The 57,671-nt window shown below is 45.8% G+C and carries 27 protein-coding genes (1 of these 27 running past the window's edge); 5 read left to right on the top strand and 22 right to left on the bottom strand.

Annotated elements, in window-relative coordinates:
• From ABLA85_RS02085 to yfcD, 11 genes are all read right to left on the bottom strand, one after another.
• Window positions 1-2,756, bottom strand: the 5' portion of a protein-coding gene (locus ABLA85_RS02085) for an SDR family NAD(P)-dependent oxidoreductase (protein ID WP_367960926.1). It extends 2,263 nt beyond the left edge of the window; 2,756 of the gene's 5,019 nt are visible here — the first part of the coding sequence; the start codon lies at window positions 2,754-2,756; the stop codon falls past the left edge of the window.
• Window positions 2,757-2,785: 29 nt separating this feature from the next.
• A complete protein-coding gene (locus tag ABLA85_RS02080) occupies window positions 2,786-9,637 on the bottom strand; it encodes an amino acid adenylation domain-containing protein (RefSeq protein WP_367960924.1) in 6,852 nt (2,283 codons plus the stop codon).
• Between the two features lie 63 nt (window positions 9,638-9,700).
• On the bottom strand, window positions 9,701-22,840 hold the full coding sequence (locus tag ABLA85_RS02075) for an amino acid adenylation domain-containing protein (protein WP_367960922.1): 13,140 nt from the start codon (window positions 22,838-22,840) through the stop codon (window positions 9,701-9,703).
• Between the two features lie 156 nt (window positions 22,841-22,996).
• Complete coding sequence (locus tag ABLA85_RS02070; protein WP_367960920.1) at window positions 22,997-23,794, bottom strand: amidohydrolase; 798 nt, start codon at window positions 23,792-23,794, stop codon at window positions 22,997-22,999.
• 52 nt (window positions 23,795-23,846) lie between these two features.
• The gene (locus ABLA85_RS02065) at window positions 23,847-25,091 is read right to left on the bottom strand and encodes an SDR family oxidoreductase (RefSeq protein ID WP_367960918.1); all 1,245 of its coding nucleotides are present in this window, start codon (window positions 25,089-25,091) and stop codon (window positions 23,847-23,849) included.
• Window positions 25,092-25,214: 123 nt separating this feature from the next.
• Complete coding sequence (locus tag ABLA85_RS02060) at window positions 25,215-25,982, bottom strand: SDR family NAD(P)-dependent oxidoreductase (protein WP_367960916.1); 768 nt, start codon at window positions 25,980-25,982, stop codon at window positions 25,215-25,217.
• Window positions 25,979-29,032: a PfaD family polyunsaturated fatty acid/polyketide biosynthesis protein gene (locus tag ABLA85_RS02055; protein ID WP_367960913.1), complete on the bottom strand. Its 3,054-nt coding sequence runs from the start codon at window positions 29,030-29,032 to the stop codon at window positions 25,979-25,981. Before ABLA85_RS02055 ends, ABLA85_RS02060 begins: the two co-directional genes overlap by 4 nt.
• Window positions 29,029-33,510, bottom strand: a complete 4,482-nt coding sequence (locus tag ABLA85_RS02050) for a beta-ketoacyl synthase N-terminal-like domain-containing protein (protein ID WP_367960911.1) — start codon at window positions 33,508-33,510, stop codon at window positions 29,029-29,031. Before ABLA85_RS02050 ends, ABLA85_RS02055 begins: the two co-directional genes overlap by 4 nt.
• Window positions 33,511-33,713: 203 nt before the next feature.
• Window positions 33,714-39,752, bottom strand: a complete 6,039-nt coding sequence (locus ABLA85_RS02045) for an SDR family NAD(P)-dependent oxidoreductase (RefSeq protein ID WP_367960909.1) — start codon at window positions 39,750-39,752, stop codon at window positions 33,714-33,716.
• Window positions 39,753-39,943: 191 nt separating this feature from the next.
• Window positions 39,944-40,954, bottom strand: a complete 1,011-nt coding sequence (locus ABLA85_RS02040) for a DUF6347 domain-containing protein (RefSeq protein ID WP_367960907.1) — start codon at window positions 40,952-40,954, stop codon at window positions 39,944-39,946.
• Between the two features lie 480 nt (window positions 40,955-41,434).
• A complete protein-coding gene (yfcD, locus tag ABLA85_RS02035; RefSeq protein ID WP_367960905.1) occupies window positions 41,435-41,956 on the bottom strand; it encodes an NUDIX hydrolase YfcD in 522 nt (173 codons plus the stop codon).
• A 209-nt stretch (window positions 41,957-42,165) separates the two neighbouring features.
• Here yfcD and ABLA85_RS02030 point away from each other — a divergent pair, with 209 nt between their 5' ends.
• Both ABLA85_RS02030 and ABLA85_RS02025 read left to right on the top strand, forming a co-directional pair.
• On the top strand, window positions 42,166-42,783 hold the full coding sequence (locus ABLA85_RS02030) for a glutathione binding-like protein (RefSeq protein WP_367960904.1): 618 nt from the start codon (window positions 42,166-42,168) through the stop codon (window positions 42,781-42,783).
• Between the two features lie 188 nt (window positions 42,784-42,971).
• Complete coding sequence (locus ABLA85_RS02025; protein WP_367960902.1) at window positions 42,972-43,886, top strand: TIGR01777 family oxidoreductase; 915 nt, start codon at window positions 42,972-42,974, stop codon at window positions 43,884-43,886.
• Here the strand turns inward: ABLA85_RS02025 and ABLA85_RS02020 are convergent.
• From ABLA85_RS02020 to pdxB, 10 genes are all read right to left on the bottom strand, one after another.
• Window positions 43,883-44,467 (bottom strand): UbiX family flavin prenyltransferase, encoded by a 585-nt coding sequence (locus ABLA85_RS02020; RefSeq protein WP_367960900.1) that lies wholly within the window; start codon window positions 44,465-44,467, stop codon window positions 43,883-43,885. The genes ABLA85_RS02025 and ABLA85_RS02020 overlap by 4 nt on opposite strands.
• A 48-nt stretch (window positions 44,468-44,515) precedes the next feature.
• Complete coding sequence (gene purF / locus ABLA85_RS02015; protein WP_367960898.1) at window positions 44,516-46,033, bottom strand: amidophosphoribosyltransferase; 1,518 nt, start codon at window positions 46,031-46,033, stop codon at window positions 44,516-44,518.
• Between the two features lie 32 nt (window positions 46,034-46,065).
• On the bottom strand, window positions 46,066-46,554 hold the full coding sequence (cvpA, locus tag ABLA85_RS02010) for a colicin V production protein (RefSeq protein ID WP_367960896.1): 489 nt from the start codon (window positions 46,552-46,554) through the stop codon (window positions 46,066-46,068).
• A 191-nt stretch (window positions 46,555-46,745) separates the two neighbouring features.
• Complete coding sequence (dedD, locus tag ABLA85_RS02005; RefSeq protein ID WP_367960895.1) at window positions 46,746-47,444, bottom strand: cell division protein DedD; 699 nt, start codon at window positions 47,442-47,444, stop codon at window positions 46,746-46,748.
• A complete protein-coding gene (gene folC / locus ABLA85_RS02000; protein WP_367960943.1) occupies window positions 47,434-48,732 on the bottom strand; it encodes a bifunctional tetrahydrofolate synthase/dihydrofolate synthase in 1,299 nt (432 codons plus the stop codon). Before folC ends, dedD begins: the two co-directional genes overlap by 11 nt.
• A complete protein-coding gene (gene accD / locus ABLA85_RS01995) occupies window positions 48,725-49,669 on the bottom strand; it encodes an acetyl-CoA carboxylase, carboxyltransferase subunit beta (protein ID WP_367960893.1) in 945 nt (314 codons plus the stop codon). Before accD ends, folC begins: the two co-directional genes overlap by 8 nt.
• Window positions 49,670-49,820: 151 nt before the next feature.
• On the bottom strand, window positions 49,821-50,489 hold the full coding sequence (locus ABLA85_RS01990; RefSeq protein WP_367960941.1) for a DedA family protein: 669 nt from the start codon (window positions 50,487-50,489) through the stop codon (window positions 49,821-49,823).
• Between the two features lie 67 nt (window positions 50,490-50,556).
• Window positions 50,557-51,396 (bottom strand): tRNA pseudouridine(38-40) synthase TruA, encoded by an 840-nt coding sequence (gene truA, locus ABLA85_RS01985; protein ID WP_367960892.1) that lies wholly within the window; start codon window positions 51,394-51,396, stop codon window positions 50,557-50,559.
• Window positions 51,396-52,406 (bottom strand): aspartate-semialdehyde dehydrogenase, encoded by a 1,011-nt coding sequence (locus tag ABLA85_RS01980; RefSeq protein ID WP_367960939.1) that lies wholly within the window; start codon window positions 52,404-52,406, stop codon window positions 51,396-51,398. The genes truA and ABLA85_RS01980 overlap by 1 nt, the downstream gene beginning before the upstream one ends.
• 90 nt (window positions 52,407-52,496) lie before the next feature.
• The gene (gene pdxB, locus ABLA85_RS01975) at window positions 52,497-53,624 is read right to left on the bottom strand and encodes a 4-phosphoerythronate dehydrogenase PdxB (RefSeq protein ID WP_367960890.1); all 1,128 of its coding nucleotides are present in this window, start codon (window positions 53,622-53,624) and stop codon (window positions 52,497-52,499) included.
• A 171-nt stretch (window positions 53,625-53,795) separates the two neighbouring features.
• Here pdxB and ABLA85_RS01970 point away from each other — a divergent pair, with 171 nt between their 5' ends.
• Entirely contained in the window at window positions 53,796-54,680 is an 885-nt protein-coding gene (locus tag ABLA85_RS01970) for a DMT family transporter (RefSeq protein ID WP_367960888.1), read from the top strand.
• Window positions 54,681-54,867: 187 nt separating this feature from the next.
• Here ABLA85_RS01970 and ABLA85_RS01965 read toward each other — a convergent pair whose 3' ends face one another.
• Entirely contained in the window at window positions 54,868-55,971 is a 1,104-nt protein-coding gene (locus ABLA85_RS01965; RefSeq protein WP_367960886.1) for a hypothetical protein, read from the bottom strand.
• Between the two features lie 335 nt (window positions 55,972-56,306).
• On the opposite strand from ABLA85_RS01965, the gene ABLA85_RS01960 reads away from it, so the two are divergent.
• Both ABLA85_RS01960 and ABLA85_RS01955 read left to right on the top strand, forming a co-directional pair.
• Window positions 56,307-57,281 (top strand): Bug family tripartite tricarboxylate transporter substrate binding protein, encoded by a 975-nt coding sequence (locus ABLA85_RS01960; protein WP_367960884.1) that lies wholly within the window; start codon window positions 56,307-56,309, stop codon window positions 57,279-57,281.
• A gap of 13 nt (window positions 57,282-57,294) precedes the next feature.
• A partial coding sequence (locus ABLA85_RS01955; RefSeq protein WP_367960882.1) for a tripartite tricarboxylate transporter TctB family protein occupies window positions 57,295-57,671 on the top strand: 377 nt, incomplete at its 3' end.

Here is a 57,671-nt window from a genome sequence, read left to right as displayed (position 1 = left end):
AACGCAGCCCAATCTACAGATATTCCCTGCTGCCACAACTGTCCCAATATATTCAACAAATACTGCCGATCCTGAATATCTTGTTTGATCCCACGTGTACTGCTGAGCACTCGTTGATATGCCGATATCCCCGTACTCTGTATTTTTGCCAGTCCGGCCAAAGTGCTGCCCGGCCCGACTTCTAATAAGACCGGTGTTCTTGGCGATGAAGATTTTTGAGACTGAACTTTTGCAGGTGCCATTTGTTGGGACAACAAGCACGCAATACCTTGACTGAATGAGACCGGCTCACGTAACTGACGAACCCAATAATCGGGAGATGTTGCTTGTTCAGCCGTGATCCATGTTCCTGTTACACAAGAGATAAATGGCAATCTGGGCGCTGATAATGATATGCCATCAAATGCCTGCCTGAACGGCTCCAGACAACCATCCATCATGGCACTGTGGAAAGCATGGGATGTATGCAGCGCCCTGACTTCGATGCTATTTTCAGTTTCTTCCGCAAGACGGCCTTCCAGCGCTAATATGGCGTCAGTTTCACCGGATACGACACAAAGCTCAGGAGCATTATAAGCAGACAGTGTTACGCCTTCACTGAGATAGCCCTGTAATGTTTTTGCATCAAGCCCCACTGCTAACATTTTACCGGCAGGCATCTGATTCATTAACCCTGCCCGCCTGACCACAATCTTTAATGCATCCTCTAAGGTAAATACGCCAGCAAGGCAAGCTGCCACATATTCACCTATACTGTGACCGATACAAGCTGCCGGACGAAGCCCCCAATCCATCAGTAACTGGCTTAACGCATATTCAACAACGAACAAGGCGGGTTGGGCATAGCGCGTTTGATACAGAGCCGATGTTTCATCACGCTCAGCGGAGTCAAAGATCAGCGTACGGATATCTCGTCCCAGTAAGGAAAGCAGGATCACCGCACATTTATCAACAGTTGTTTTAAATTGCGGCTCCTGTTCATAGTATCCCTTCATCATGCCGGAATACTGGGCCCCTTGCCCGCTGAACATAAAGACTACTGATGAAGAAACTGTACGTACTGTATTTTCCTGTACCGCATTTTCCTGTGCTGTTTGGGATAAATAATTGTCCAGCGCCGCAATAGCGCTTTTGTGATCATGGCATACCAGACTATGTCGGTAATCCATTTCGTGACGACCGACATGCAGGGTGTACGCGATATCAGCCAATGGCAATTGAGGCGATTTTTCCAACCACTGACGAAATTTCAGCATATTTGCCCGTAATGCTGCGGGTGTTTTGGCTGAGAAGCACAGTAGCTGCTGCGAATGAGCGGGGCCTGATGAGGGAACACGGGGGGCTTCCTGTAAGATCATGTGGGCATTGGTTCCTCCGATACCAAAGGAACTGACCCCCGCGCGACGAACACCCCGACTCTGCCACTCCTCTCCTTTTATCGGGATATAAAATCTTGAACCAGTCAGATTAATTTCCGGATTCAAGCGGGTAAAGTTAACCGCGGGTGGCAGATAACGGTGTGTCAGCATCTGTGCAACTTTCATGACTCCTGTTACACCCGCAGCAGAATCTACATGCCCCAGGTTGGCCTTTACCGAAGCAACTGCACAACGTATCCGGTCGGTTAACAGCTCGCCGGCCAATTGTTCCTGAGCCAGTTGCTCCTGAGATAATAACTCCTGAACCCTGACAGCCTGCTGATCATAAGCATTAAGCAACGCTTTCATCTCCATAGGATCCCCAAGATAAGTAGCTGTGCCATGTGCTTCTATATAACTGATACTCTCTGCCGGAACATCTGCCGCCAATAATGCGCGCCGGAGTACCGCAGTCTGGCCTGCAACTGAAGGTGCGGTAAAACCGATTTTCTCCGCCCCATTGTTATTTACCGCAGAACCTTTGATAATTGCATAAATATGATCGCCGCTGTCCAGTGCATCCTGTAACCGTTTAAGCACCAGAACACCGACACCATCGCCACCCAATGTACCGGATGCCTCAGCATCAAAAGTACGACAATGCCCATCATGGGATAGAATGCCACTACCATCAAAGTGATAGCCGCTGTGGGATGGAAAACCGATATGAACACCGCCACCTAGCGCAATGTCACATTCTCCCGCCAGCAAAGACTGACAGGCATAGTGCAAGGCCACCATTGAACTTGAACAGGCAGAGCCAATGGTAAAACTCGGCCCCCGCAAGTTGAGCTTATAAGATACCCTGGTCGAAAGCAGGTCGTTATTATTACCAAATAACAATATGTCCGACAAAAAGCGCCGCATTACCGTGGGGTAATTCAACAAATAGTGCAGTAAATAGCTGCTGCTGGAACTGCTGGCATATACACCGATTACTCCGGGGAATTTCTCCGGTGTATAGCCGGCATTTTCCAAAGCCAGCCATGAGGTTTCCAGAAACAGACGCTGCTGTGGATCAATGGACTGCGCTTCCCGTGGCGAATAACCAAAAAATTCCGCATCAAAATCTTCTGGGTGGTCTAATACGGAAGCATTGCGAATAAAGTCGGCTCGCGAACGAGCCTCCATTGATATTCCTTCTGCATCCAGTTCAGCATCGCTCAGTGGCCTGATGGATTCAACACCGGCAGCGATATTCTGCCAGAATTGTTCAATATCATTAGCACCGGGAAATTGCCCGGCCATACCAATAATGGCAATTTCAAAACCATGCAACATTGATTGTGTCATCTGAAATTGATCCACCTGAACTTTATTAACATCGGTGTTATTCATAATCTGCTATTCCTCTTCCCGTTTGCCCGCTATTCCTTTACCTGTTGCTGCTTCTGCTGCATTTTTTTCTGCATTTCAGCCAGACGTTGACGACCATCAGCGATATTGCTCTGACTCATCTCGTTATTTTTCTGTCCTATGTTCATGGTTGATGACGATACGCTGTGATCATCTTGTCCACGCCTGCCGTTGATAAACTGAGCAAGCTGGTGAATAGTGGAGTAATTCAGCAAATCGATAATGGACAGGCGGTTATAACCCAACGCATGCAGTTTCAGATGAACACGAGCCAGTAGCAGTGAATCGCCTCCCAGATCGAAAAAGTTTTCATCACAATCAGGGAATTCCATATCCAGTACTTCAGCCCAGACTTGCTGAATAGCCTGTACAGTCGGATCGGATGATAATTCCCATTGTGGGCTTTCTTCTTCCATAGCCTCCGTTACAACAGCTTCTGCTTCTGTAGTCGTGGCATCTGTAGTCGCAATATCTGTAGTCGCAATGGTTGTCGTCGCAATAGTTGTCGTTGTCGCAGTAAACGGAGCTGCCCCATGACTCAAGACATCATGGTGCGGCAACTGCGCAATATCGATCTTGCCGTTAGCATTCAGTGGCAGAGAAGACAGTGCCCTGAAATAGGCCGGGATCATGTAGCGGGGTAATCTTTCCGCCAGATAACTGCGCAATTTCAACGTATTCAGTGTTTGTCCGGCACTCAGAACAACATAAGCAGCGATCCGTTTGCCCCGGTTTTCCTCAATCACACGAACCACCGCACGTTCAACATCAGGATGTTTACACAATACGGCTTCAATTTCCCCGGTCTCTACCCGATAGCCTCTGATTTTGTTCTGGTTATCAATGCGTCCCAGATATTCAATATCGCCATTAGGAAGATAACGCCCACGATCTCCGGTTTTATATAACCGCGCGGAAAGGGATTTATCGAATGGATTTTCAATAAACAGGTCTTGATAAAGGCTTTCCTGATTCAGATATGTCATTGCCAGACCATCACCACCAATGTACAACTCACCCGCGGTGCCGATAGGGACTGGTTGATGGAAGGTATCAAGAATATAGACCAGATTGCCTTCATTCGGTTTGCCGATTGGTACACTGTTACCTTCTGTACCACGGTAACAATGGCTGGTGGTAAAAGTCGTATTTTCTGTCGGACCATAGCCATTGATCAGAAGCAGTTCAGGGTAGCGCTCCTTAATACGGGCTGCATGCCATGATGACATAGCCTCCCCGCCGGAAATAAGCTGTTTTACTGTTTGCAGTGTTTGTGGCCGCTCATCAACAATCAGATTAAACAATGAAGATGTCAGGAACAGACTTTCCACTCCCGACTCCTTAATGATTTTTTCCAACAGGAGTACAGAAATGGCACCCTGCGGGTAGATCACTATAGAGCCGCCATTCAGCAACGGCCCCCAGATTTCCCATGTTGAGGCATCAAAACTGACAGATGCCAATTGCAGGCAACGACCAAAGGTTTGGAAGTCAATATAACTGACATCTTTGACCAGACGAATAATGCCTTTCTGCCCGATCAATACCCCTTTAGGTGTACCAGTGGAACCTGAGGTATACATGACATAGGCCGGTATATTGGCTTGGTTTTCCGCGTGATGGCTAAGATTGCCCGGCAGATCCGCGACCGGCATCTGTGCCAGTGCGGACTGCTCTTCATCCAGCCACAAAATGGGAGGAAGATGAGATGCAATCGAAGGCAACAACCTGTCGGTTACCCGCCTGTCAATAATCAGCAGATCACATTGTGTATCTTCGATCTGCTCAATCAGCCGGATATCCGGATCTTCGGTATTAAGTGGCAGGTAAACCGAGCCGAGTTTTACCAGCGCCAGCACCGAGATAACTAACTCAATACTGCGTCCCAATAACAGAGCAACATACTGCCCCTGTTTTACCCCTTTTTGTGCCAGTAAATGAGCCAATTGGTTAGATTGCTGATGTAGTTCCAGATAACTGAGTTGCCGCTCTCCGTATTCAACTGCGCACGCTGAAGGAGTACGGGCTGCCTGTTCAGCAAACAATGCTGCCAGTGTTTCTTGCCCTTGATAGCCCGGTGCTCCCTGATTGAAACTTTCAATCTTCCGTTGTTGAATTATCGGCAGGAAATGGCTGGCACAGTGCAATGCCTGCGGATCGGCCACCATAGCAGCAAATACAGCGGCATAGCATTCAGCCATGTTCGCTGCTAATCCACGGCTGATTTTATTTTCGTCATAATCAAGCTGGACAGAGATTTGATCACTCGCCAAAGCAGACGAGAGAGTCAGATGTTGAAAATGGACATCTAATGTAAAGTGAGTGCCCTCATAAACATCCTGAGTATGCAGCCTGTCCACAACTTCCAGTCCTACTTCCGGCACCATCTGGTCGTAAATGTGGAAATCAATGTAGTTAAACAGGACTTCATCCAACAACGGTTGCTGACCAAATTGACGCTGAATTTCCGCTAACGGATAACGACGATAAGGGATCGCTTCAATTTCGTTGGCAAAGACTTGTCGGATCAGTTCATGCCAGGAAACGGGGGTCAAAATCTGGCGGAATGGCAGGATATTAAGGAACAATCCATACAGATGATCACCGCCCTGAGCTTCCGGGCGACCATTGGCAGTGATCCCTGTCAGGATGTCATGCTCTCCGCTGAAAATACTCATCACTTTGATATGTCCGGTCAACAGGATACTTTTCAGTGGCACGCTCAGTTGCTGCATCAGGTGGCGCAATCCCTGATAGACAGTACTGTCCAGTATCAGCGAAAAGGATTTCAATTTCGGACTGGTTGCAGATGCGGCGACATCATTAATCCCGTCCGTATGCTGTTTACGAGGCAATTCAAGGATAGTGCAATCATCCAGTTTCTGAGCCCAGTAATCTTTTTGTTTCTCATCAGCAATAGCGGCTTGCTCCAGAGCAATAAAATCACGGTATTCCAGCGATTTTTTATCCGGTGCCTGCCAGTTGGCTTGTCCTGTTAACGTGGCGTAGCGGTTGAACACTTCCACGATCATGGTGTTATAACTCCAGCCATCAAAGACCGGGTGACACTCAGTCATCGTAAACTGGAATGAGTTATCCGTGCGCAGTTGAATGAAGAAACGCAACAGTGTCGGATTCAGCAGATCAAATGGATTGACCCGTTCCGCCTCCAGTAACGCTTTTGCCCGCTCATCCTGCTCTTTTTCTGACAAATGACGCAAATCTTCAACAACAATGGGCAACTCAGCAAACTGATAAACTAACTGAAGAGGTTCGCTGTAATTTTCCATATCAAACGCAGTGCGCAGTACATCATGAGCAGCCACGGTCTGGGCTGTCGCTTCCCTGAATGCCTGTTCATCAAATCGTCCATTCACGCGCAGATGGGAAGTTCCGGTACAGTGATACACATTGGCATCAGGAGACATGTTCATGTGATAGAACATCCCCGCCTGCATCCGGCTGAGCGGATAGGCATCAATGATTTTTTCCCGCTTTTCCTCTAAGCACTGGCGATCTTTCTCTGAAATCTGACTGAACGGGGCAATGCTTTGTGCCGGCTGTTGATACGCTTTATTCGGTTCATTCGCCCCGTGTTCATCAATCAGGGCAGCCAGCTCTGCTATAGTCTGGTGCTGGAACAGATCCACCAGCGTCAAGGGCCAGCCACGATCCTGTGCTTTACCAGTCAATTGCACCCCACGCAGAGAGTCCCCCCCTAAGGCAAAGAAGTTATCGTGAATACCAATCTGGGATACTGGCAATGTCTCCTGCCATAACATCAGCAGTGCTGCCTCGGTTTCATTGCGTGCTTCCTGATATTCACTGGCTAGCTGTGGCCGTACTTGCTGTGGTGCAGGGAGTGCCTTGCGATCAATCTTGCCATTACTGGTCAATGGCAGGGCATCAAGGAAAATAATGGCCGATGGCAACATATAATCCGGCAGAGTGCGTTTTAATTCAGCTCTTATTGTTTCAACTGATAATGTTTCAACTGATAACGTTTCAGCGGACGATATAGGACTTGAATGAGAAGCCGGTACGATATAAGCCACCAAATGAGAAGCCTGATTACCTTCATATTGGTGAGCCATCACAACAGCCTGTGCAATGGCGCCAATACGTTTCAGAGCGGTTTCAATTTCGCCCAGTTCAATACGGAATCCGCGGATCTTTACCTGGTGATCGGCACGTCCGAGGTATTCCAGAGAACCATCACGCCGTAAACGGGCCAAATCCCCACTCCGGTATAACCGCTGTCCGGCCTCCGCCTGTGGGAAAATCTGCCGTTTATCGATAAAACGTTGTGCGGTGAGTTCAGGACGGTTCAGATAGCCCCGTGCCACCCCTGCTCCACCAACGTACATTTCTCCCACTGCGCCCAACAGCGACAATTTGCCCTGTTTATCCAGCAGGAAAATTTCCAGATCATCCAGCGCTTCACCAATCGGGCTTTTGCCGCCTTGCAAGGCATCAGCCTGCCTAATTCTGCGGTAAGTCACATGCACTGTGGTTTCGGTGATGCCGTACATGTTGATGATTTCAGGTTTTTCATCCCCGTGTTTTTTGAACCAGCCCAGTAAATTAGCCGGCTCCAGCGCTTCACCGCCCAAAATCACATAGCGCAGTGACAACGAAAGGTCCATGTCGTTCTTTTGCGCTTCACTCAACTGATCATCTGCCGTAATAAAGAGCAGGAAAGCAGACGGTGTCTGATTCAACACCGTGACTTTTTCTTGTTGTACCCATTGATAGAAATGCTCCGGTGTCCGGCTGACCCAATAAGGCACAATGCTCAAACGACCACCGTACAATAGCGCCCCCCATATTTCCCATACGGAGAAGTCAAAAGCACAGGAGTGGAAGAGTGTCCAGACATCATTTTCTGTAAATGTAAAATGGCGTTCACTGGCGCTGAACAACCGCATGACATTGGCATGGGGTATTTCCACCCCTTTCGGTACACCGGTAGAGCCTGAGGTATAAATGACATAAGCGAGTGCATCCGGCTGACAAGGTATATCAGGATTAGCCAAAGACATGGTCTGGATAAAGGTTTTTTCCGTATCGATGCAGATATAATCCACTTTTTCGTGGTCAAACAGGGTTCGATATTGAGGGATACCAATCACCAACTGAACATTGGCATCTTCAACGTAGAAACGCACCCGTTCCGGCGCGTGGCTGCCGTCAATCGGTAAATAGGCCAATCCGGCTTTCAGTACAGCCAGAATAGCCACCAGCATCTCCTCATCACGCTCCAGGCAAAGACCAACCCGCGGTGTAAACTCTGTGGTTGTTTCTATTTGCCGCCGGATTTGCAGAATATAATGTGCCAGTTGGTTGGCCCGCTGATTAAGCTGGTTATAAGTCAGCATCCGTCCATGATCAGCACTCAGGGCAATTGCTTGCGGACGACGCAAAACCTGTTGTTCAAACGCCTGATGCAGCGTCTGTGTCACCGGATGATGACTCAGTTGGCGTGGCCATTCATGCACAAGCCAATGTTTTTCAGCCTCATTGATACACTGGTAATCCATCAGCGCGGTTTGGGCATTCTGGGCGATTTCCTGCAACAGGAAGTGGAAATTCGCCTCAAACTGTCTGATAGTCGCTTCATCAAACAGATCACTGCTGTATTCCAATGCCCCCCGCAATTGTTCTGCGCCATCGGCCAATGACACTTTTTCCATGGATAAGGTCAAATCGAATTTGGCGTGATCCCCCAATAATGTGAATGGCGTGGCTTTCATTCCATCAAACTGCCATCCGGCAGAGTCAGAACCATCGAAAGCAAACATCACCTGAAATAACGGGGAGTAGCTCAGGTCACGTTTGGGATTGATCGCTTCTACCAGTTGTTCAAAACTCACCTGTTGATGCGACAGGCCGTCAAGAACCGTATCAAAAACCTGCTGCTGCAATTCGGCAAACGTGGCGTGGGGTTCCAGTTCAATCCGGTAAGCCAACGTATTCACAAAGAAACCGACAACGCCTTCCAGTTCCAGTTGCCCACGTCCTGAGACCGGAGAACCCACAACCAGATCCGTCTGGCCGCTATAACGATAAAGTAACAGGTAAAACGCACTTAACAAGGTGGAGAATAACGTCTTATTCTGTTGCTGCGCCTGTTGTGTCAAGGCCTTAGTCAATTCAGGGGATAAAGTGAAGCAATGCGTTTTACCACGCAGACTCAAACGATTAGGGCGTGGGTAATCAAAAGGCAGAGCGATGGGTTCAACACCGGACAGTTTTTCTTTCCACCATGCCAGCGATGTCTCAAATTCAGTATTTTCATGCTGTTGGTGCTGCCATTCCGAGTAATCAATGTATTGAATGGGTAACGGCGGCAATTCAGGGACATTACCCTGCCGACGAGCGTTATAACAAGCGGTCAGTTCACGACTGATAATACCGGCAGACCAGCCATCAGAAATAATATGGTGTAATACCATCACCAGATAATGGCGATCTTCTCCGTCTTCATCCCCACAACGATACAAGGTAAAACGCAACAGAGGAGCTTGTTGTAAATTAAATGGCCGTTGGCTGTCCCGCTGTAAACGTTGCTTTTGCTGTTCTTCACTCAGCATGGACAAATCAACCGTTACCAGCGCTAAAGAGACCGATTCATGACAACGCTGATAAAGCGTGCCATCTTGATAAACAAAATCTGTACGGAAAGACTCGTGCCTGTCTACCATGTCGCTAATAGCCTGCTGAAGTGCCGGTATATCCAATTTTCCCTCAAGCACCAGCGCAGTCGTGATGTGATAAATAGCCGATTGTTGTTCGAGTTGTTCATGCAACCACAAACGTTTTTGCGCTAGGGATGCCTTAAATTGAAATGTATTTTCCTGCATAAAACCTCCGGCAAATACCCTTCACTTTACAGGTGTCGGGCATATTTCATTGTTATCGTTTCTTTATTTCCGTTCCCGTACGACACGTTTTATGGTGTTTTGAGGGCCTGTGCTATGAGAGATCGTGTTGTGACGAACACGATCTCCCCCGGTCATATGAGACTCCAGTAAATGAGCAAGCTGTTTAATTGTCTGGCACTGCAAAAGTTCAGCCAGAGAGATCCTGACTGCCAGTTGCTGTTCAATACGGGCAGCAATGCGTAAGGCGTGCAATGAGTGCCCTCCCAAAGCAAAGAAATTCTGGTCACATCCTATCTGTTGTTGCAGTACCTCACTCCAGATATCCCTGAGACGGCTTTCCAGCGGTGTTTGCGGGATATGTAAAACGCTGCCCTCCTGTTTTTTCTGCTGTAATTCTTTCTGCTGCCACTCAGATAAATATTCCGGCAAATGCGCCAACAAAGCTTGATAATTAATCTTGCCATTCGTGGTTTGAGGCATCTCATCCAACAGTACAATGGTGTTCGGCAGCATATGTGCGGGTAATTGTCTGCTGAGAAAATCAAGCAGTTGTCCTGACATTTGCCCTAAAAGTGATTCTGGAGACACAGCATTGGCTTTCGCTGCTGATTTAAGGGATACACAAGCTATTAGCCGTATCTCGCCCTGCTTATCGGCATTAGCAAGCCCGGAATAAGCAAGTACAGCACTTTGCTGCACATGGGGATGCTGCATAAGCTGAGCCTCAATCTCTCCCGGTTCAATACGATAGCCGCGTAGTTTGATTTGTCGGTCACAACGACCAAGATAGAGCAATTCACCATCCGGCAAGGCGCAGACTCGATCTCCTGTGCGATAAATCCGTACTTTTTCTTGTGGTATCTCCTCTTGTGACATGCCCTCTTGTGGAATGGATATCGTGATGAATTTTTCTGCGGTTAATTCAGGGCGATTCCAATAACCTCTTGCCACACCCAAACCACCGATATACAACTCTCCTGCCATGCCAAATGGGGTTGGAGACAAATCGTCATTAAGTACAAACAGGCGAGTATTAGCGATTGGCAGACCAATCGGCATCGTGCCCTGTAAGTCCTGATGTTTATCTGCACGATGAACACAACACCCGACAACCGTCTCTGTGGGGCCATATTCGTTGAACACGCCAATATCGGCTACATCAGTCAGCCATTCCTGTACGGTTTCACAACTCAGCGCATCTCCCCCGATGACTAATGAATGAACACGGGATTTCGCGGCAACATCCAGATATTCCCCCAAAATACCAAGATGGGCAGGCGTGATTTTCAACAGATGACCATTCTGCTTTTGTAATGAATATGGTGGTAACGAATACGGTGGTAATGGTTGCCGTAATATCTCCGCCATTGAAGCAATATCCGCATCATCCCGTATCACGGTAATGGTGCCGCCATGCAACAGCGGCAGATAGAGACTAGTTAATGTGGCATCAAAACTGACGGATGAATGGAACAAGCTTTGGGTATTCTCAGTGACCTGATAACGCCAACAGGTATCAGTCAGGTAGTTAATCAGACTGCGATGTTCAATCATGACGCCTTTCGGCATTCCTGTAGAGCCGGAGGTGTAAATCAGATAGACCAGTGCATTTTCATCATCAGCCACGGGGGGTAACGATTGTTGCGATAAATAATATGTCGGAACAGACTCTGGTTCCTGATCCAGTGCCAGTACAGCAATTTCAGGCATAAGAGATGCAACCAACGCCTGATGGGTCAACACCAGACAACTTTGGCTGTCAGACAATAAATAGGTGACCCGCTCTGTGGGGTAAGAGATGTCAATTGGCACATAACAAGCCCCCATTCTGCTGACTGCCAGCATGGCAGCAATATAATCCAGACTGCGTGGCAAATAGAGTGCAACTCTGTCACCCGCATGAATCTGACTGTGATACAGGCGGAGGCTTATCTGTTCAACCTGCTGCTCCAATTCCGCATAACTGACCTGTCGCTGTCCATCTATCACAGCGATTTGTTGGGAAGAACGTTGTACCTGACGCGCAAACAGGCTATACACATTGCCCGCAAAAACCGGCAATACTGGCCCCTGCCATTGGGTCAGCAATTGCCGTTTTTCCTGCTCATCCAGCAATGCAACGTCTGTCAATACACCAGTCATGTTATTCATTAACTGGGTCAGAATGCGGATAAAGTGCTCTGCCAGACGGGCCACAGTAGTTGCATCATACAGGCCCGTGTCATAGACCAATTCGCCATGTAAGCTGTCAGAGAAAGCCGTGACCAATACCAATGGGTAATTTGTGCTTTCCGTGGCCTGGGTAAATTTAAACAGGTTTTCCCGTGCACCGGATTGCGGATAATTTTCAAACACCAGCAAGGTATCAAATGCCGGCAAACCACAAGTGGATTTCAGATCCGCCAGCGAGATATCACTGAATTTTTCATGCTCCCGCTGTTGCTGTTGAATGGCGCTCAGCCAATCGGCAACGGATTGATTCATATGGCTGGTGATATAAATAGGCAATGTACTGATTAACAGTCCCACCATTTTATCGATGCCGGCTAATTCTGCCTGTCGGCCGGATACTGTCATGCCAAACAGGCATTCGTCCTGCTGGCTGTAACGTTGTAACAGTAATGCCCATGCCCCCTGAAGCAGGGTACTGATGGTTAAACGGTGACGACGTCCTGTTTCTGCCAACTGACCAGAAAGTTCTGTAGTCAGATGAAATGAATATCGCTGTTTCAACTGACTGGCTGTCTTGATCGGATGAGCCGCAGGCAGCGGTGTCGCTGCCCTGATATCAGCTAATTGCGCCTGCCAATAATTCTGACATGCTTTACGGTTTTGCTGTTGCCAGCGAATAAAGGATTTAAATGCCGGTGCAGGTGGCAAGATATCAGCCGGACGATAATAGAAGGATTCAACCGTTGTTAATAACAGTCTGACTGACCATCCATCAAGAATGGCATGATGATGGCTGAACAAAAGTTGTATTTGTTCATCCGGGAGTTGCAGCACGGTAATACGGAATAACGCGCCATGTTCCGGTATAAACTCTTCCGCCAGATCTGCCGCCAGCAAGTTTTGGCGATACTGTTCTGCATCAGACGGGTTATGCAGCCGCAGATCATGTTGCCGCCAATCCAGTTCCTGCTGAGGCATCACGATTTGCAATGGCTCACCGGCAAGACTCATTTCAAAATGGCTGCGCAGGACAGGATAGTAAGCCACCGCCTGCTGCCATGCCTGCTGTAGACGGGTAATATCCACGCCATCAAACGGGTTATTATGGAATAAAGTAAAACACAACTGTTCGTGATACAGCCCGCTGCCTTGTCCAGCCATAGAGTGGAACAGCATACCTTCTTGGGTATAAGTCAGCGGGTAGATATCTTCCATCACACCATACCGTTGCTGCAATTGGCGCAATGTTTCGTCATTCAAACGGGCAAGCGGGAAATCAGACGGCGTGTAAGTGGTCTGAGTCTGTGCCATGCAATGTTCAGTCAGCCGGAGAATCTGCTCTTTCATCGCCATTGCCAATTTATCAATGGTTTCATGCTGATAACACTGGTGGTTATACGTCCACTCTATCTGCAATTGTCCCTCATCAATGTAGCAATCTACTTCCAGTGCATATGACCTTGAGTTATCCGCCGCATGACGGTGCGCCAGTCCAATATCTGCAACGCCCTGTAATGGCGCCTGATGGAAGGTCCGGGTAAATTGTCCGAGATAGTTGAAGCAGATATCTGCCGCAGGGATAACAGGCAGTTGATTATTGGTGGATGTCTGAGTGTAGCGGGAATAGCGCAGTGCGCCATAACCTGTTCCGCTATAAGGCACCTGACGTATCGCTTCTTTAACCAACTGGAGCAGTTGAGCAGGCGGACAAGATGCAGGTAGTGACAACAACAGAGGATAAATGACCGTAAACCAGCCAACTGTCCGGCTGACATCCACATTTTCATGCAGGCTTTCCCGTCCATGTCCTTCCATGTCCACATGCAGTAATTCAGAACCACTCCAGTGTTGCAGTGTTGCTGCCAGCGCTGCCAGTAACAAATCCCCAACATGGGTACGGTAGGCGTGTCCGGTGTGCTGAACCAGATTTGTGGTGGCCGTAAGATCCAGTGCTAACCGGTGCTTAACCGACTCTTTAACTAAACCGGGGAAAGGTTTTTCTCCCCGATCACAGGGCAACGGAGCTACAGTTTGCTCCAGTTTTTGCTGCCAGAAATGATATTCATCCTGTGACTGTTCAGATTGAGCATAATCCGCAAGGTGAGATGACCACTCAATCAAAGAGGCGCTTTTTACCATCAGACGTGGGTTTTCCCCTGCCAGTAATGTTCGATAATAATAACTTAAATCTTCCGTAAAAATGCGCCATGAGACGCCATCTATCACCAGATGGTGCACTGCCAGCAACAGATAATTCCCTTCTGCGGTAATAAAATGGGTCGCGGTCAATAACGGGCCATGTTCAATATTCAATTGTGCCTGACGTTCAGCAACGGCCTGTACCAGCGCTTCTCTTGCCGGGGTTTCTGTGATCTGACATTGTTCTATCTGCCACGCTGTAACAGGTTCTCCTATCTGCCCATAATCCGGCCTATAACCGTTTGCCAATGAGAAACGAGAGCGCAAACCATCATGTTGATTGACCACCAGAGCCAATGCCCGCGCTAAAAGCGATATGTCTGTTCCTTCCTCCAGTACATACAGATAAGACTGGTTATAGTGGTGTGGATTAGCATGATGGTGTGCAAAGAACCAATGCTGAATTGGCAGTAAAGCGTATTCTCCCTGCACGGGTTGAGTGTTGCCCTCAGCGTTGCCATCAATGTTATTTACCTGTGTTACCACGGCGGCTAATCCCGCAATAGTCGGATAGTCAAACAGCATTTTTGGTGTGATCCGCAGCCCAATCTCCCGTACTCTGAACACTATTTGCAGGCTGAGAATGGAATCTCCTCCCAGAACAAAGAAATCATCATCAATCCCCAGATTGTTCTGATCCAACACTTGTTGCCAGATTTCTGTCAGTTGTTTTTCCAGTGCCGTCATCGGCATCCGGCGCATAGTGTGACGGGGTTGCTCAGTTAAAGGGATTTGTGCCAGCGCCTTACGATCAATTTTGCCGTTAGCTGTGAGTGGTAATGTTTCCTGCAAGACCCATTGGGTAGGACGCATAGGTATCGGCAGTCGTTGACTCAGTTCCTGCCGCACATTTTCCAGCTCTGCCGCAGCAGGAGTGTTCAACACCAGATAGGCCACCAGATGCTGGCGTCCATAAATGTCCCGCATACCCGCTGCCGCCTGAGCAACACCCTGACAAGCCGCAAGCTGAGCTTCTACCTCTTCCAGTTCAATCCGGTAGCCATGCAGTTTAACTTGCTGGTCTTTGCGACCGAGGAACAGTAAATTTCCGTCCGGCAGGTAACGCGCTAAGTCTCCTGTCCGATAGAGTTTTCCCTGTGATGACAGTTTTTCCTGTGATAACGGAAAGAAAGGATCGGTAATAAACCGGCTTTCAGTCAGATCAAGACGATTGAAATAGCCCAGACCCACTCCAGCCCCACCAATATACAGTTCACCAACTGAACCGAACGGCACCAGTTGCTGACACTCATCCAACAGATAAAGCCGGGTATTGGCTATCGGACGACCAATTGGCAATACACCATCCCCTTTGACGTCTCCCGCCAGTATGTCGTAAATACAGCAGCCCACGGTAGCTTCTGTCGGGCCGTATTCATTGATAATTCTGACCTGCGGTGCATGTTGCCGCCAGAAACGCAATGCGCTGGCAGAAAGACTTTCTCCGCCAATCACCAGCAGCGGTATCCGGCCTGCGTGTTCGGGTAATAATTGCTGGCTTAAGAGCTCCAGGTGAGCGGGCGTGATTTTCGCCATTGCCAGATCCGGCAATTGTTGCCATGCCTGCACCAGTGCCGGAATATCATCCTCTTCAGGCAGGATAAACAAGGTTTGCCCCTGTAATAACGGCAAGAACAGGCTGGTAATCGTCGCATCAAAGGAAATAGAGGCATGAAGAGTATTTCCCCGTTTAGTCAGATCACCATAATGTTTACAGGCATGTTGCAGATAGTTCCCCAATCCCCGATGTGGAATGATGACCCCTTTTGGCCTGCCGGTAGAACCAGAGGTATAGAGAATATAAGCAGGCTGTTCCGGTGAAATCGCAATATCAGGATTGGGAATAGCAACCTGATTGTCTGTTACTGGTTTTGAGGCAACTGGTTTTGAGGCAACTGGTTTTAAGGTAAACAGCTCCGGCGTCAGCAGTACAATATGATGCGATGGCAACGCTAATCTGGCGGCCTGTTCATGAGTCGTAATCACCTGTGCCACTTGTGCATCTTCCAGCATAAAACGGGCACGTTCTGCCGGATAGGTACTATCAATTGGTACATATGCAGCACCGGTTTTCAATACCGCCAGAATCGCTACGACGAGCATGGCTGAACGTGGCAGGCAGATCCCAACCTGTGAACCCTCACCAATCCCCTGTGCCAGTAAATCATTCGCCAGCCGATTAGCGTGTTGGTTAAGCTGGTCATAACTCAATGCTAACCCTGTTTCATACTGCTCACACAGGGCAACCGCCTGGGGTGTTCTGCACACCTGCTGTTCGAACCATTGATGCACCACTGGGTGCAACAAGGGTTGTACTGTGGCATTAAGATCGCTTAACTGCTGCTGTCGCTCCTGTGGTGACAACATTGCCAATTGATAGACAGGCTGGTCTGGCGCACGACACAGGCTATCCAACAAACGGGTATAATGTGTCACTAATTGCGCCACAATTTCGGGTGCAAAACACGCCTCACGATATTCAACCGACAATAGCAGACTATCCGCTGTTTCCTGTACAAACAGGGTTAAATCGAATTTAGCTTCTGGATTATCGATTGGCTGACTGTCTATAACGTAATTACAAGCATCTGTACGAAGCTGTTCATTGATCTGTTGCTGGTGCGCATTAAACACAAACATGATCCGGAACAAAGGAGAAAGTGAACGTTTCTCTGCTGGCAGAACAGCATCCACCACTTGTTCAAACGGAACGTCTTTGTTAGCCATTGCCCAATTCAGTGTCTGGGCACTATCAAGCAGAAATTCAGTAAATGGACGGCTGATATCGACATTCTGACGTACCGCTAAGGTATTCAGCAAAAGCCCAATAACCGATTGCAGTTCCGGCCTGTCACGCAGAGAAACAGGTATGCCAATAACGATATCTCCTGTTGCCTCACCTTCACTGCTGTAACGCTGTAACAAGATCTGGAAAGCTGCCAATAACAGGGTAAACAGTGTCGTATCCTGCTGTTGCGCCAACTGGCGCAGTGCTCTGGTCTGCTCAATGGACAGCGGCAGGCGATGATAAGCTGCTTTCGATTCTTCAACAGGTGCATGATATTGCTGAGGTAATGTCACCACTGGCGGTAATTGCTGATATACCTGACGCCAATACGCTAATTGGCTGTGCCAGACTTGTTGCGCTTCAGGGCTGCGCTCCCAAGCTGCGAATTGCAGGTAATCAAGCACAGGTGCCTGCTGGATGCCCTCTTCTGACAGATTATTTTCTTCTGGAAGACCATTCGCTTCCGACTGGTATAGCGACAGCAATTCATTATCAAGCTGTACCAGTGCCTGTTCATCCACCAGAATATGATGCAGACAGATAATCAGGGCACTTCCCTGCTGTGCATCCGTCACCAGTAACAGGCGGTACAAGGGTTGTCCAATGAGCTGGAACGGTGTCTGCATCATACCGGCGGCTCGCTGCTGTAACTGCTGCTGCCACTCTCGTTTATTCTGTACTTCAATAATTTCATGTGGGCAGTCCGGTGACTGCTCACTGTAATATTGCCGGGGCGTGGTTCCCTCCATCCGCAGACGCAGATTGAGTGATGGATAGCGACGGAACAACAGGTTTACGCTTTTCTGTATCCGTCCAACCTCCACATTATTTTCAGCCACATTACCGTCATTCTCCTTGCCAGCAAACGTTTTTATACTGGCAAAAGTTTTGATACTGGTGATGTGGTAACGACAGCTATCAGGATACAGTTGGTCAAGGAACCACATCCGTTGTTGAGCAAAGCTCAATGGTGCATCGTGGATCACAGACAGATTTAATGGGCCCGTACTGGCCGTTGAATCCACTCTCTCTGCCAACCGCATTGGCGTTCGGCAGATAAAAACATCGCTGACTTTGAAATGCAGCCGGAATTGGCTGGCAAGTATTGCGACCATTTTAGCCGCTAATAGAGAGTGTCCACCCGCGGCAAAAAATGAGGTATTACGGCCAATCGCCTGATGCCCCAATAAGGTCTGCCAGACCTGGATAATCGCTTGTTCTGTTTCATTTCGGGCTGGTTCAACAATGGCTTCGCCCGTCTGCCGCATCGGTGTGGGGAAGCGTTTTCTATCCACTTTATTATTCGGCAATCGAGGAAATTCGTGCAGGAAGACATAGCAGGAAGGGCGCATAAATTCCGGCAGAGATCCCCCCAGATGTGACTCAATCTGTGATTGATCAAGTGCGATATCAGGTTGGGTAAGTATATAGGCAACGATAGCGCTGGCATTCAGGTAATCTTCCCGCACCATCGCCACCGCATCAGAAATAGCTGGATGCTGACGCAAAGCGCTTTCGATTTCTCCCAGTTCCACACGATAACCACGGATTTTTATTTGTTGGTCAATACGTCCCAGATAGTCAATGTTGCCGTCTGCCCGATAACGAGCCAGATCGCCGGTACGATAAAGGCGGGCATCAGGCAGGGAGCTGAACGGATCGGGGATAAAACTGCGTTCAGTCAGTTCTGGTCGGTGCAGGTAGCCTGTAGCGACCCCAACACCGCCAATGCAAAGTTCACCCGCGACACCAATCGGTAATGGTGCGCCATACTCATCTAAGATCCAGACCTGTGAGTTGGGGATCGGGCGGCCAATGTGAACACGGTCATCGTCCATCGTCAACTCAGCATTGGTTGTACCTACCGTTGCTTCTGTCGGGCCATAGGAGTTAATAAAGCGGCGGTTTTTGGCCCACTTATGCAGCAGATCCACACCACAGGCTTCCCCGGCTACTAACAGTACCTGCAAATCAGGTAACTCAGCTTCAGGCAGTGCAGCCAGCGCCGAAGCAGGCAATGTGACATGAGTAACACGTCGCGTAATAAGCTGTTCCAGCAAATCCGGGCCAGGCATGATGGCAAGACGGGGAGCCATTAATAATGTGCTGCCAGTACAGAACGCCATCAGAATTTCCCAGATCGAAGTATCAAAACTGAAAGAGGCGAACTGGAGGATTCGGCTGTTCGGTGGTACAGCCAGAAATTCAACTTCTGTTTCTGCCAGATTGCACACACTGCGGTGTCGGATGGGCACACCTTTCGGTTTACCACTGGAGCCTGAGGTATAGATGATATAGGCCGTATTTTCTGCCCGGACATCTACCCGTGGATTTTCCACACTGAATGCTGACAGTTGAGGCATCAAGGTTTCAAGGGAGAATAAAGGAAGGTTGCAATCCTGATAACGTGCCATAAATTGATCTTGTGTCACCAGCAGATGCAAGCCAGCATTTTCAATGACATAACGACTGCGATCCAGCGGATAATCAGGATCAATCGGTACATAAACTCCACCGGCTTTCAGGATAGCCAGAAAACAGATCACCAGTTCCAATGATCGTTCGACACTTAATCCGACGCAAACTTCTGGCCCTACCCCTTGTTGGATCAGAAAATAAGCCAGTTGGTTGGCACACTGATCCAATTCAGCATAAGTCAGCGATTGCTGACCGAATTCAACCGCAATGGCGTCTGGTACACGCTGCACCTGACGCTCGATAAGCTGGTGAATGCCGGCATTATCGCTGAATGGTTGTTCAGTCCGGTTCCACTCAGCCAGTTGTTGTTGCTGTGCAGGACTGAGCAAAGAAACCCGCCCGATGGCCTGTTGCGGTTGCTCGATCAATTGCGGCAGAAAATGGCAGAAGTTTTCCGCCATGCGGGAAATCGTCTCTGGCAGAAAACGATCACTGGCATACTCAAATATTCCCTGTAATTCCCCTTCTTCACACCACATCTCCAGTGTCAGCTCATATTTGGCGATTTGCATATCCCACTGGCGTAATGGAGAAAGCTGCATAGCCCCCATGCGTTTACCGGTGAGCGGTATATTCTGGTAGGTAAACAGAGTCTGGAACAGTGGAGAAAGCCCCGGTTGATGATTATCTTCCCCATTGTTTTGTAATAAATTGCTTTTTAGCAGAGGTAGTAATTGACTAAACGGCATATCCTGATGCGCAACGGCATCAATAAAGGTGGATTTAACTTGAGCCAGCAGTTGTTCAAATGATTGGCGGGTATCAACCTGATTACGCATCACCAATACGTTGAATAACAGACCAACCGGCTGTTGCTCCTCACTGTAGTGACGGTTGGAAACGGGTGTTCCCAACAGAATGTCGCTCTGACGTGAATAGCGCGCCAGAAATGCAATAAATCCGGCCTGTAAGATCAGGTAAGGTGTGACACCATACTGATAGGCTAATGTATCAATCTGCTCACGGAATGCAGTGGGCAGGCTAAATGGCAAACGCCCTCCCTGATAACTGCGTATGGCAGGTGTCGGAAAGTCATAAGGTAATTGGATCAGTGGGAGTGTTCCTGCCAACTGACGCTGCCAGTATTGACGGGCCGCTATGCCCGCAGCCCCATTGATCCGTTGATACTGGAGACGTGCATGTTCCCGTTGACCATAACGAGCGGGCCGGATCTCAAGTGTTTTCCCTGCTTGCAGCAGGCTGTAATTTTCCAATAATTCATCCCACAGCCGTTTCACTGATTCGTCATCCACAATTAAGTGGTGGAAGGCCAGTACAATCAGATGACTATGTGGCCGGAGTGTCAGCCCTGTCATACGTAGCAAGGGTGGCTCGGTTAATTCAAATGGTAAGGTCGCAAATTGGCTGATAATGTTTTCTGCCTGCGCTTGAGCCTGTGGGCCATACTGGCTCAGATCCTGCCAGATTACCTTTGCAGTAACCGGACTGGCAGAAAGATGCTCTGCTACCTGCGCAATGATATCCCCTTTTTGCATCAGAAAACGGGTTCTCAATACGTCATAACGGGCGATCAAAGCGTCAAGGGATTGTTGTAACCGCTGATGATACAGTGCTCCCTGCCACTGGACAACATAGGCCATGTTGTAAATCGGACTGGAAGAAGCGGTTTGTTGGATCAGGTAAATACCCTGCTGTTCATAGCTGGCAGTATGCGGGGTTACTGTTATCTCCTCCGCTATTCCCTCTGACAGCTCATCAACACGCAATATCGCTGCACACTGGGCAAGCGTGGGGTGCTGGAACAGTTCACCAAAACGCAAACTCAGCCCCATTTTTTCCCGCACTTGTGCAATCATGCGAATTGCTTGTAGGGAATCCCCTCCCAGTGCAAAAAAACTATCGTCACGTCCGACTTGTTTGATATGCAACAGCGATTGCCAGATAGCGGCCAGTTTTGTTTCCCGTTCCCCCTGTGGGATAACAATATCCTGTCGGTTTTGGTATGTCTGGCGGATAGCCGGTGCTTGCAGTGCTTTACGGTCAATTTTGCCATTGGATAACAGCGGAAACAGTGACAAGAACTGATAATCAGCAGGGCGCATAGTGGCTGCCAGATTGGGAGCCAGATAGGCATCTAACGTTTCTGCCGTTACTGTCATTTCCGGTGCCAGACGGATAAATGCCACCAGTCGCACACTATGTGACGGTTTCTGTGACTGTTCAAACGCCTGTACAATCGCTTGTTGTACCGCTGGATGTTGTTCAAGCAGGCTCTCTATCTCTGCCGTTTCAAGGCGCTGACCATTGATTTTGATCTGAAAGTCATTACGGCCAAGCAGGATCAAATTCCCCTGCTCATCAATACGTCCCAAATCACCTGTCCGGTAAACCGGCTGACCAGCCAATTTCCCTTTTTCCGGTGTGATAAAACGTAAGTTATTTTCAGACTCGGCTGACAAGTAACCCGCACTCATAAAGGGAGTGCTAATCCACACTTCCCCTTCGGTTCCAACCGGAACTGTTTCGCCTTGCTCATCAACAACGACAATAGTGGTATCGTCTATCGGTTTACCGGCAGGGATCAATGCACGTTGGACATCTTTCTCTGTGACACGATAGTAAACTCTCGCCAGTGTAGTTTCTGTCGTCCCATACAGGTTGATTAATTGGGTTTGTCGCAACTGACGCTGGTAAAACAGCTCTACCAGTGATCCTTTCAGCATTTCACCCGACAGAACGGCATATCTCAAAGATTGCAGGTCGTTACTGGATTGTGGACACTCCAGCAAAACCTGAAACAAAGAGGGAATAAGGTGAGTAATACTGATCCTCTGTTCGCGTATCCAACTCAGCAGTTCCTGCGGCGAATAACGGATATCGTGGGCAGGAGGAATACACAATGTTGCCCCGTTGAGCAAAGGTAACAACATATCACGCAGGAAGGGATCGAACATCTGGTTTATCAATTGGCTGACTTTGTCTGCGGGCGTCAGATTCAGTTCACGGCTTTCCCAACGGATAAAATGCAATAAACTGTCTTCGCGCCCTAATATGGCTTTAGGTTGCCCGGTAGAACCCGATGTAAAGTAAACGTAGGCGGGTTTGTGATGATGGATGCCACTGTTGTTATGTGTGCTGACAGTGTTACCGGCAGATGGTGAGCGCTCCGGCTCTCCCGCGAATAACGAAGGAATTGAATGAATTTCCTGCACTTCATCAGCCAGCACCAGCGAATAATCTTCTGACAGATGCTCCAGCAGGGGCAACCATTGACGGCAAGTGATAATAGTTGCACCACGGAATTGTGCCAGTAGTGTGGCAAGGCGTTGCTCCGGTAACTTAGGGGATAATGGAACAAACACTTTGCCGGCTTTCATGATGGCTAATGCTGCCGTTATCAGAGAAATACTCTCTTCCATCAACGTCATGACGTACTGACTTTCAGCCTGATGATGCAACATATGACTAAGTCCAGTAACACGCCCTGACAAGGTACGATAGGTCAAGCTTTCGTTTCCCTGTGTCACCGCAATATTTTCCGGGAAACGTACAACGATTTGCTCAAATCTGGTTGAAATCACCATTAGCCATCTTCCTTCAATAAAACACGATTACATGACAAAACAGCTTTGATACGTGACAAAACAGCCCCAGGCGCCATGCCAGAAAAGGCATATTCCCCAAATCCATTCTTTCAACACTTATTTCTGCGATTTCCTGCAAACGCTAAATTTGGAGCGTTACTCCCTCAAAATGCTCTCTTTTAAAACAAAAGGATCTGCATCTTTCAGGAAAGGGAAGCGTTCTCTGACATCCCTTACATGAGCAAGAGAGATAGTCATGGTGTTTACTGCCTCGTTATCCCGCTCGTGCAGTAGGATTTCACCCAACGGATCGATCAACATGGAATCACCTGCATAGTCGAGTTGATTACCATCCTGCCCCACACGATTGACCCCGATGACATAGCTCTGGTTTTCAATTGCACGTGCCTGCAACAGAGTGCACCAGTGCAGGGAGCGTCTGGCAGGCCAGCTAGCGATATAAAGCGCTGCATCGTAGTGACCATTGATATTGCGTGACCAAATCGGGAAGCGCAGGTCATAACAAATAAAAGTGGCTATTTTCCAACCGTTGAAATCCACAATCAGCGGGGCATTACCTGCGGTGTATTCATGATCTTCCTGAGCGAAAGAGAAGAGGTGTTTTTTGTCATAGTGGGTGATGGAGCCATCTGCATTAACCCACAACAGACGGTTATAGAACTGCTGGTTTTCAGTGATAATCATGCTGCCAACAATCGCACACCCCTTCGCGGCGGCCTGCTTTTTCATCCACTGAATACTGGGGCCATCCATCGTTTCAGCAATGGCTTGTGGCTTCATACTGAACCCTGTCGTGAACATCTCCGGCAAAATGATCAGATCACTATCAGTCACTTGTGCGATGTGGCGTTCGATATATTCACGGTTTTTTGTTGCATTTTCCCAAACCAAATCGGTTTGAATCATCGTTACTTTAAGATTCTGAGCAATCATTGCAAACTCCGTTTCAATATATGTTTTGTTATTTATTTTTTATCAACATTCATTACAGGTCAGCATCAAACAGGTTTTCCAGATAACCACTCTGGGCTGACATTTTGCGGATTTCTCCCTTTTCTCCCTGCTGTTGAGGAGGAGGAATGAAGTCGGATGCAATTAAGTAGTTGAAATAACGGAAAAGCAGTGTTTTATCTGATGGTGGGCATTGAATGCCGCTGCCACTGAGTAAATCCATTGTCATCGCTGTGGCATACTTGGCTTTTTCGTTCATTTCTATGCCATTATGAGCGAGTGCCAATATGTCAGTAAAAACTGAACGGTAAGGTTTCCCATTGAGATACAAACAGTTTTGTGCCAATGCTTCCATGTAGTCATCGTTGTCAACGGTCTGGATGCGATAACCGAATTCCCGCAGGAAGAAAACAATATCGTTGAAAGTGATCGGGTTGGGAGCCGTCAGGTGGAGGGTTTTTCCATTAAATTTTTCGATATCTAAAATGGCATACAATGATGCTTTCGCGACATAATCCACCGGAGAAATATCAAAATCTTCCTGTGAATTGAACGTGAGCCCCGTCTCTACTAAGGCCCTGAGCATTTCATAATAAATGCCTTTGACTTTAGTTTGCCGCAAGGGGTAACTGCCATCGGTACTATCGCCCCAAATGTTGCCCGGACGCACAATGACCCACTTAAGGCCTTTTTCTCCCGCACGATGGACAGCTTGTTCCGATTCAAATTTGGTACGTTCATAATCCATGTCATCAAATCTCTGTCCTACATCAAGATCCGTTTCATGCAGAATAAAACCGTCACGATATAGATGTTCTCCCACTACGCTAAAGCTGGAGGTATAAAGCATTGGTATATTGCCCTGTAGGCAGAATTCAACGATATTTCGTGTTCCCGACACATTAACAGGTGCAAGCCGGCCATAAGATGCCACTAAACTGGTCCAGGCAGCACAATGAATGACTTTGTCAATTTTGCCGGTTAACGCTGAGTAAAGCTCTGCTGTCAGCCCAAGATCTGTTTTCGTAATATCACCCAATACAGGAATAACACGGTGAAGTTGGTCTCGGCTCCGTTTTTCCTGATCGTAGGTGAACAAAAAATCTTCCAAACGCGCCAGTGCCTGTGAATTATTTTCAGCTCTTATCAGGCAATATACACTGGCATCAGTTGTAGTCAGTATTTCAAGTAAGACCCTGCCCCCCATGACACCTGTTGCGCCAGTAATTAAGATGTGTTTGGTCTCTTTTTTGGTATGGTTTTTGGTATGGTTGAGCATGTTTATCCCCTACATCTAATGATTAAATGTGTTACTTGCTGTTTTTTCATACCTGTCTCAGGTAGCAGCTTTACTGGCTGCCCCTGAGATTTATGGGTATACGCTCTTATCTCTTCTTATCTCTCATATAGTGCCAACACGCATTCCACCATCCAGTGAGATCACTGAGGTATTGAGATAATTGGTTTTACAACTCGCCAAAAATCCCACAACTTCAGCCACATCATCTGACGTTCCCCAACGCCCGACAGGCACAATTGAACGCACAATCTTATCTTCTGCCGCAGATTCCATCGGGCCAGAACTGACGAACTGCTCCAGCATGTCAGTTTTGCAAATCCCCGGAGCAACGGCGGTGACACTGATATTCAACGGTCCCAGTTCACGCCCCCAGGATTCTGTCGCAGAAATTAATCCCGCTTTTGATGCACCATAAGCAGCACTTCCCGCTGCTCCCCAAAGGCCAGCAACGGAAGCAATATTGATAATGCGCCCATATTTTTGCTGCGCCATATGGCGAACAAAAATCGTTGTGCAGTTGAAAGCACCGACCAAATTGACATCGATCACTTTAGCGGACTCCGGCAACCCTCTGCCCGACAGGCAGAAAGCCCGGTGGATAATGCCTGCATTGTTCACCAGAACGGTGATCGTCTTGCCTAATGTTTCCGTGATCTGTTGCTCCGCCCGTTCGACGGAGGCAACATCAGTCACATCCATTTCAAAAATTGCCAGGGATTCAGGGTGCCCAAGGCGCTCCTTCAGGAGCGCCAGTTTTTGTATGCTGATATCCGTTGCAGCCACCAGATAACCAATATCTAACAGTGTCTTGGTGATCGCAGTGCCGAACCCCCCTGCCGCACCGGTTACAACAGCAATTTGCCGACTCATCCAGCCAGCCCTTCTTTAAATGTGATATCAATCACCTTGCGGGCATTTTCCATGGCATCGAAGATCCGCTCTTCGAAGAAACGTACATCATCCTGTGACATCAACAGGTTGGGATACATGCGGGACAATGGAGAGAACTGAATGCCATAGCGTTTGGAAATTTCACGAATAATGATGTCGCAGAATTTAACCTTATCACTGTAGCCTTCAGAAGAGGTGACAGGCGTATCTTGAGAATGATAAACCAATGCGGTCGGCATTCCCTGTACCACCAGTGGCAAGTCAACAGCTTCTGCGGCTTTCACAAAGACATTGGAAATCTGGCGCATAACGTCACCCATACGCTCATAACAGCCGGGATCTTCCTCAATCAGCCTGAAAGTTGTCTGGATAGCAGCCAGCCCAAGCGGATAACCATTGAAAGTCCCCGCGTGGATGACTTTCCCACGGGTGTACAGATTCATAATGTCACGGCGACCAGCAATAGCGGAGATTGGCATAGCACCACCGCCCAATGCTTTACCGAAAGTGGCCAGATGAGGGGTTACACCCAATATTTTCTGTGCACCTCCCAACCCCAAACGAACACCAGTGATGATTTCGTCAAAAATCAGCACAATATTATATTTCTCACACAGTGCTTTGGTTTTTTCCAGATAGCCTTCAACAGGGAAAATACCCCCACCGTTAATGCAAATCGGCTCCATCAGAACAGCCGCGATTTCATTGTGGTAGCGCTCTACAGTAGCAGTTAATATATCAATGTCATTCCACGGCAGCATGAAAGACTGATCGGGAATGATTTTAGGATCGCGTCCTAATGTATCTAACAAGTCACCTTTGAACTGTTCTGGCACCGGGTAAGTCAGATCCTGCTTCTTGCGCCAGCCCATAATGTTGTCAGCATTGCCATGATAGTGACCGTGGAAACGAATAAAACGGTTTTTGCCAGTAAAAGCACGGGCAAGGCGCAACGCATTTTGTACCGCTTCTGTTCCGCTCAGGCAAAAACGGACCATTTCGGCACAAGGGATATGTTTGACCATCGTTTCACAAACACCGACTTCCAAATCACAGGTGTCAACGGAAGTCACTTTATTCATGTATTCGATCAACGAACTGTTGTAAGCCTCATTGTGATGCCCAACCAGTAATGCCCCAAATTTGCAGAACATATCCAGATGTTCATTTCCATCCAGATCCCACACACGGGATCTTTCCCCACGGTTAAACGGGATCACCAACGGACGCTCAGGATCACCAAAGTTATAGTGTGATCCGCCAGGCATCAGATCCCAGCATCTTTTATAAAAGCCTTTTGAATTGTCCAGACATAATTTTGTTGAAGCATCCATAGATTCTTTACTCCTCACCTTTGATTCTTGCTCATATTTTTGGTCGGATTGTTCGTGATCGGATTGTTTTTGATCAGACAGTTCGTGATTAAGCAACATATGCCGTTTCACTTGTTCAGGTACAACAACATTGAGTAATTCGAGTAATGCTATACGGGCCAGATAGGCCGCCCCATTCATCAACAACTTGGCAATCTTACTGACATGTCTGTTTTCAACCGCTTCAAATGGCGTGCCTTTCAACCATTCGTTCATGGCACCCATAGCCGCACCGCACCAGATTTGGTAATCCATATTGCGTACAGAATCACCGCTAATTGCCCAACGGGACGATTGACCGAGATACCACTGGAAGACCAGCGCCATTTTTTTCTTCGGCTGTTTTTCTGCTTTGGCAATGGTGTCGGGTTGATTGATAGTATGGAAATAGTGGATAGTTTCCTGCCAGATGTCTGACAGTGGCTTATGAAATACCTGTTTTTCCAGCAGGGTCATTTCTTGTTCAGGTATGTCATCCAGACTGTCATATTGTTTATATAGGTTATACAGTTTCTGCGCCCGCACCGCGTACATACTACCCTGTTTCAACACCTGTACTTTGGCACCTAGCTCAAACATATCCGCTGATGGTGCAGTGGTAACATCATTGATACGGGCTTGTGCCAGCATTTTTTTCACAGCATCAGATGTTCCCGCTTCCACACAGCTCTGGTTGATTGAACCAGTGACAACATAAGCGGCTCCCAGTGCAAAAGCCGCCAGAATGGCATGAGGTGTTCCCAAACCACCCGCAGCGCCAATCCGTACCGGGTAACGATTATGGGTTCCGTTTTGAGTTTCATCTGCGACTTCATTCTGTAGCTGTACTTCATCCCGTAGCTGTACAATGGAACGGAAAATACAGGACAGTACCCCCTGATCGGTATGCCCGCCGGAATCGCCTTCTACGGTAATGTCATCTGCCATTGAAACCTGTCGTGCCAGCTTGATCTGTTCCGGGGTGATCAGCCCGTCTGTCAGTAATTTTTGCAGTATGTTTTCGGGAGCCGGATGCAGGAAGTGCTGTGCTACTTCCCGACGGGAAACTTTGGCAATCAGGCGATGGTGACGCAGAATTGTGCCATCAGGCTGTTGGGCCAGACCACTGACACGGTAATAGACCAGCGCCGGACTGAGATTGATATAGGCCGATGCTTCAATTATCCGCACCTGATTTTCTATACACAGACGCACACAAGCCATTTCCCATTCAGGATTGCCGGGGTTATGCAGCAAATTGACGCCGAAGGGACCTCCCGGCAATGCCTGCCGGATACGTACAATTGCTTCTGCGATCCGCTGAATACGCAAGCCACCGGAACCAAAGATCCCTAAAATGCGCTGTTTGCCTAATGCAATAACCATCTCTTCAGAGTGGATACCATTAGCCATCGCACCGGCATAATAGGCGTAATCCACACCATAATCCGCCATGAAGCCGGCATCTCCTAAACTGCTTGCCGTTATTGCCGGCAGGCTACCCAGAACGGAAACCTGTTCTGTTACCGGCTCATCTGTCGGTAACAGGGAAACGGATGTGCCGGATTTTATAACCCGCAGTTCAGCCGCCAAATCTTGCAAACGGGAAAGGCTTTCCATCAACAGACGTGCCTTTGGTTGGCGACCCGATAAATTGACCGATAAGTGCTGATTCATTTTGTGGTGTCCTGTTCCAGTTCTGCTACACCTGCTCCGGTCATTTGCTGTGACTGACGGCGGACATACCGCACGCCCATGTTGTCACTTATTCCCACCACACTGCCGCGGTACAACGTTTCTGCAATGAAAAACAGGGTGACAGATTCCAGTTTGTCGTTTATGTCCGTATAGCGGGCTTCAATGGATTTACAAGTCAACCGGTATTGCAGCACATTTCGCTCACATTGCACTTCACCACGGAATTTGGCATTGGTTGTATAATCGGTCAGCGTTTGCACTTCCAGATCAGGCAGGGAATTTAATCCAAGATAGAATAGGTAGAACTTCATCAGTTGTTCCGAACCTTCCACCAACAGTGTTCCCGGCATAACAGGATCATTTTTGAAATGCGCCTTAAACGCCCAGTGTTCAGGATCGATATCAAACTCACCCACTATCTGCCCCAGACCAAACATTCCCCCCATTGTGTCAACGCTGAGGATCCTGCTTAACATACGGGTATCAGGTGTACACAGGTTTTCGCCGTAGATACGACCATATTGGGAACCGAAACAGGCCGCCAGATCACCATTCATCACGTAGGTGATGTCCTGCTCGGCGAATGTTGTCCGGTCACAATGCAGCAATTCCTTATGTAAGAATTCGGCGTATGACGGCTCATGTTGTGATTGTCTGTTTTTTGATAACAGCGTGAACGGTTTTGCCGCTCCGCCTGGTTTGGCTCTGGTAAGATTAAGATAGGCGTTGGTATCAAATTCCCCCGCTTTCTCAATTTCTTTACGGCTGAAGAAACCGGAAGCCGCTACCAGTTTGAATACCAGACGTTCTCCCACATAGCAGAAGTACTCATAGTTCGCCAGAAAACGGCCACCTATCCGTATAACTGAGGTGATATTGACACGTCCGCGCAATACTTCGCCTGCCTTTGGCATTTCGCTGTAAATTGTCGTGCTGCAATCCACTGCCCGGTAACAAAGCTGTCCTTTGAACATCATGTCACAGCCTATAACTGTAAACGCCACGATCATCGCATGAGATGACTCCAGTGCGACAAAGGAAGGAACACGACCATTCACGACATACCATGCCTCTTCAGGAATATCGTATTCCCATTCAATGTAGCAGGGTTCCAGTTTGTCTTTTACAGCAGAAAGCGCCGTAATGCGGGAAACAAACATAAACGGTGGCGATGGCATACGGGTACGTATCGGATAGCTGTCCACTTCTGCATAATCAGCTCCCAGAACCTTCTCCACGCTGCCATCCGTTAATTCCAGTAATTGTTGTTCGTCAAAAATGACGGGCAAAGTTGTCTCTGATTTTTTCGGCATAACCGATTTGGGTATAACCTTTGTAACAGCAGGTTCAGTAACGGTCATGGGTTGCAAATTGATTGACAGTGTGCCCGGCATGTCTGCCAAATGTTGTTTTATCAATTGATAAAATGTCTGTTCCAATTGCAGATAACGCAGTTGGGTATTGGCATTGCGGATGAAATGGTTAACTTCCATCGACAGTGGCATTTTCTGAATTGTTTCTGCCTTGTTTAGGTCTGCCTTATTTGACTCGTTTGACGGTACAGCCGCCATAGCCAACGCTGCGAAACGATCCACGGTTTGAGCGTTAAGAATGAATTCCTCTACTGTTTTTTCTCTCGCAGTATAGACTGTCACTTTCAGACCAGGCTGATCTGACGTCGATAACCTGGTTGGACGAGCACGTTTTCCACTCTGGGGTTCACTTAAAATCACATGGTTGTAGGAGCGGTCGATACCCAAATGACTGATTGCCGCACGACGAGGCGCTTTGACTGGCGCCGGCCACGCCTGAGTTTGTACTGGTAAGTGGAATTTTCCCTCTGCATAATGTGCCAACTCCTGCCGATGAGGGTAATCCGGCAATACCGGTAAGTAGCGTTGTGTCAGTTGCAGGGCCGATTTAATAATGCCTAACAGGCCAGCAGATGCAGACAGATGTCCGTAATTGGCTTTCAGAGTACCGATAGCCGCCGTTGGTTGCCCGTCTGTCACACCATAGACCCGACCCAACGCAGACAATTCAGCCGCAATCTCTCCAGATTTGCCACCCGCATACAACTCAATATAACCGACTTGATCTGCACTACAACCAGCGGCGGTCAGGCTTGATTGCGCGGCTGCCACAATGGCGTCTTCATTGACGGTGAAATCAAGGGAATGATCAGGCAAATAGCAAGTACCAATCCCATCCAACACGGCATAAGTCGGTGTATTGTCATTAATGGCATCCTGTTCGCGTTTGAGAACAATGACTCCGCCACCATCCCCGACTATCTGATTTCCGTGCTCAGATTGATGATCCCACAACACATTTTCCAGAGAGCCGCCGAAGCTGCTACAGGCAACCATCACCGCATCCACATGTTGTCTGCTCAGCATAAACTGAGCTAATTCCAGTGCCTTAAACGGAGAATTTTCTTCACCATAGAGCGTAAATGCCGGGCCATTCAGTTTCAAATGTGCCGCCAGACGGCTTGCCACAATATTACCAATTCCCCCGGTAATACCTTCGGGATAAGGTTTCGGAAACAGGCTATCTTTTACAATCTCCTGCAACGCGAGGGTATCCTCTGCCGACAATTGAATACCATGACGACTCAAGCTTTGTTTCAATTGCCAGCTAATTTCATTGCGCACCTGATAACGCAAACAGCTATAATCGATTCCTCCCGCCACAATTACGGCAATATTGCGCTTATTGCCATCCAATTGATAACCGGCATCTAGAAATGCACGTTCCGCGATAGGCAACAGGAACAGGTGACAACTTAAATGTGCTCCAACAACATTCGGTGGTAATTTGAATTTCTTACAGTCAAATTCAAATGTTTCGATATAGGAGCCTAAAGGTGGCTGACTCACTCCACGCATTGCCAACACGTCAGCGCGTTTTTCCATGCCAATCCAACGGGTTTTCGGCAATGGATAGAAGTGCTGCGTGCCTTGCTGTAAGGCCTGATCCAGCGTTTGATTATCCTCAGTTTTCGCCATATGTACGCCAATTCCGACAATGGCCAGTGGATCAATTTCCTGCGTTTTTTCTGACTGAAATGGTATACAGGCCGCTCGTCGTTCAGGGGTATCTTCACTGACGACCATATGCCCGTTGACACCACCGAAACCAAAGGCATTAATACCCGCACGTTTAGGTCGCTGACTTTCAGGCCAGGGTCTGGCTTTCCGCACAATATGATCGATATTGAGCTTCCCTTTGGGTGTTGAAACCAGTTGATTGACCCGTGGCGTGGCAGGGATCAGATTATGCTGCATAGCTAACAAGACTTTCAGCAGACTGCCCATACCTGAAGCAGTGAGCATATGACCGTTGATAGCTTTATTAGCACCAATTAATGGAATTTTTCCCTGTCCATCAAGATCATGTTCACCAAAAAAAGTTTCGATAGTCGATAGCTCGATTTGATCCCCAATATTAGTGCCAGTTGCATGGCATTCAATGTAATCGATGTTCCGCGAACTGTTCCGATAGGCGCGTTCTAATGCAATGTTCTGTCCTTGCTGATCGGGTACTAACAAATGCTTAGTACCTGCATCGTTGGACAAACCAATAGATTCAACTATGCCATAGATTTTATCGTTATCACGGACAGCATCGGCGTAACGCTTGATAGCAACAATGCCAACACCTTCCCCGGCTTTTACACCTTTGGATGCTTTATCAAAAGGAATAGACTCACCCTTTTCAGGGAAAACCTGCAAAATATTAAATCCGTGGTCGATATAGATATGATCTACATGGCAAATTGACCCAACCAGCATCATATCTGCCTTGTGGCTGAGAAGATAATCAGCACCCAGTTTGATGGCATACAACGCTGACGCACATGCAGCATCAAGGCAATAACGGGGACCTGCCAGTCCAAGTGCCAATGCAGCAATTGTGGCATTGTATCCGCCGGTTATTAAATTCTGATCAGAATGATTAGCCTGTGGCCAGAATTGATTAAATTGAAAATCCGGTCGCCCAATTAATTTTTGAATATAGGGTTGTAATATTTTGTGATAAAACGGACTCATTAGTTTTTTAGTTGAATGAGTCGGCATACCGATACTACCGAGAATTAATCCCGTTTTTTGCAATACATGTTTATGCTGACGATAGCCACTGTCGTTTAATGCCTGATCTGCCGCATAGATTGTCCATTTAAATAGATCATCCAGTGTATTTAATTCTTCTTCCGGCAAGTTATATCCTTTGCCCTCAAAATGAAAATCACGGACGTGCCCATTATTGACATAATTAATCGTGTCAGGTGTACCGGCAACCGGAGAATAATAACAAGCCGGATCAACCCCCAATTCCAGAGCCGATAAAGGTGTGGAACAATCCTTTTCGTGTAACAGGTTATCCCAATATTTTTCAGGGGTATCTGCTCCGGGAAATAAACACCCGACCCCAACAATTGCAACATGTTCCATAAAGGAGAGACTCCTTAATATGATAGCGTTCCCCTGAGCGAATATTTTCACTCAGGTATATTAGCAACCTGACTTTTATTATTTATAACTCATGATTATTTTTCGTTATTCAGCATAATTTTTTCACTATTTAATTTCTTCATTATTTAATGACTCCATTATTTAATGGAGTCATTCTTTTATAATTTTTACACTTTCATTTTTCAAATTTCAGCATTATTGCTTACATTCCGTCGTTGATTAGGTATCGTTTTTTTCGGAGCCATATAAGTTTTCCCTCCAATGGTAATTTGACGCGAGCGGGGATCACTAAACTCACGTACAAAACGTTTTGTTCCTTCGTCAAGGGGAATAATCACCATGTTCTGAGCCTCATAAGCCCGTTTGAGAACATCACTGACCATACCACCATCCCACGGCCCCCAATTCACTGAACGGATTATCTGGCTGTTTTTGCCACCGAAAGGCAGATAAGCAAATTTATTCAGCGTCTCGTTTGCCAGTGAATAATCGGTTTGCCCCGCGTTACCAAAGAAGCCGGAAACTGATGAAAACAGCATAATATGACGCAGAGATGTGCAATCCAGACCACGACATATGTTTTCAAGCCCTTTGACTTTGGCATGAAAGACCGAATGTAAATCCGCCAGCGTTTTCTTTTCGATCCGCTTATCCGCCAGATTTCCGGCACCGTGAATTAAGCCTGTTATCGGCCCAAACTGCTGCCGGGATTGTTCCAATGCCCTCTTCACCTGTTCCTGAACAGTGATATCGCAATGCAGATATATAACCCGCGCCCCCGCTTGCCTGATCGCTTGTAATGTGGCGTTGATTTCGTCGATATGGATCAGGCGGTTTAACATGCTATTAACCTTAACCGGTGTCGGCTGAATCCCTTGTGCTTGCAGATGGGCAATAGCTGCCGTTTTGCGTTCAGCCAAAGTTGTTTTGCCTACAGACCATTCCGGCAACGGTGCAGTTATATCGGTACGTCCGAGCAGAATAAACGCCGCCTGACTCTGTTTTGCCAGTTCAATAACACAGTGTGCTGTAATACCACGGGCTCCCCCTGTCACAACCAGTACATCATGAGAGCTGACCTGCATGGCCGATGCCGCTGATAATACTTTCTCTTCCTTCAGCGCCAATGTCATGCGTTCACCATTTACACTGCGTCCAATTTCTGCCACATCAGTCCGGCTATCCTGAAGCTCTTCTATCACTATCTTGGCTACGTCGCTGTCTTTCATTCTGGCATCAATGTCTATGGTGCGGCAGAAGACATTCCCCCATTCAATATTCAGCGATTTGGTCAATCCAGTGATGCCCGCAGAAACAATCGGTAAGTATTCACGCCCGGAAGTCAGCAGTTCACCATCCCCCCGCATAATTACCATGAAGTATCCCGGCTGTTTCCCGTCACGGGTAAGGCTACTTTGCAGACGTTTTGCCAACAGGAAAGTGGTTTCAACTGAGCGATAATCCTGCTCATTGAATATATCAGCCAATGCCTTAACCCCCTGTTTCAGAGCCTGCAAATAGATAACGCCTTCAATCGTGCCATGTTGCTGTTCAATATCTGCCAGTACAGCATCCAGCACAGATTCATCACCCAGTGCAGCCTGATTTTGCTTCAGTGACAAAACGACCACTTGCTGTCCCCGCTGTTCCAATGCTTCCACGATGTTCTCTACAACCGTCTTATCTGCGACCAGGTTACCCACACTGGTTGTTCCCTCATCCACCACCAGCCAACGTTTGGAGGATGAAAAAACATCCTGCAAACAATCCGGCATTGGCAGAGGTTGTTTCACCACCGCAAAACGAGAAACGGGCGAATCTGCAAAGCGCTTTTCTTCATCTTCTTTATTTAGTGCAATATTATGATTCAGTTCAGGCTGAACCGCAGAGGACACCATCCGCTGCGATTCAGCTAGCGGCTTTTTTACGCTATAACCCCCAGATGAAGCCGTTGTCGAGGTGACAAAACCCAACGACCGCAATTTCTCGGATGCCCCTATACTGCTCTTTTCTGCAACAGCAACTTGCTCTTTTTCATGGTGTTCTACAGGTGGTTGAGCCTGTTCTGGCTCAGATCCAAGCCCCTTGTTATACAAGGCACTCACTGCTTCATCGATCATTTGTTTGAAGAAGTCACTCATCTTAGCAATAGTGCTCAACGAATCGACTTCGAAGTTTTCCATATCTTTATTTCTTGCTGTCTCACTATGAAGCCCCATGTTCGCAGAGAACGCATCAAACATCGCGCCGAAGATTTCCAGCCGCTTGATAGAGTCAATACCCAGATCTGCTTCCAGATCCATCTCTGAGCTGATCATATCCTGCGGATAACCCGTTCTTTCACTGACAATGTTGATCAATTGGCTGATGATGCTTTCTTCAGTGATCCGCTCAAGATGTTTAATCAGTTTTTCCACTTCAGGATCAAGTACTTTTGTCTGTACTTTGGCGACCGCTTTTTCCGGTTCCGGCTCAGGCTTAACAGATTCATTAGCAGATTCAGAAGAAACCATTGTTACCACGGGTGTAACCGGAACTTCCTCAGTCTTAGGTATTTCCGTCATTTCTGGCATCATTGGACGCACTGCCTCGACTTTTTCCACCATGTCTACTGGCTGTATATGAGATACAGGGGTAGAAATAGATTCAGCAGCTTTTACCGGGGCGGAATATCCGACAACCGATTGAGTCAGACGGCTAACCGAAGCCATAACTGGTGTTACCTGCCCGGACTGGAACAGGCTTTGTTGCGTCATAAAATAGCGTTCGTGATTGGTATGGTATAATTCGAGGTTTTTGTCCAACAGTTGAACGCTTTGACTCAAACTAGAGAGCATCGTTGGCAGGTTCTGGTGATCTTTGCAACTTTCCAGCAAACTGTATTGCTTCTCCAGTAACATACTCAACAACTGGATGTATTCTTTCTGATTTGTCTGAAATTGCTGGTGTAGTTGACTCATTACCTGTTGGGCCTGCAACAGTCCATTTAATGTGTCAGCATTTTGGCTTTCGCTCAATTTATTATTCTGTTCCATGGGGTTATCTCGTCTTTGAATAATTGTCAGAACGTTCTGTTGGAGAAATTCGGCTGAAACAGGTTGCTTATGTTCAACCACCTTTTCAGTCTTCTTTTCAACCTTGTTTTCAATATAACTTTCAACGGCATCTTCGACGTTATCGATGACTCCGCTTTCAACTTCATGTTCAGGGTAACTTTCAATTTCTTCTGCCAATACCGCCTTTTCTCTCTGTGGCAATGATCCCGCGATAAACCGCTCAACAACAGCATGATCACCATCACGCAAGGCATGTTGACGCCGAGCTTTATTTTTCTCGGATAAGAAAAAACCGCCGCTTAGCCTGAATGTCAGACGCTTACCTTTATCTTCTTGCACTGGCTGGATGCGGACATGCTGGTTTATATCCCACAGCCTGACACCTTCTGCCAGTAATTTGGCCTGAGCACGGGCTAACTGTAATCTCTCTTCCCCTTTATCACTGGGGTTGGTTGAAATCACGGTATGTTCCCGGTTTTTCAAAATATCAGACACTAATTTGCCTAAGACACCTTTCGGCCCGAACTCAACAAATAAGCGCCCTCCCTGCTGGTAAATTGCCTCTATGGTCTGACGGAACTTAACTGGTTTTATCAGTTGTTCTGCCAACAATTCCCGAATTACCCGTGGTGAATTGTCATAGGGTTCTGCTGTTGCGCTGGAGAATAATGTGCACTCTGGTGGCTGGAAATGGATATCAGCCAGGCACTCACGGTAAGGCTGATAAGCCGGCTGAATAAATTTCGTATGGAAGGCGGCAGACACAGGCAGAATACGGCAATGAATATTCTGTTTTTTCAATTCATCATATAACTGATTAATCTGGTCAGTTTCTCCTCCAAAGACTACCTGCTGTTCAGAATTATCATTAGCAATGACAATACCTGTATAACGTTGCAGAATTTCTTCACGTTGTGCATGGGTCAACGAAGCTGCCAGCATTGCACCAGCATCCGAATCAGGACCACAGAGCTGACTAGCTGATGCGGCAGCCCATCCTCTTGCCAGAGAAACGCGGTGGAAATCTTTCTCGGAAAGTACTCCCGCAGCCCAAAGAGCTGTGACTTCGCCATAACTATGACCCGCGACAAAATCAGGCCTGAAGCCTATATTTCTTAATATATTGAAATAACCCGCACTGATCGCTCCCAATGCAGGCTGAGCATTGATAGTGTCTGTCAGCCGTTGTTGCTGTTTTGTATATTCTTCTTCTGAAAAGGCAGGTACGGGATAAATAACAGGGGATAATTCATGACCCGACTGACTGATAGCGACATCATCCAGCGCTTCCAGAGATTGACGCATTTCAGGATAGTCATTGGCAATATCCCGCGCCATATTGACATACTGTGAACCCTGACCAGGGAACAGAGCAACAATCTTCCCATCCAGTGCGTTTCCTCTAGGCTGATAGTAAATCCCGCGAGGATGTTCCCAACCGCTGGTGCTATTTTGCTGTAATGGGTTTTGTTGTAACTGACTGACAGCGATAGAAAGTAATTCCACGGTTTGTGCGATAGATTGAGAAACGAACACAACTCTGGCCTGATGCGGCTGTAAGTTCTCGATATCTTGTTGCTCCAGATGCCGACGAATGGCATTTTCCGGTAAATCACCAGTAAAACCGGATAGAGCGGCCTCACACTGTGAAAGCAATTCTGCGGGATTTTCACCTTTAAACAACATGATCCAAGGTGATTCATTCAACCGATAACGGCCGTGTGTCTGTTTTTCATACTCTTCCAGAATAGCGTGGAAGTTAGTTCCACCAAAACCAAAAGCGCTTAATGCTGCCCGGCGTGGCGCATTGCTGAATGAACGTAGCCACGGCCTGGCTTCACTGTTGACATAGAAAGGACTGTTTTCTGACATCAACAGATCGGTAGGCCGTTTCACATTAATAGTGGGTGGCAATACCTTATGGTGTAACGCCAATGCAACTTTGATCATAGAAGCAGCGCCGGCTGCACAACGGGTATGTCCAATCTGGGATTTGATACTACCAATCGCCACTGATTTCGGGGGGATCTGAAACTCACCAAACACAGCATGCAGACTTTTAAGTTCTGTATCATCACCTGATGCTGTCCCTGTCCCGTGTGCTTCAACCAATTGAATATCACCCGGCACAATCCCCGCACAAGCATAGGCTCGTTTCAGTGCTTTTACCTGCCCTTCCATACGGGGAGCAAAAATACTTTTAGCACGGCCATCACTGGAAGCTTCGACAGATTTTATGATTGCATAGATCTTATCACCATCCAGTTCAGCATCTTCAAGACGCTTCAAAACCAACATACCCACACCATCCCCCAACATCATGCCATCAGCACTCTGATCGAAGGGGCGGGAGACATTATTTCGCGATAATGCAGGGGTTTTGCTGAAACACAGGAAAGAAAAAATGGAGTTTTCCAGATTGATACCACCTGTTAAAACCGCATCACAGCTACCAGAATGTAACTCACCAATTGCGGCTTTGATTGCAGCAAGGCTGCTGGCACAGGCAGCATCCACCATATAAGATGTGCCACCAAGGTCAAAATAGCTGGCAATTCTGCCGCAGGCAACATTACCTAAAAACCCTGGGAAGCTGTCTTCATTCCACTCAAGGTACATTCCGTGCGCACGTTCAATAATATCGCTTGCCACTTCTTCGGAAAGACCTGACTTCATCATGATTTCGCGCAGGTAAGGAGCCTGCTGACGGGCAGCCAATGAGAATGATGTATTACCGTTACCGCCTCCCCCCAAAATTACACCAATACGCTCACGATCAACTTTACTGTTTTTCTGATCCAGCAAACCGGCATCCTGCATCGCCTGCTTGGCAACATACAGAGCAAATAACTGAGCTGTACTGAGCGAATCGAGAATTGCGGGTGGAATTTTGAACTCCACAGGGTCAAAATCAATAGCAGGCACAAAGCCAGCACGATGACCATAAGTTTTATCAGCGGCTGTTGGGTCTGGATGGTAAAAGTCTTCTTTTTTCCAATATTCTTCCTTTGACATCTCAGTGATATCGATCAGCGAATCCTTTTTGCCTATGATATTTTCCCAAAACTTATATAAATTCGGTGCATCCGGGAAATGAGTTGCCATCCCAACGATCGCAATATCCCCGCTAATTTTCCTATCATGCAAAAAATACGTCTTGGACATACATTCCTCGCGTTTTGAACAAAACAGTCTCGTATCCAGCACATATTTAATGCACTGCATTGAGTGTTTTCACTGTCATTCACTGTCATCCGCTGTCAGGAACATCATTATTAACCTATTAAATATGCTTTCGAAATCTATTCGAATACACGTAAATCAAGGCAGATTAGTAAGATATGCTGACAAGAATGTTACTTATATTTTTTGGATAAAACTTTTGCTCTCCCTCTCAATAACCCGGCTAATGAACCTGCCACAGCGGATGTGGCTCCAACCACAATTTCAATAACGGTTATTTGTATTGGAGAAAGATGATCAATAGATAAAAAATGTGTCACAATAAAGATTAATGCGATGACACATGCACTAAAAGCATGAATTAAAAAATACATTGCGCTTTCATCAAGCTTATCATCTTTTTCAAAGTGTAATAAATTTGCTTTGATATCAAGGATAGTTTGTTTCTGTGTCACATAAGCTATCCATAAAGAAATAATATAGGATGTTCCTCCTGCACTAAAAGCCGCCACTGAAACGGTAATTACCTCTGTAAAATTACCACTTTCTTCTCGAAAATAACCATATGCCAGCAGGCCTGCAATTGCACCGGCAATAATTGCCCAAGGTAAAAAATAATTAAATATTATATGTGTATCACTGTCTTCTTTTCTTACCTCACCTTTTTTAATAGAAAATAGTTCCCCGTATAATTCAACAGCGTAATGCTTAAGTTTGGATACAATAAAACAACTGGAAAACACTACCAATAAAAAACTTATAATTAATGCTAACCAAATATTTAATTGTAATGAAAGTGAAGTATTCTGTAATAAAAAATAAAAGGGGAGCAGTAATATAATATAAAATATTAAGGCATAAAGGGTAATCATCCCCCATAACCGATAAGCATTTACATGCCCGCTCATCAGAACATTTGATTCTCCAACTTTATTTAACAAAACCTGATGAATATGTTTATCAGAATTAGCATTGACATTATCATAAATAATTTCAAAAGAAACTGTAATGATAGAAATTAGTGGATAGATAATAAGGTAAACACCTACTGAAGGCGGCTCTCCCCATATACCACAAAGAAAAAAGTAGATCCCACCAATAATAGCAATATCAATAAAAGCACGCACAACAGCATTGGAAAAATCAGCCATTGTCAGACTTTGTTTGAGGTTTAATACAACCATAACACTCTCCTTGTAAATCTGACTTACTATAAATAATTATCACTGATACCTTCTATCTTTCAAGTTAATGCTCTATCGGCTATTTTTATTTTTTCACTCTAATTGTAACTTGAAACCTATGAGTGTATTTATTTTTTCTATGTTATAAATTTTATAATTCTTACCACTATAAATATATGTGACTGACATTTTCCGTAATTTTCCGTAATAGCGTCTTTTGTATACATCTAATTGACTATAGTTTCAATTTAAAAAAATTGACCCTATTTAAGAAAGAATGCCAATTAATCATTTAAAAACAAATAATTAATACAACTTTACCTATATTAAAAGATTAATTATTGAGTGGTTTATAAAAAAAATAATATGCATCCTATAAATTTCAAATTGCAGTCAACAAAGCGGTAATTGAAAGATGAAAAACATAAAAGGCTCTTCAGAATGAGGAGCCTGTAAACGTTATCTTTTCAATTGTGGATTTCAGCTAACATCTTTTTTGTTACGATCCAACCATAGAGAAAGCGCCTTCAAAGAGTCAGGCGTAAATTGATCACAACGGGCAGTAATTTCTTCAGGTGACAACCAGTAAACCGCAGAAACCTCTTCTTCCTGTAACGCAAATGGCCCGTGGCTGACACAACTGAATAACCCTCCCCATGTGCGGCAGATATCTTCCTCATAATAGAAAATCCCATGTTCCGCAAAAGGAACTCCGGCAATCCCCAACTCTTCTTCGGCTTCACGACGGGCAGATTCAAGCATACTTTCCCCCATCACCACCACACCACCAGCAGTTGCATCCAATTTACCTGGGTAAAAATCTTTTGTTTCTGTACGATGCTGAACCAATATTTTCCCCATTCCATCATGTACAACAATGTAAGTTGCCCGATGCCTCAAGTTTTGGCTACGCATTTGCTGGCGAGTTGCCTGCGCGATGACTTCATTCTCTTCATTAACGATATCAACCCACTCAATATTCACTGATTTTTCTTGAGTCATCCTAAAACCTTTACTAAATAATCTATAAGCCAATTCCTGCTGTGACAGCCTCTCTATCAACTAATTTTGAAATATGTATTGGCACCTAACCGGAAAATAAATCCACTCACACAGCTATGGAGGATCGATGGCATTTTACAGACAAACAAAACCAATGCTAATGTAATAAATCTAACATTTATCCTAACGTTACTATTACTAGAGGTCATATGATAGATCTATACTATGCTCCTACACCTAACGGCTATAAAATTTCACTGTTCCTTGAGGAAACCTGTCTCCCTTATACCATTCATCCAGTCAATATCAGTGCTGGCGAACAATTTACCCCGGAATTTTTAGCTATCTCACCCAATAACAAGATCCCCGCAATTGTCGATCATCAGCCTGCTGATGGAGGAGAACCCATATCTATCTTCGAATCAGGTGCTATCTTGCTCTATTTGGCAGAAAAAACCGGGAAACTTCTGAGCCAGAACGAACGGGAACGCATTCAACAGCAACAATGGCTATTCTGGCAAGTCGCGGGATTCGGCCCGATGCTTGGGCAAAATCACCATTTCCATCGTTATGCGCCAGAAGTCATACCCTATGCGATAAACCGCTATGTGGCAGAAACTGAGCGTTTATACAAGGTACTGAATACCCAATTGGAAAAAACACCGTATCTTGGCGGCAATGAATACAGTATCGCTGATATCGCCACCTATCCGTGGGCACTGTGTTACGAACATCAAAAAATTAATTTGCAGGATTACCCCGCTGTTGAAAAATGGCTCGAAAATATCAGTCAACGGCCGGCAACAAAGGCAGCATATAAATATTGATGGAAGTTCGTTTAACAACGAAACTTTTCACTAAAACTTGATGTTGATAACAGATAACAGCATATTTCGCTGCTGTATAAGCTATCACTTGCTATAGTCAATCAATGATTATACCGATGGATTTCAAGTTGCAGCTTTGTTAGCTGCAACTTGAAAGACGTATCCATTTTTGGTTACAGGGGGTGGTTATGTATATTTTAGTTACGGGAGGAACAGGGCTAATAGGTCGCAAGCTAATCTATCAATTGCTTTCACTCTCCCACTCCATTACCATTTTGAGCCGTTCTCCACAAAAGGTTTACTCTTTATTCAGCGATAAGGTGGAATGCTGGACGACATTGAACGAACAGAGCAATCTGGACAATTTTGATGCAGTTATCAATCTTGCTGGTGAGCCTATCGCTGATAAACGCTGGACACCAGAACAAAAAAATAAACTTTGCCAGAGTCGTTGGCAATTAACTGAAAAGCTCAGCGCTTTAATTAGGGCTGGTGAGTCCCCTCCTTCTGTTTTTATTTCCGGTTCAGCCGTTGGATATTATGGTGATCAGGGGCAAGCGGTTATTTCAGAAAATGATCCTCCCCACGATGAATTCTCTCACCAGCTCTGTGAACGCTGGGAGAAACTGGCATTACAAGCTAAAAGCGAAAAGACCCGTGTATGCCTGTTACGGACAGGTATCGTCTTAGCCAGTAATGGGGGAGCACTGAAAAAAATGCTGCCTCTGTTCCGCTTGGGATTTGGAGGTGCGATAGGAAGTGGCAAACAATATATGCCGTGGATCCATATTGATGATATGGTCAACGCCATCTATTACTTGCTGGTTTCTCCAGAACTGGATGGCCCTTTCAATATGACTGCACCCTATCCTGTTCATAATGATCAGTTCAGTGTGATATTGGCAAGGCTCCTGCGTCGCCCCACTTTTATTCGTATACCTGCTTTTGTATTAAAAATCGTAATGGGAGAAGCAGCAACACTGGTTTTAGGTGGGCAACAAGCTGTGCCCAAACGATTGGAAGAAGCCGGATTCGGCTTCCGCTATTTTGAATTAGAAGAAGCCTTAAAGAGTTTATTAAAGGAAAATGCTAATCAGCATTAAACATCCGTGAGTTTCGCACCCTGCCAACGATTGAATAAATCCTCTGGCAGTTCAATATCAAACTGATCAAGTACACGGTTAACTGTCTGGTCAATAATATCCTGAATACACTCAGGGCGGTGATAAAACGCAGGAACTGGCGGCATTATCACTGCCCCTACTTCAGCAGCTTGAGTCATTAACCTTAAGTGCCCCAAATGCAATGGTGTTTCTCTGACTCCCAACACCAATTTACGCCCTTCTTTCAAGACAACATCTGCGGCACGAGTGATTAAGCCATCCGTGTAGCTATGCACAATACCCGATAATGTTTTGATAGAACAAGGTAAAATCACCATCCCTGATGTCTTAAATGATCCCGAAGAGATAGAAGCAGAGATATCACGGTTATCGTGCACAACATCGGCAAGAGCCTGAACTTCCCGCAAGGTATAGTCAGTCTCCAGTGCCAATGTCTGTCGGGCTGATTGGCTGATCACTAAATGCGTTTCAATATCTTCTACAGGCTGTAAAACTTGCAGTAATCGGATACCATAAATCGCACCACTTGCCCCTGTCAGCCCGATGATCAGTTTTTTCATGTGTCCCTCTGAGATACCAGAAATAACGCAATGATAATAGGTATATAATTATCCTTCATTATATATTTCTAAACTCTCAATCTCGCTCTGTCCACGTAATTTCATGGCATCATCCTTACGCAGATTTTCCAGATAATCGAGATATATCTGGTCAATGTCTTTTGTGACATAAATACCATCAAAAACTGAACATTCAAATCTTTCAATATCTGGATTTTCTTCACGCACCGCAGCAATCAGATCAGTGAGATCTTGGTATATCAATGCATCAGCACCAATGAGCTGGCGGATTTCATTGATTTCCCTGCCGTGAGCAATTAATTCATTAGCATTGGGCATGTCGATCCCATATACATTCGGGAAACGAACTTCAGGCGCAGCCGAAGCAAAATAGACTTTCTTAGCACCCGCTTCACGCGCCAACTCCACAATTTGTTCTGAAGTCGTACCGCGTACAATAGAATCATCTACCAGCAATACATTTTTACCGCGGAATTCCGCACGATTGGCATTCAGTTTACGCCGAACTGACTTCCGGCGCTCCTGCTGTCCAGGCATAATAAAAGTGCGTCCGACATAACGGTTTTTAACAAATCCCTGACGGTAAGGTTTATCCAGAATATGGGCAATCTCCAGCGCCACATCACAAGATGTTTCAGGAACAGGGATAACAACATCTATCTGTAACTCTTCCCATTCACGGGCAATTTTTTCACCCAGTTTCCTACCCATACGTAACCGTGCGTTATAGACAGAAATTTTGTCAATAAAGGAGTCAGGACGGGCAAAATAAACAAATTCGAACAAACAAGGTGTTAATGAAGGATTTTCTGCACACTGGCGCGTAAATAATTGGCCCTGCTCAGTAATATAAATTGCTTCGCCAGAAGCGACATCCCGCAGGAACTCAAACCCTAAAGTATCGAGTGCCACGCTTTCTGATGCCACCATATATTCACTGCGTCCATCGGCCAATGTGCGTTTCCCCAATACCAGAGGCCGGATACCGTTTGGATCGCGGAAAGCCACCAGACCATGCCCAATAATCATAGCAACACAGGCATAAGCACCACGAATTCTCCGGTGCATTGCCGCTACCGCCGCGAAGATATTATCTGGCTCTAATGGGAAATGCGGGAATTTAGTTAATTCATCAGCAAAAACATTCAGCAGGATTTCAGAATCAGAAGTGGTATTAACATGGCGACGGGCATTTTCAAACAGGATTTTTTTCAATTCATGGGCGTTTGTCAGATTGCCATTATGTGCCAATGTGATACCAAAAGGAGAATTCACATAAAAAGGTTGTGCTTCAGAAGCGCTGGAACTACCCGCTGTTGGGTAACGGACATGCCCTATTCCGATTGTCCCCTGTAAACGTAACATGTGTCGTGTTTCAAACACATCTTTGACCAAGCCATTGGCCTTACGTAAACGGAACTCATTGTTACCATCAATAGTCGCAATACCCGCTGCATCCTGTCCACGGTGTTGAAGCACCGTTAATGCATCATAAATCGACTGGTTAACCGATGTAAAACCAACGATACCAACAATACCGCACATGTAGTCTTTCCTCATCAGTCAGGCGGAGAGGATTATTTCTCCGGTAGGAAACTCGACGCATTTTGCAGGTAGTCAAAAAACCACCTGATAATTTGACTGAACTGTGGGATCAGTTGTGACTGCTGCCAGTCCGCACTTTGGGGAAGTGGTGTAAAAGAATCCGCAATAAATAGAATGGCAGAAACAATTAACACACCACGCAATGCCCCAAAACAGATCCCCAGAACCCGATCTGTGCCTGATAAGCCTGTTCGCTGAACAAGTGAACCAATGACATAGTTTACTACTGCGCCAACGATCAGTGTTGCAATGAATAAGATAGCAATCGCTACTCCATTACGCACCAACTCATCTTCAAGGCGAGTGAAATAAACCGCCAGATAAGTATAAAAGTGACTTGCAACAAAGAAAGCACATCCCCAAGTCATCAGAGAAAGTGCTTCACGAACAAAACCGCGAATCAAGCTAACCAGTGCAGAGAAACCAATAATGGCAATAATCGTATAATCAATCCAGACCATATTTTAATCCAAAATAGGCTCCCGACACTCAGGCCGGGCGCATTCTAACAGAAAACGAAAACGTTTGCGTAGCAGATTTATCACTGTACTAAAAATAATTAAGGAATCTGTCATCCCAACCTTTATCAGCTCTAAAATCAGGCTTTTGATCTTTCACGAGAGATTCCAGCTCCATATGAAAGATCAATTTTTTATGGTTTGTAATTTTTGATTTGCCCCTGCAAACCCGTTAACTCTTTCAATTCAGGTAAAATAAATGCCAAAGCCTGCCTTGAAGCGTTAGGCCCGACATAAATCCGGGTCAATTGCCCCTGTACCGGAGAAGAAGGAATGGTATAAACCTGATGCCCCGACAAACGCAGCCTGGACACTATCTCATTTACCTTATCTGCATTTTTTAACGCACCAAGCTGGACAACATAGGCTACTGCTTGTGGTGCCTGCTCTACTGGTTGAGGCTTCGTCGCTTCTGGTCGGCTGGCAGGCTTAACCTGTGGCCTGGCTTCTGGCTTAGTTTCCACTTTCTGCATAGAGGGAGATTCTGGCTTTGTCTGCTTGGGATCTTGGGTGATTGTAACAGGAGGTGGAATCCGCGGCGCAGATTCCGACGATGACGAACCAGACAGCATGTCTGGTTCTGGCTGCTGCTCCTGAGTTTGTGTCTGCATCGCCTCAGCCGCACCTTCCGGGGGTGTAGATGGCATACTTTGAGTCAGTGGCGGAATAGAATCAATATTTTCTTCATCACCAGGCTTAGGCACCAATGGAATAGAAGCGAATTTTTCTTCATTGTATTTCTTGTCGCCGTCAAACAGCATCGGCAGCACGATGACACTCAGTGCCACAAGAACGATGGTTCCGACTAAACGATTTTGAAACTTACTTGCCACGTCCCTTCATCTCCTCCAATGCTTCCATAACATGAGCGACAGTATGGAAAGAACCACAAACCACAATGATATCTTGTTCTGATGCGTCTTCCATGGCCTGATCCCATGCCTGTTCTACTTCCGTGAATGTCCGGGCTCCGGAAAGATGTTCAGCCAGCATCTGTGCTTCTGCACCCCGCAGTTCATGTAATGATGCACAATACCACTCGTCAATTTGCCGGGAAAGGCAGGCAAGCGTCCCCGCAATGTCTTTGTCTTGCAGCATACCGACAACACCCCGTATTTTGCTGTCCGGTGAACGAGGTAATTCAGCCAGTTTTTGAGTCAGATAATCGGCTGCATGAGGATTGTGCGCCACATCCAGAATAACCAGTGGGTTTCCTCTGATGATTTGGAAACGCCCCGCCAACTGGGCACGTTTTAAGCCTTCATGCAGTGCGCGTTCATCAATGGCCTGACTGATTTTATCATTCTGCTGCAACAAGCAGTGAATCACGCCCATTGCCGTTGCGGCGTTAGCCAATGGCAGATTAGGAATAGGTAACGAATTAAATTGTTGGGCCGCTGTTCGCCAATGCCAGCTTTCTTTGTCTTGTGAGAAGTCCCAATCGGCACCACGGCGGAACAAATTCGCACCCAGTTCATCGGCCACTGCCGCAATGGAGTGAGGCATATCAGGTTCACCAACGACAGCAAAGTGAGCACGACGGAAAATACCGGCTTTCTCACGCCCGATATGCTCGCGATCTGCTCCGAGCCAGTCCGTATGATCTAGCGCAATACTGGTGATCGCCGCAACATCAGCATCTACAATATTAGTCGCATCCAAACGGCCGCCTAAGCCTACTTCGAGGATCACAATATCAAGGTCAGCTTCTTTGAAAAGCTGCAATGCTGCCAATGTACCGTATTCAAAATAGGTTAAGGAAATATCACCACGCTGAGATTCAATATCCGCAAAGACACGGCAAAAATCCTGTTCTGTCGGTTCATTCCCCTGAATACGTACCCGTTCGGTATAACGCACCAAATGCGGTGAGCTATACACCCCCACTTTCAGACCAGCAGCCAGAAAAATGGATTCAAGGGTATGACAGGTTGTGCCTTTGCCATTCGTACCGGACACCGTAATGACTTTCGGGGCCGGATGTAATAGATCCAACTGCCTGGCAAGTGTTCCTACACGTTCAAGCCCCATATCGATAGCTTTCAAGTGCAGATTTCCAAGATAGGAAAGCCACGTCATCAGTGACGACGTGGCTTGAGGAATTTGTAAAGTATCAGACATCTTCTTTATTAGGATTGATGTTTGTGTCAACTTCAACGTCAGCAGGTTCGGCAACAATTTCTGTCACCTCTGTCTTCGTACCGGGTCGTGGCTGATGAGTCAGCATTGCAAGCAGGTTAGCGATTTTTTCCCGCATTTCCGGGCGACGTACGATCATATCAATTGCGCCTTTTTCCAGCAAAAACTCACTGCGCTGGAAACCTTCCGGCAATTTTTCACGGACGGTTTGTTCAATAACCCGTGGGCCTGCAAAACCAATCAGGGCTTTAGGCTCTGCAATATTGATGTCACCTAGCATCCCCATACTGGCGGTCACTCCCCCCATTGTCGGGTTAGTCAGAACACAGATATAAGGTAAACCCCGATCCTGCATTTTCGCCAACGCAGCACTGGTTTTTGCCATCTGCATCAGCGACATCAGCGCTTCCTGCATACGTGCCCCACCACTGGAAGCAAAGCAGACAAATGGGCAGTTGTCTTCCAACGCCTGTTCGACTGCGCGAACAAAACGTGCTCCCACAACTGAACCCATTGAACCTGCCATAAAGCTAAACTCAAATGCACCAGCCACCACTGGCATATCGTGTAGTGTACCTTTCATCACGATCAGGGCATCTTTTTCCTGAGTTTCCTTCTGGGCCGCCGCTAAACGATCTTTGTATTTTTTAATATCGCGGAATTTCAGGATATCTTTAGGCTCTAATTCACTGCCTAACTCTGTTGTGCTTTCTTCATCCAGAAATGCCTGCAAACGCTGACGGGCAGAAATTCGCATATGGTGGTCACATTTCGGACACACTTCGAGAGTACGCTCTAACTCAGCGCGGTAAAGTACCTGACTGCAACTATCGCATTTTGTCCAAACTCCTTCAGGAATACTGGCCTTACGAGTTTGCATTATTTTGCTTTTATTTAGAATTTTTTCAATCCAGCTCATTAATGAACCTTTCCGTCTAATTCTGGCACATACTTTTAACAATGTATGTTCGGTATACTTGAGTATGTGCCAGCTTATGTTTTACGTGCCATTAAACCACAATGCTATAACAGTGTGGACAAAAAACTGCTCAAACCTGTTTGATGGTTATCTAATTATTATCTACCACTTTTTTAGATGCGGCACGGCGATGACGCCAAATTTCAATAACCCCAGGCAGAATAGAAATAAAGATAATTGCAACAATCAATAGTTTCAGATTCTTCTGAACAATCGGCATATCACCGAATAAATAACCAGCATAAGTGAACAATAATACCCATACAAACGCGCCAATGACATTATAAGCAGCAAAATGGCGATAAGACATTTTCCCCATTCCGGCAACAAATGGCGCAAATGTTCGGATTATTGGCACAAATCGCGCCAGAATTATTGCTTTTCCACCATGTTTTTCATAAAACTGATGGGTTTTATCCAGATAGCTACGGCGAAAAATCTTGGAATCCGGGTTATTAAACAATTTTTCACCGAAAATTCGCCCAATAGTATAGTTTATGGCATCACCGATAATGGCCGCAATAATGATCAATGCCACCATCATATGCACATTAAGATCGTTAGAATCTAATGCCGATAGTGCTCCCGCTACAAATAGCAGAGAATCTCCCGGCAAGAATGGGGTAACTACTAGCCCCGTCTCACAAAATACGATTAAAAATAAGATGCCGTATACCCAATAACCATAATCAGCAACCAATTCGGCCAAGTGGACATCAATATGTAAAATAAAATCGACAATGAACTTCGCGAAATCAATAAAATGAGTAAACAACTCCATAATATTCCTCGTTATGCTCAAACATCCCTGTCATCATTCGAAAGTATCAGATTAATTCATCGGCCAAAAACAAGGGCCCCATAACAGGCTTAGGCAAGCCGAAATGGACAGGATAATCTACTGCAACTAAGTACAACCCTTCAGCTTTAGCTGTTGCGGCTGCTTTTGTCCGATCTTTCAGTGCCAGTAATTCAGCCATCCATTGGATGCCCTGATTACCACAACCAATTTCCAACAAGCTGCCAACAATATTGCGCACCATATGATGAACAAAAGCATTGGCCTTGATATCGACAACCACATAATGCCCATGACGACTGACATTAATATGCATCAGATTACGCCACGGCGAATTGGACTGACACTGTACTGCTCTGAAAGAAGTGAAGTCATTCTCTCCCAACAGACATTGTGCCGCTTCATGCATTTTTCTCTCATCCAACGGATAGTGAAAATGCGTGACCCCTTTCGCCAGTACCGCAGGACGGTAACGATGGTTGAAAATAACATACCGATACCGGCGTGCCGTTGCACTGAAACGAGCATGAAATTCATCATCTACCGTTTTTACCCAACGTACTGCAATATCCGGCGGCAAATGAGTATTAACTCCCATTGTCCATGCTGCATCTTTACGTTGTACTGATGTTTCAAAATGCACTACCTGCCCGGTTGCGTGAACACCTGCATCCGTTCTGCCCGCACAGAAAACAGAAATAGGTTCATCTGCTACTTTTGACAGTGCTTTTTCCAAACATTCCTGTACACTTCTGACTTCTTGCTGGCGCTGCCAACCATAATAGCGGCTGCCGTCATATTCAATCCCCAGTGCAATTTTCACTTTTTTTGCTTCTGGCACAGACTGATCCAGTTCTGTAGCAGACATCAGTAAAATTGCTCCTGCATCAGTTTTTCTGCGATTTCAACCGCCATCAGAGCACCGCCAAAGCGGATATTATCGGCAACAGACCAGAACTGTAACATCTCCGGCATTCCGTAATCATTACGCAAACAACCGATACTTAACCCATCAGCACCTGATGCATCTGTAACCTGAGTTGGATAATCGCCCTCTTCCGAGAGCTGAATTTCTTCAAGACGTTCAAATTCCCCACGCGCTTCTTCTACACCAACCGGACGCAGTGTTTCCAGATTAACCATCTGGGCAATACCGTAAAACACGGAAGATTGAACACAACTCACTGAAACAGGCAAACTTTCATCCTGCAATATCCTGCGGATTTGATCGACGATACGACGCTCTTCGCGCACCGTGCCTTCAGCATCAGGCAATAAAGGTAGCAGGTTAAACGCCAATTGTTTATTGAAACGTCCTTCATCAAGCGGAATACCATTCAATAAACGGGCACTTTGCCCTGCCAACTCTTCAATGGCAGCTTTACCATGTACGGAAACAGGCAATATATTGGTTAGCTGTAAGCGTGCAATACCCGCAGCATCAATTAACGGTTTGATAGCCGTCAACACCTGACTTGTAGCACTATCAGCAACCGCAATAATGTTACGGTTACGATATTCAGCTAAAGCATACGGATTCACTGTCGGGACAACCAACGGAACATCCGGTTCTGCTGCAAACAACCCACTACTGTCAATGACCAGACAACCTGCTTCTGTTGCTTTTGTAATATATTGTGCTGTCACTTCCATACCTACAGCAAAAAATGCGAGCTGTACCTGTGACCAATCAAATTCTGCGGCATCACGAACAGTGATACTCTTGCCGTTAATACGCTGGATTTTCCCGACACTTTGCTCACTGGCAAGAAGATGCAGTTCACCAACCGGAAACTGGCGTTCCTGCAATAACGCCAATATCGCTTCACCTACTGCGCCCGTTGCACCCAAGAGCGCAATATTCCAACCTTCTGACATGTTGGTTTTCTCCACTTCTTTTTTGTTCCACTGCTTTTTTATTTTGATAACAGGCGAAAAAACGTCTGCCTGCATTAAATCACTTTTGCGTTAAATTAATTTGGCGTTAAACCCAATTCTGGACAGTAATTGAGCACTGTTTTCTGAATCACAATGCACTGTCAGGGAAGACCACTCTCGACGTTCAGGATAATTTTTCCGCAACTGGTCAAAACCACCCTCCTGCCCGGCTACCTGACGTAATGGTGTATCATCACGGCGCACATCATACACTAAATGCATCAAGCGCTTCAGGATGCTTTGTGTCACTTCGCCATGAACTGTGATATGGCTGAAATCAGACTCAGGCAACAACGCAGATAATTCTGTCTTCTGTGATTTCCCCAGAAATTTACAATACGCCTCAAAAACCTGAGTTGTGCCACGAGCTTTGCCTTCCAGTGTGTATCCCGCAATATGTGGTGTACCGATATCAATCAAGTTAAGCAAAGGTAATGAAAGGTTAGGCTCTGGCTCCCAGACATCAAGTATGACACGTAATTTTTTTCCGTTTTGCAGCGCTGATAACAATGCTTGGTTATCAACCACTTCACCACGGCTGGCATTAATTAAAATTCGGTTGTCCGGCAGAGCAGAAAGTAATTTTGCATCAGCTAAATGATAAGTTTGATAAGGGCCTGATGTGTTAAGCGGTGTATGGAACGTCAGAATATCTGCTTCCCTGATCAGCTTTTCCAAAGGCCAGAATTCGCCTTCGTCTCCCCGATCGGCACGAGGTGGATCACACAACAAGGTTTTCACGCCCAAAGCAGCCAGTCGGTCAGCCAGACGTCCCCCGACATTACCGACACCAACAATGCCGATAATTTTATCTTTCAGTTGAAACTGATCCTGTTCTGCTAATACCATCAATGCAGAAAAGACATATTCAACCACAGCAATTGCATTACATCCGGGAGCAGCGGAGAAACCAATGCCTGCCTGCTCCAACCATTGCTGATCGACATGATCCGTTCCGGCGGTAGCAGTACCGATAAATTTTACCGGACTGCCTTTTAGCAAGGACTCATTAACTTTAGTGACAGAGCGAACCATAAAGGCATCTGCATGTTCCAAAACCCCCGCAGGCACAGGGCGGCCCGGAATTGCCTGAACTTCCCCTAATTGCGTAAAGAGCTGTTCAGCATAAGGCATATTTTCATCGACTAAAATTTTCACTTTTCTCATCCAACGGCTTAAATGGGCGTGATCCACTATTCTGCCATTTAATCGGCATAATACCTAATTCCCCTTTTTCTTTTGAGTTGCTTCTTTGTTAAAAGTCACACGAAATCTATTGGTCATTGTTACACTAAGTTCACGATATTCTGATACACGCGATCTAACTCAATGAAGAATCTATTGTTCCCCCTTATTGCTGTACTAATTTGGTCAATTAACGCTGTGGTCAGTAAAGCTGCCGCTACTTCAATTGAACCTGCTGCTATCGCTTTCTATCGCTGGTTCATCGCTTTTTTGGCTTTAACTCCTTTTATCTTATTACCCACATTGAAACAGTGGAAAATGCTTACCCGATATTGGTGGAAATTATTGATCCTCGGCTCCCTCGGTATGGTTCTTAATCAAAGTCTGGTTTACTACGCTGCTCATACTGTCAGTGCAACACTGATCGGGATCTTTACTTCGTTGATCCCATTGTTGACTGTCATTCTCAGCATTTTTGTCTTGCGAGTTGCCCCGACAGTTGGAATTATGCTCGGCACAATTTTTTCCCTGTTTGGCCTTATATGGTTAATTGGCAAAGGAGAACCTGCTTCCCTGTTACAACACGGATTAGGATCAGGAGATATAATGATGTTTATTGCATCAGCAGCCTACGCTCTGTACGGTGTTCTGACCAAACGCTGGGCAATTCCATTACCGAACTGGCAATCACTCTATGTACAGATAGGATTTGGAGTCTTATTACTTTTGCCTAATTTCATGATGACAGAAGATATCCGGTTAACCAGCAATAATATTTCTCTTGTGCTGTTTGCAGGTATTCCGGCTTCAATTATTGCTCCTTATCTGTGGATACAAGGGGTTATTCGCCTTGGAGCTAATATGACCTCAATCTTTATGAACCTGGCTCCGGTTTTCACCGCAATTATTGCTATCGCGGTACTCTATGAGAAAATGTATAACTATCATCTGATTGGTGGGAGTATTGTGCTGGCTGGTGTCATTCTTGCTCAACAATTACGTATTCCAATAACTCGCCAGAAAACTTAAACAGTACTTTATCAACAGTACCTTATCAACAATACTTTTACCAATTATCGCCCAATGTTTCACTGGGCGATAATTGAAAATAGTTATCATAATAAAATAGCTTCTGACGTTATTAAAGAAAATAAACCAGCTATTGAATAGCTAAATTAGCTTTATACAAATTTATAAAAAATCTCATATTGACTGATTATTTTATTTTTACTTGATTATTTACGATAAAATATCCTCCGAATTGGGTATATTTTCCACGTTCTGCATTACGGGGATCTTTGATAATTTCATTCTTATTATCCGTTTTTCTGACTGACATTTTCCCCGGTTTATGAGCCCAAATATGGAGGCGTTCGTGCTTATTATTTAAAACCAATCGATACCAATGGTAGTCCCAGTCATCTGCATAATCATCAGTAGCAAAAAGTGCTACAACATGGTTCGGATAGTATTTTTCATCTCTATAATCATCTAGCATGATTAATCCATCTGAAATTGCGCCATCTATAACAGCCTTCATAGTGCGTTCTTGTAAAAGCTTCTCGATATTCCCTCCCGGTTGAGAATAACGCCCACCTGCATAATTACAGGCGTAAGAATAACAGTTATGTAACTTCTGCTTTTCAGATGTATTCCAGAACGTTGTATTGAACCATCCCGCTTGTACAGCAACCCATTTACCCGTCTTCGGACTTAAGATATTGACTGTATAAAGTTCATCATTATTTACATCGTGTAAAGTATGTCTCTTTTCATTATGTAGATCTTCATCTGGATCGTCTCCCTCAGAACAATCAGAAGCATCTTGCTGAAGGTTAATTATATCCTGAAATATCAATGCCTTAAAATTACTATTTTGGTTAGAGGACTCCATTAAAGTGAAGCCAAGATATCTACTTTGATAAAGATCGGGCGCTCTGCCATCACATATATAAAAAGAATTAGTCAACCCATAACTATGTGCTATTGTCTGCTCAGTGCCATCAATTTCGACTAAAAAACCAGAGAATCCAAGCTTTCCACAAGTTTCTCCAAAGTTAATTCCCTTAATATTATCCCTGAATAATCCCAGTAGCCATCTTGAATTCATTTCATAATCGAGATCATAGTAATACCAGTAATAATCTTCCAGTCCAGAAAAAGTCAGTAACGTTACTTTAATCATTCTAGGCCCCATATATAATTTTAGTATGGATGTTGTTATTCTCAATAAATACAAATAATTAAAAAAATATTTATAATCCATAAACTTATTTTTGTTAATATCAAAATTATTTAGATAAACATCTAAAACAAACATATTTCTATTATTTCTTTTAAAATTGCTTTATATTCTGAAAATACTACACGTATACGAAGTCACTTTCAGTAATTATATATAGGTTTATATTGCATAACATTATATTTTAATAAATCTAATGAATCATAAAAGTTAACTCTTTTCACTTTCAATATCTATTACATAACTTCAAAAAATCTTGAGGCATTTAAAAAATTAATATCTTTCAAATTAAGTGATTAAAGTCACATCTAGACACTTTTTTCTGTTAATAGAATATTTCAGTTCTATAAATAATAGTGCACCAAAAATTTATAAAATTGTTTCCATCACTGGTGCTATGTAAGGAATAAAAAATGAAGATACTCAAAACATTATTCACTACTGTTGGTTTACTTTTCTGTACCAATACCTTTGCTGTCAGCGCTCCCGACAGAACTGAATGTATTGCCCCTGCTAAACCCGGCGGTGGCTTTGATTTAACCTGTAAGTTAGTTCAAGTCTCATTGCTGGATACCAAAGCTATTGATTCACCTATGCGGGTGACATTTATGCCCGGAGGCGTTGGAGCCGTTGCCTATAATGCTATTGTTGCTCAGCGGCCTGCCGAACCCGGTACTATTGTCGCCTTTTCCGGTGGCTCTCTGTTAAATCTTGCTCAAGGAAAATTCGGACGCTATAACGTGAATGATGTGCGCTGGCTGGCCAGTGTTGGTACTGATTATGGCATGATTGCTGTTCGCAAAGACTCTCATTACAAATCATTAAAAGATCTCATTGATACATTCCAAAAAGATCCTACCAGCATCGTATTTGGTGCCGGAGCTTCTATTGGTGGTCAGGATTGGATGAAAACGGCCTTACTGGCAAAACAAGCTGATGTTGATCCACGCAAAATGCGTTACGTCGCCTTTGAAGGTGGTGGTGAAGCAATCACAGCTCTGATGGGTAATCATATTCAGGTTTTTTCTGGAGATATCAGTGAAACCCTACCTTATCTGACGAGTGATAAGCTGCGTGTTCTTGCTGTCTATGCCGATAAAAGGCTTGGTGGTGCTTTGGCGAATATCCCGACAGCCAAAGAGCAAGGCTACAACATCGTATGGCCAGTTATTCGTGGTTTTTACATGGGGCCCAAAGTCTCTGATGAACAATATCAATGGTGGGTAGATACATTCAATAAATTACAACAAACAGATGAATTTAAAAAACAACGCGAACTACGTGGCCTCTTTGAATTCAATATGACAGGTAAAGAGTTAAATGATTATGTACAAAAACAAGTTACTCAATACCATGAAATGGCTAAATCCTTTGGTTTAGCAAAATAACAGGAATAGCATCATGAGTGATCGTATCTTTGCTGCTATTTGGTTAGTCCTGTGTGGAATAGGATTGGTCATTGGCTGGGGTATTCATAGTGAATACAGCTATGAACCTCTGGGGCCGCGGCCATTCCCGATTGCCATTCTCTCATTGATGGCTCTATGCGCACTATTACTGCTATTCAAAAAAACTGAAATAACTCAATGGCCTGCACCACAAGTGCTGCGCCGCTTATTGCTGCTGATAGTTTCACTTCTCTTTTATGCAGGAACATTCGAATGGTTAGGCTTTCCTCTGGCGACGACGTTATTGACCATCAGCATCGCATTGCTGTTTAACGCCTCACTTCTCGCCGCAATGATTTCTGGTGTGAGCTTAGATAGTGTCGTCATGAA

The organism is Xenorhabdus sp. SGI246 (assembly GCF_040838225.1).
Taxonomy (GTDB): Bacteria; Pseudomonadota; Gammaproteobacteria; order Enterobacterales; family Enterobacteriaceae; genus Xenorhabdus; species Xenorhabdus indica.
This window is presented reverse-complemented; position numbering and strand designations above follow the sequence as displayed.

What these genes read in the sequence shown, in the direction of transcription:
- ABLA85_RS02025 (WP_367960902.1), top strand. Translation starts at nt 42,972, where the DNA reads ATGTATATTTTAGTTACGGGAGGAACAGGGCTAATAGGTCGCAAGCTA.
- ABLA85_RS02045 (WP_367960909.1), bottom strand. Translation starts at nt 39,752, where the DNA reads ATGTCCAAGACGTATTTTTTGCATGATAGGAAAATTAGCGGGGATATT.
- ABLA85_RS01965 (WP_367960886.1), bottom strand. Translation starts at nt 55,971, where the DNA reads ATGTTTGTTTTAGATGTTTATCTAAATAATTTTGATATTAACAAAAAT.
- purF (WP_367960898.1), bottom strand. Translation starts at nt 46,033, where the DNA reads ATGTGCGGTATTGTTGGTATCGTTGGTTTTACATCGGTTAACCAGTCG.
- ABLA85_RS02080 (WP_367960924.1), bottom strand. Translation starts at nt 9,637, where the DNA reads ATGCAGGAAAATACATTTCAATTTAAGGCATCCCTAGCGCAAAAACGT.
- yfcD (WP_367960905.1), bottom strand. Translation starts at nt 41,956, where the DNA reads ATGACTCAAGAAAAATCAGTGAATATTGAGTGGGTTGATATCGTTAAT.
- ABLA85_RS02040 (WP_367960907.1), bottom strand. Translation starts at nt 40,954, where the DNA reads ATGGTTGTATTAAACCTCAAACAAAGTCTGACAATGGCTGATTTTTCC.
- ABLA85_RS02070 (WP_367960920.1), bottom strand. Translation starts at nt 23,794, where the DNA reads ATGATTGCTCAGAATCTTAAAGTAACGATGATTCAAACCGATTTGGTT.
- ABLA85_RS02020 (WP_367960900.1), bottom strand. Translation starts at nt 44,467, where the DNA reads ATGAAAAAACTGATCATCGGGCTGACAGGGGCAAGTGGTGCGATTTAT.
- ABLA85_RS02060 (WP_367960916.1), bottom strand. Translation starts at nt 25,982, where the DNA reads ATGAGTCGGCAAATTGCTGTTGTAACCGGTGCGGCAGGGGGGTTCGGC.
- ABLA85_RS02065 (WP_367960918.1), bottom strand. Translation starts at nt 25,091, where the DNA reads ATGCTCAACCATACCAAAAACCATACCAAAAAAGAGACCAAACACATC.
- ABLA85_RS02050 (WP_367960911.1), bottom strand. Translation starts at nt 33,510, where the DNA reads ATGGAACATGTTGCAATTGTTGGGGTCGGGTGTTTATTTCCCGGAGCA.
- ABLA85_RS01970 (WP_367960888.1), top strand. Translation starts at nt 53,796, where the DNA reads ATGAAGAATCTATTGTTCCCCCTTATTGCTGTACTAATTTGGTCAATT.
- ABLA85_RS02075 (WP_367960922.1), bottom strand. Translation starts at nt 22,840, where the DNA reads ATGGTGATTTCAACCAGATTTGAGCAAATCGTTGTACGTTTCCCGGAA.
- ABLA85_RS02055 (WP_367960913.1), bottom strand. Translation starts at nt 29,032, where the DNA reads ATGAATCAGCACTTATCGGTCAATTTATCGGGTCGCCAACCAAAGGCA.
- ABLA85_RS02030 (WP_367960904.1), top strand. Translation starts at nt 42,166, where the DNA reads ATGATAGATCTATACTATGCTCCTACACCTAACGGCTATAAAATTTCA.
- accD (WP_367960893.1), bottom strand. Translation starts at nt 49,669, where the DNA reads ATGAGCTGGATTGAAAAAATTCTAAATAAAAGCAAAATAATGCAAACT.
- folC (WP_367960943.1), bottom strand. Translation starts at nt 48,732, where the DNA reads ATGTCTGATACTTTACAAATTCCTCAAGCCACGTCGTCACTGATGACG.
- cvpA (WP_367960896.1), bottom strand. Translation starts at nt 46,554, where the DNA reads ATGGTCTGGATTGATTATACGATTATTGCCATTATTGGTTTCTCTGCA.
- ABLA85_RS01960 (WP_367960884.1), top strand. Translation starts at nt 56,307, where the DNA reads ATGAAGATACTCAAAACATTATTCACTACTGTTGGTTTACTTTTCTGT.
- truA (WP_367960892.1), bottom strand. Translation starts at nt 51,396, where the DNA reads ATGTCTGCTACAGAACTGGATCAGTCTGTGCCAGAAGCAAAAAAAGTG.
- ABLA85_RS01980 (WP_367960939.1), bottom strand. Translation starts at nt 52,406, where the DNA reads ATGTCAGAAGGTTGGAATATTGCGCTCTTGGGTGCAACGGGCGCAGTA.